General features: G+C 41.5%; 54 protein-coding genes, 1 pseudogene and 1 riboswitch. Of the genes and pseudogenes, 34 read left to right on the top strand and 21 right to left on the bottom strand.

Translation table 11 applies throughout. From position 1 onward, the window contains the following. Both Q0017_RS04785 and phoB read right to left on the bottom strand, forming a co-directional pair. Positions 1–245: phosphate regulon sensor protein PhoR (locus Q0017_RS04785; RefSeq protein ID WP_298143432.1), on the bottom strand; the 245-nt coding region annotated here is incomplete at its 3' end. A 2-nt stretch (positions 246–247) separates the two neighbouring features. Next, the gene (phoB, locus tag Q0017_RS04780; protein ID WP_298143429.1) at positions 248–958 is read right to left on the bottom strand and encodes a phosphate regulon transcriptional regulator PhoB; all 711 of its coding nucleotides are present in this window, start codon (positions 956–958) and stop codon (positions 248–250) included. A gap of 503 nt (positions 959–1,461) precedes the next feature. Between phoB and Q0017_RS04775 the strand changes: the two genes are divergently transcribed. Then, a complete protein-coding gene (locus Q0017_RS04775; RefSeq protein ID WP_298143426.1) occupies positions 1,462–2,298 on the top strand; it encodes an SDR family oxidoreductase in 837 nt (278 codons plus the stop codon). 12 nt (positions 2,299–2,310) lie between these two features. On the opposite strand, the gene Q0017_RS04770 is transcribed toward Q0017_RS04775, so the two are convergent. From Q0017_RS04770 to Q0017_RS04750, 5 genes are all read right to left on the bottom strand, one after another. Next, positions 2,311–3,678 (bottom strand): MATE family efflux transporter, encoded by a 1,368-nt coding sequence (locus Q0017_RS04770; RefSeq protein ID WP_298143424.1) that lies wholly within the window; start codon positions 3,676–3,678, stop codon positions 2,311–2,313. Between the two features lie 70 nt (positions 3,679–3,748). After that, the gene (locus Q0017_RS04765) at positions 3,749–4,903 is read right to left on the bottom strand and encodes a methionine aminotransferase (RefSeq protein WP_298143422.1); all 1,155 of its coding nucleotides are present in this window, start codon (positions 4,901–4,903) and stop codon (positions 3,749–3,751) included. Between the two features lie 65 nt (positions 4,904–4,968). Continuing rightward, positions 4,969–6,273 (bottom strand): DUF445 domain-containing protein, encoded by a 1,305-nt coding sequence (locus Q0017_RS04760; RefSeq protein ID WP_298143419.1) that lies wholly within the window; start codon positions 6,271–6,273, stop codon positions 4,969–4,971. A 14-nt stretch (positions 6,274–6,287) separates the two neighbouring features. Beyond that, positions 6,288–6,833 (bottom strand): hypothetical protein, encoded by a 546-nt coding sequence (locus Q0017_RS04755; RefSeq protein ID WP_298143416.1) that lies wholly within the window; start codon positions 6,831–6,833, stop codon positions 6,288–6,290. A 40-nt stretch (positions 6,834–6,873) separates the two neighbouring features. Continuing rightward, positions 6,874–7,413, bottom strand: coding sequence for a DUF924 family protein (locus Q0017_RS04750; protein ID WP_298143413.1), 540 nt, complete (start codon positions 7,411–7,413; stop codon positions 6,874–6,876). 211 nt (positions 7,414–7,624) lie between these two features. Here Q0017_RS04750 and gshA point away from each other — a divergent pair, with 211 nt between their 5' ends. Beyond that, complete coding sequence (gshA, locus tag Q0017_RS04745) at positions 7,625–9,202, top strand: glutamate--cysteine ligase (RefSeq protein ID WP_298143410.1); 1,578 nt, start codon at positions 7,625–7,627, stop codon at positions 9,200–9,202. Between the two features lie 12 nt (positions 9,203–9,214). Continuing rightward, on the top strand, positions 9,215–9,709 hold the full coding sequence (locus Q0017_RS04740; RefSeq protein ID WP_298143407.1) for a disulfide bond formation protein B: 495 nt from the start codon (positions 9,215–9,217) through the stop codon (positions 9,707–9,709). 105 nt (positions 9,710–9,814) lie between these two features. Here the strand turns inward: Q0017_RS04740 and Q0017_RS04735 are convergent. Then, positions 9,815–11,065: pseudogene (locus Q0017_RS04735) on the bottom strand (hypothetical protein); the annotation flags it as partial. A gap of 463 nt (positions 11,066–11,528) precedes the next feature. Between Q0017_RS04735 and parE the strand changes: the two are divergent. Further along, positions 11,529–13,409 carry a DNA topoisomerase IV subunit B gene (gene parE / locus Q0017_RS04730; protein WP_298143404.1) on the top strand — a complete coding sequence of 627 codons (1,881 nt, stop codon included), beginning with the start codon at positions 11,529–11,531 and terminating at the stop codon, positions 13,407–13,409. Between the two features lie 211 nt (positions 13,410–13,620). On the opposite strand, the gene Q0017_RS04725 is transcribed toward parE, so the two are convergent. Both Q0017_RS04725 and alc read right to left on the bottom strand, forming a co-directional pair. Continuing rightward, positions 13,621–14,115 carry an ureidoglycolate lyase gene (locus Q0017_RS04725; RefSeq protein WP_298143402.1) on the bottom strand — a complete coding sequence of 165 codons (495 nt, stop codon included), beginning with the start codon at positions 14,113–14,115 and terminating at the stop codon, positions 13,621–13,623. 55 nt (positions 14,116–14,170) lie between these two features. After that, complete coding sequence (alc, locus tag Q0017_RS04720) at positions 14,171–15,172, bottom strand: allantoicase (protein ID WP_298143399.1); 1,002 nt, start codon at positions 15,170–15,172, stop codon at positions 14,171–14,173. 183 nt (positions 15,173–15,355) lie between these two features. Here alc and hpxO point away from each other — a divergent pair, with 183 nt between their 5' ends. Then, positions 15,356–16,513 carry an FAD-dependent urate hydroxylase HpxO gene (hpxO, locus tag Q0017_RS04715; protein ID WP_298143396.1) on the top strand — a complete coding sequence of 386 codons (1,158 nt, stop codon included), beginning with the start codon at positions 15,356–15,358 and terminating at the stop codon, positions 16,511–16,513. Between the two features lie 138 nt (positions 16,514–16,651). Continuing rightward, entirely contained in the window at positions 16,652–17,134 is a 483-nt protein-coding gene (locus tag Q0017_RS04710; protein WP_298143393.1) for a DUF1877 family protein, read from the top strand. Here the strand turns inward: Q0017_RS04710 and Q0017_RS04705 are convergent. The 5 genes from Q0017_RS04705 to puuE all read right to left on the bottom strand — a co-directional run bounded on the left by Q0017_RS04705 (position 17,114) and on the right by puuE (position 20,443). Continuing rightward, a complete protein-coding gene (locus Q0017_RS04705) occupies positions 17,114–17,629 on the bottom strand; it encodes a GNAT family N-acetyltransferase (protein WP_298143390.1) in 516 nt (171 codons plus the stop codon). The two genes, Q0017_RS04710 and Q0017_RS04705, sit on opposite strands and share 21 nt — an antisense overlap. Before the next feature lie 95 nt (positions 17,630–17,724). After that, positions 17,725–18,465, bottom strand: coding sequence for an outer membrane protein OmpK (locus Q0017_RS04700; protein ID WP_298143388.1), 741 nt, complete (start codon positions 18,463–18,465; stop codon positions 17,725–17,727). A 100-nt stretch (positions 18,466–18,565) separates the two neighbouring features. Next, a complete protein-coding gene (uraH, locus tag Q0017_RS04695) occupies positions 18,566–18,892 on the bottom strand; it encodes a hydroxyisourate hydrolase (RefSeq protein ID WP_298143385.1) in 327 nt (108 codons plus the stop codon). Continuing rightward, positions 18,885–19,382: a 2-oxo-4-hydroxy-4-carboxy-5-ureidoimidazoline decarboxylase gene (gene uraD / locus Q0017_RS04690; RefSeq protein WP_298143381.1), complete on the bottom strand. Its 498-nt coding sequence runs from the start codon at positions 19,380–19,382 to the stop codon at positions 18,885–18,887. The genes uraH and uraD overlap by 8 nt, the downstream gene beginning before the upstream one ends. Before the next feature lie 95 nt (positions 19,383–19,477). Beyond that, the gene (puuE, locus tag Q0017_RS04685; protein ID WP_298143378.1) at positions 19,478–20,443 is read right to left on the bottom strand and encodes an allantoinase PuuE; all 966 of its coding nucleotides are present in this window, start codon (positions 20,441–20,443) and stop codon (positions 19,478–19,480) included. A 240-nt stretch (positions 20,444–20,683) separates the two neighbouring features. Between puuE and Q0017_RS04680 the strand changes: the two genes are divergently transcribed. The 5 genes from Q0017_RS04680 (at position 20,684) to Q0017_RS04660 (ending at position 24,944) form a co-directional block, all read left to right on the top strand. Beyond that, complete coding sequence (locus Q0017_RS04680) at positions 20,684–21,070, top strand: HPF/RaiA family ribosome-associated protein (protein WP_298143375.1); 387 nt, start codon at positions 20,684–20,686, stop codon at positions 21,068–21,070. Positions 21,071–21,185: 115 nt separating this feature from the next. Further along, positions 21,186–21,731 carry an ankyrin repeat domain-containing protein gene (locus Q0017_RS04675; RefSeq protein WP_298143372.1) on the top strand — a complete coding sequence of 182 codons (546 nt, stop codon included), beginning with the start codon at positions 21,186–21,188 and terminating at the stop codon, positions 21,729–21,731. A gap of 13 nt (positions 21,732–21,744) precedes the next feature. Next, complete coding sequence (locus Q0017_RS04670) at positions 21,745–22,509, top strand: transporter (RefSeq protein WP_298143369.1); 765 nt, start codon at positions 21,745–21,747, stop codon at positions 22,507–22,509. A gap of 28 nt (positions 22,510–22,537) precedes the next feature. Further along, positions 22,538–24,274: a protein-disulfide reductase DsbD gene (gene dsbD, locus Q0017_RS04665; RefSeq protein WP_298143366.1), complete on the top strand. Its 1,737-nt coding sequence runs from the start codon at positions 22,538–22,540 to the stop codon at positions 24,272–24,274. A gap of 103 nt (positions 24,275–24,377) precedes the next feature. After that, positions 24,378–24,944: an FMN-dependent NADH-azoreductase gene (locus Q0017_RS04660; protein ID WP_298143363.1), complete on the top strand. Its 567-nt coding sequence runs from the start codon at positions 24,378–24,380 to the stop codon at positions 24,942–24,944. Positions 24,945–24,976: 32 nt separating this feature from the next. Here Q0017_RS04660 and Q0017_RS04655 read toward each other — a convergent pair whose 3' ends face one another. Then, positions 24,977–25,885: an alpha/beta hydrolase gene (locus tag Q0017_RS04655; RefSeq protein ID WP_298143360.1), complete on the bottom strand. Its 909-nt coding sequence runs from the start codon at positions 25,883–25,885 to the stop codon at positions 24,977–24,979. Between the two features lie 152 nt (positions 25,886–26,037). Between Q0017_RS04655 and Q0017_RS04650 the strand changes: the two genes are divergently transcribed. Then, positions 26,038–26,466, top strand: a complete 429-nt coding sequence (locus tag Q0017_RS04650; protein WP_298143356.1) for a DUF2147 domain-containing protein — start codon at positions 26,038–26,040, stop codon at positions 26,464–26,466. Positions 26,467–26,505: 39 nt separating this feature from the next. Here the strand turns inward: Q0017_RS04650 and Q0017_RS04645 are convergent, their stop codons facing one another. Then, positions 26,506–26,853 (bottom strand): Spx/MgsR family RNA polymerase-binding regulatory protein, encoded by a 348-nt coding sequence (locus tag Q0017_RS04645; protein ID WP_298143353.1) that lies wholly within the window; start codon positions 26,851–26,853, stop codon positions 26,506–26,508. 381 nt (positions 26,854–27,234) lie between these two features. Next, positions 27,235–28,053, bottom strand: coding sequence for an exodeoxyribonuclease III (locus tag Q0017_RS04640; protein WP_298143350.1), 819 nt, complete (start codon positions 28,051–28,053; stop codon positions 27,235–27,237). Between the two features lie 39 nt (positions 28,054–28,092). Here Q0017_RS04640 and pyrE point away from each other — a divergent pair, with 39 nt between their 5' ends. Further along, a complete protein-coding gene (gene pyrE / locus Q0017_RS04635) occupies positions 28,093–28,743 on the top strand; it encodes an orotate phosphoribosyltransferase (RefSeq protein ID WP_298143347.1) in 651 nt (216 codons plus the stop codon). Positions 28,744–28,800: 57 nt separating this feature from the next. Here pyrE and Q0017_RS04630 read toward each other — a convergent pair whose 3' ends face one another. Beyond that, positions 28,801–29,499, bottom strand: a complete 699-nt coding sequence (locus tag Q0017_RS04630; protein WP_298143344.1) for a VanW family protein — start codon at positions 29,497–29,499, stop codon at positions 28,801–28,803. Between the two features lie 168 nt (positions 29,500–29,667). Here Q0017_RS04630 and gshB point away from each other — a divergent pair, with 168 nt between their 5' ends. From gshB to lpxC, 8 genes are all read left to right on the top strand, one after another. Further along, positions 29,668–30,612, top strand: coding sequence for a glutathione synthase (gshB, locus tag Q0017_RS04625; RefSeq protein ID WP_298143341.1), 945 nt, complete (start codon positions 29,668–29,670; stop codon positions 30,610–30,612). 316 nt (positions 30,613–30,928) lie between these two features. After that, the gene (gene murG / locus Q0017_RS04620) at positions 30,929–32,035 is read left to right on the top strand and encodes an undecaprenyldiphospho-muramoylpentapeptide beta-N-acetylglucosaminyltransferase (RefSeq protein WP_298143339.1); all 1,107 of its coding nucleotides are present in this window, start codon (positions 30,929–30,931) and stop codon (positions 32,033–32,035) included. Positions 32,036–32,038: 3 nt separating this feature from the next. Next, complete coding sequence (murC, locus tag Q0017_RS04615; RefSeq protein WP_298143338.1) at positions 32,039–33,487, top strand: UDP-N-acetylmuramate--L-alanine ligase; 1,449 nt, start codon at positions 32,039–32,041, stop codon at positions 33,485–33,487. A 56-nt stretch (positions 33,488–33,543) separates the two neighbouring features. Continuing rightward, complete coding sequence (locus Q0017_RS04610; protein WP_298143335.1) at positions 33,544–34,473, top strand: D-alanine--D-alanine ligase; 930 nt, start codon at positions 33,544–33,546, stop codon at positions 34,471–34,473. 3 nt (positions 34,474–34,476) lie between these two features. Then, positions 34,477–35,334 carry a cell division protein FtsQ/DivIB gene (locus tag Q0017_RS04605; RefSeq protein ID WP_298143332.1) on the top strand — a complete coding sequence of 286 codons (858 nt, stop codon included), beginning with the start codon at positions 34,477–34,479 and terminating at the stop codon, positions 35,332–35,334. A gap of 63 nt (positions 35,335–35,397) precedes the next feature. Continuing rightward, a complete protein-coding gene (gene ftsA, locus Q0017_RS04600; protein WP_298143329.1) occupies positions 35,398–36,660 on the top strand; it encodes a cell division protein FtsA in 1,263 nt (420 codons plus the stop codon). A gap of 165 nt (positions 36,661–36,825) precedes the next feature. Next, positions 36,826–38,016 carry a cell division protein FtsZ gene (gene ftsZ / locus Q0017_RS04595; RefSeq protein ID WP_297425414.1) on the top strand — a complete coding sequence of 397 codons (1,191 nt, stop codon included), beginning with the start codon at positions 36,826–36,828 and terminating at the stop codon, positions 38,014–38,016. Positions 38,017–38,139: 123 nt separating this feature from the next. After that, positions 38,140–39,042, top strand: coding sequence for a UDP-3-O-acyl-N-acetylglucosamine deacetylase (gene lpxC, locus Q0017_RS04590; protein WP_298143326.1), 903 nt, complete (start codon positions 38,140–38,142; stop codon positions 39,040–39,042). Positions 39,043–39,139: 97 nt separating this feature from the next. On the opposite strand, the gene Q0017_RS04585 is transcribed toward lpxC, so the two are convergent. Continuing rightward, positions 39,140–39,580, bottom strand: a complete 441-nt coding sequence (locus tag Q0017_RS04585) for a DciA family protein (protein WP_298143323.1) — start codon at positions 39,578–39,580, stop codon at positions 39,140–39,142. Between the two features lie 110 nt (positions 39,581–39,690). Between Q0017_RS04585 and Q0017_RS04580 the strand changes: the two genes are divergently transcribed. The 10 genes from Q0017_RS04580 (at position 39,691) to recJ (ending at position 53,217) form a co-directional block, all read left to right on the top strand. After that, positions 39,691–40,440: a M23 family metallopeptidase gene (locus tag Q0017_RS04580; RefSeq protein ID WP_298143320.1), complete on the top strand. Its 750-nt coding sequence runs from the start codon at positions 39,691–39,693 to the stop codon at positions 40,438–40,440. Positions 40,441–40,733: 293 nt separating this feature from the next. Further along, entirely contained in the window at positions 40,734–43,436 is a 2,703-nt protein-coding gene (gene aceE, locus Q0017_RS04575) for a pyruvate dehydrogenase (acetyl-transferring), homodimeric type (RefSeq protein WP_298143317.1), read from the top strand. A 2-nt stretch (positions 43,437–43,438) separates the two neighbouring features. Beyond that, positions 43,439–45,397, top strand: a complete 1,959-nt coding sequence (locus tag Q0017_RS04570) for a 2-oxo acid dehydrogenase subunit E2 (protein ID WP_298143314.1) — start codon at positions 43,439–43,441, stop codon at positions 45,395–45,397. Between the two features lie 108 nt (positions 45,398–45,505). Continuing rightward, a riboswitch (yybP-ykoY riboswitch) is annotated at positions 45,506–45,649 on the top strand. A 72-nt stretch (positions 45,650–45,721) separates the two neighbouring features. Continuing rightward, entirely contained in the window at positions 45,722–46,297 is a 576-nt protein-coding gene (locus tag Q0017_RS04565; protein WP_298143311.1) for a TMEM165/GDT1 family protein, read from the top strand. A 162-nt stretch (positions 46,298–46,459) separates the two neighbouring features. Then, on the top strand, positions 46,460–47,257 hold the full coding sequence (locus Q0017_RS04560; protein WP_298143308.1) for an MBL fold metallo-hydrolase: 798 nt from the start codon (positions 46,460–46,462) through the stop codon (positions 47,255–47,257). A 91-nt stretch (positions 47,258–47,348) separates the two neighbouring features. Next, positions 47,349–47,714 carry a YkgJ family cysteine cluster protein gene (locus Q0017_RS04555; RefSeq protein WP_298143305.1) on the top strand — a complete coding sequence of 122 codons (366 nt, stop codon included), beginning with the start codon at positions 47,349–47,351 and terminating at the stop codon, positions 47,712–47,714. Positions 47,715–47,915: 201 nt separating this feature from the next. After that, entirely contained in the window at positions 47,916–49,382 is a 1,467-nt protein-coding gene (gene guaB, locus Q0017_RS04550) for an IMP dehydrogenase (protein WP_298143302.1), read from the top strand. A gap of 133 nt (positions 49,383–49,515) precedes the next feature. Then, entirely contained in the window at positions 49,516–50,847 is a 1,332-nt protein-coding gene (glmM, locus tag Q0017_RS04545) for a phosphoglucosamine mutase (RefSeq protein ID WP_298143299.1), read from the top strand. A 9-nt stretch (positions 50,848–50,856) separates the two neighbouring features. Then, on the top strand, positions 50,857–51,513 hold the full coding sequence (gene pdxH, locus Q0017_RS04540; RefSeq protein ID WP_298143297.1) for a pyridoxamine 5'-phosphate oxidase: 657 nt from the start codon (positions 50,857–50,859) through the stop codon (positions 51,511–51,513). Further along, positions 51,514–53,217: a single-stranded-DNA-specific exonuclease RecJ gene (gene recJ, locus Q0017_RS04535; RefSeq protein WP_298143294.1), complete on the top strand. Its 1,704-nt coding sequence runs from the start codon at positions 51,514–51,516 to the stop codon at positions 53,215–53,217. 50 nt (positions 53,218–53,267) lie between these two features. Here the strand turns inward: recJ and Q0017_RS04530 are convergent, their stop codons facing one another. After that, the gene (locus Q0017_RS04530; protein WP_298143291.1) at positions 53,268–54,047 is read right to left on the bottom strand and encodes a putative porin; all 780 of its coding nucleotides are present in this window, start codon (positions 54,045–54,047) and stop codon (positions 53,268–53,270) included. Positions 54,048–54,437: 390 nt separating this feature from the next. On the opposite strand from Q0017_RS04530, the gene prfB reads away from it, so the two are divergent. The 3 genes from prfB (at position 54,438) to Q0017_RS04515 (ending at position 57,041) form a co-directional block, all read left to right on the top strand. Next, a protein-coding gene (gene prfB, locus Q0017_RS04525; protein WP_298143288.1) for a peptide chain release factor 2 occupies positions 54,438–55,533 on the top strand; the annotation gives its coding sequence in 2 pieces (ribosomal slippage) (positions 54,438–54,509 and positions 54,511–55,533; 1,095 coding nt in all). A 130-nt stretch (positions 55,534–55,663) separates the two neighbouring features. Next, positions 55,664–55,963, top strand: a complete 300-nt coding sequence (locus tag Q0017_RS04520; protein WP_298143438.1) for a helix-turn-helix domain-containing protein — start codon at positions 55,664–55,666, stop codon at positions 55,961–55,963. Between the two features lie 19 nt (positions 55,964–55,982). Then, positions 55,983–57,041, top strand: coding sequence for an alkene reductase (locus tag Q0017_RS04515; RefSeq protein ID WP_298143285.1), 1,059 nt, complete (start codon positions 55,983–55,985; stop codon positions 57,039–57,041). Positions 57,042–57,246 lie beyond the last annotated feature (205 nt).

Here is a 57,246-nt window from a genome sequence, read left to right as displayed (position 1 = left end):
TCGTAAGGACGATTAGAAATCCAATCATTAACCAAATATAAAGAACGCATTTGCAAAGCAAAAAACAGTGCACATGCAAACAAAATGCATGGGCCTAAATACCCTGTACCAAAACCAATCAGTGTTGCGATGAGTAGAAAAAATGCCAATAAACGCAAGTCTTGTTTGGCAAATGCCCATAGACTGCTGTAGCGAAACTGTTGATGTTCGCGAGCAATCTCAGGCACGGGGTAGGGTTCATACATAGCTAACCTAAAGCAACATCCGCGCGAGTTGAGAAGCGATAACCTGTGCCACGTACGGTTTGTACATAACGGTCAGCGCCAAACGGTTCTAAAATTTTACGTAAGCGACGAATATGCACATCAATGGTGCGGTCTTCAATGTAGACATTACCACCCCAAACTTGATCAAGCAATTGGGCACGGGTATAGGCACGCTCAGGATGAGTCATAAAGAACGCCAATAAACGGTATTCGGTTGGACCCATTTCTAAAATGCTTTGTCCAAAGCTGACACGTTGACTGACCGGATCTAAGATTAAACCATTAGCATCAATTGGCTTTTCACCGCTTAAGGCATTGGCACGGCGTAATACAGCTTTAATACGTGACACCAATTCACGGGTAGAAAATGGTTTGGTCATGTAGTCATCTGCACCGGCATCTAAGCCTTGTACTTTGTGATCTTCTTCACCGCGAGCTGTGAGCATGATGACTGGAATTTCAGCCAAGTTTTCGTCGCGTTTTAAACGACGGCACAAATCTACACCGCTAACACCACCGGGCATCATCCAATCCAATAGGATTAAAGATGGGCGTTGATCGACAATCATTTGATGCGCCTGTTTTGCATCTTCCGCTTGTAAGCATTGGAAGCCTGCCATATCTAAAGCAGTATGCAGCATTTCGCGAATCGGCAATTCATCGTCGACAATTAAAATGTAGTCATCTTTCACAACGCAATATCCTATGTTTTGATCACGGTTTATGACAGGCTTATTACAAAGACTAATTATGACAGTATCATTGCAAAAGCATAACCGTGGGGATTTTTAGTAAAAAAATGTGACTGTTTTTAGAGTGATTTTTGATGCTTAATGTATGAATATGAGAGCTTTAACAGGGTTAAATTTGTTGGTGCTAAGTTTTAAAAAATGAATATCTCACTATGAAGATTGACTTAAATCTATTGTAAATCAGTATTTAAGCTAATTATTGGGTAAGCTCAAACAATAGAGCTTATACAAATTATGTAGGCTAAAAATACCTTTAAATTAAATGATCAATAAATAAAAAGGCGATTGCAAGTAATTATTAAAATCATTGCAAGATGTTGCTATACCAAGGTGAAAGCATAATTTAATCATTAATGGGCTTTAACTTGGATATGAATAGCCAACAACGCAGTGACAAATATAATATTTCTTATAAGATGTGATTTTTTTATTGGACACAAGCCATGCGCTATTTTGAAAATAAAGTTGCGGCCATTACTGGTGCCGGTTCAGGTATTGGTCAACAGTTGGCAATTTTACTGGCCAAACAGGGCTGTCATTTAGCGCTAAGCGATATTAATTTCCAAGGTTTGCAAGCCACGCGTGACTTGATTAAAGACAAGGTGATCATCAGTTTAACTGTGGTGGATGTAGCACAAAAACACCAAGTAGAAGCATGGGCAGAACGGGTGATGCAAAGCCATCCGAAGGTGAATTTTATTTTTAATAATGCTGGTGTGGCATTGGGTTCCACGGTAGAGGGTGCAAGCTATGAAGAACTTGAATGGATTATGGACATTAATTTTTGGGGTGTAGTGTATGGCACCAAAATTTTCTTGCCTTTAATTAAGCAAAGTGGTGCAGGGCATATTATTAATATTTCAAGTGTTTTTGGTTTAACAGCGCAGCCAACGCAGTCGGCTTATAATGCAAGTAAGTTTGCAGTCCGAGGTTTTACCGAAGCGCTACGTCAAGAATTGGATCGCCAAGCATGTGGTGTGAGTGCGCTATGTGTGCATCCGGGTGGGATTAAAACCAATATTGCCAATGCTGCGCGTATGAACCAAAGTTTGGCGACTTTAGGCATGAATGTGGATGATTCAAAGCGTAGTTTTAATGATTTTTTGCGTTATCCCGCTGAAAAAACCGCAGAGCAAATTTTGCAGGCTGTAATTAAAAATAAGCGCCGTGTATTAATTGGTAACGACGCCAAATTTTTAGATCTATTACAACGTCTATTGCCAAGTGGCTATCAAGTGGTTTTGCAAGGTTTAAGTCAATTACGCGATAAATTTAAGTAAGCCCGCGATATATTAAACCAACGCAGTAATGGTTTTTTTCTTCCAGACAAATTGATAATACAGACCTTGCATGAGGCATAAGCTAAAAAATGCCAATGCATAGGCATACCAAATGCCTTGTAAGCCCCACCAATGGCTAAACAAATAAGCACAAGGTACTTCAATCAAAATAATGGCTACAATGTTAATGATCATGGGTACAGTGACCGTGCCACTGGCGCGCATAATTGAGGCAAAAATGGCACTAGCCCCAAAAAATACAATTGACCACAACACAATAAATAACAGTTGTTGTCCTAGCTCAACCACTTTGGGGTCGGTAATAAACAACGCCATCAAATATTTAGACCCTAAATAACCTAAAATTACCAAGCCACCGGTAAACACAATATTCATGCCTAAAGCAGTACGTGTGACTTTATTGAGTAAATCTGATTTACCTGCACCAATAGCTTGTGCGGCAAAAATAGAGGCAGCAATTGCAATAGACAGCGCTGGAAATTGAATATAGTTGAGTACTTGATTAACCGCACCATAAGCGGCTGTGGCTTCAGAACCATAACGATTGACCAAGCCCACAATCACTAAACCTGCCACAGACGTAGTCACCATTTGAATACCGGTAGGAATCCCTAAACGCAAAATAATTTTGCTGAGTTTAGGTTGATGGCGAATTTGGCGTAACAAAGCTCGGTCAGGTTTTAACGGATGATTACGCTTGTTGAGATACAGCGCTAAAAATAAGAGCACTGCCATATAACCCACAATTGTTGCCACAGCAGGAGCAACAATGCCTAATTTTGGAAAACCAAAGTAACCAGCAATTAACACAGGGGTAATCACTAAACCTATTGCACTGGTCAGGCTCAAGGCAATAAGCGGGGTGATACTATCGCCCACACCACGTAAGATAGAGGTATAAATAATATAGACAAACAACAACGGGCTACCGGCCAACATCCATTGAACATACGGCAATGACAAATGCATCACGTTTGGGTCTGTACCCAATAATAATAAAATTTGCTTGGCAAAAATCACCCCAAAAGCGGCCACAATCGTGCCGCCAATCAGTGTCATAAATAAAGTAGAACCCACCACACAACGGACTTTTTCTACATTTTGCGCACCCCATGCTTGACCCACAAGCACAGTTGAACCTGCCGATAGCCCAATCACAAATGCCATTAAACAAAACAAAATTGGGAAAAATACCGCCACTGCAGCAATGGCATCCACGCCCATCATTTGTCCAACAAAAATGGTATTAATGGTGCCAGATAGGTTTTGTAAAATATTGGTGGCAATTAAGGGCAATAGAAAAATTAAAAAGGTTTTCCATAGCTTACGCTCGCCCATTAAAGTTGGCTGTTGTGGCATAGGTGATCCTGTTGTTGTTATGCCTTCAGCTTAAACAAAGCTTAACCACGTTGTCTGTAGAAGTTTTGCATTAACAATTGGTTAAAATTTTCGCAGCTTGCGCTAAGGTTTGATCTTGTTTGGCAAAACAAAAACGGATTAAACGTAAATCTTGTGGGGGATGTTGATAAAACACTGAAATTGGAATTGCGACAATGCCATGTTGATGGGCAAGCCATTGGCACATTGCAACATCGTCTAAATCAGGACGGATGGCGGAATAATCTAAATTTTGGAAATAAGTACCTTGTGATGGCGTGAAGATAAAACGTGAATCTTGTAGTCCGCTATTAAACAGATCACGCTTGTGTTGATAAAAAGCGCTTAAGCCTTGAATATGTTCAGGATGCTGTTGCATAAACTCTGCTAAAGCAGCTTGTATTGGGGTCACACCACAAAAATTGGCAAACTGATACACCTGACGGAACAGATGCATAAGATGTGGCGCTGCAATACAGTAACCCGTTTTCCAACCCGTCACATGAAAAGTTTTACCAAAGGAGCCGACCACCACACTACGCTGCCTTAATTCAGGAAAAGACAGTGCAGAAAAATGGGTGTTGCCATCATAAACCAAGTGTTCATACACCTCATCACAGAGCACGACAATATTGCTGTCTTGAATCAGTTCAATCAGATTCAGCCAATCTTGTTTTGACCACATACTGCCGCTTGGATTATGTGGTGTATTGACAATAATCATGCGGGTTTTGACGTTGATGGCATCTTTAACCTGTTGCCAAGGGACTGAAAAATCAGGTTGTTGTAAAGCAATATGAACTGCTTTAGCACCAACCAGTTCGATGCTTGGAGCATAGCTGTCATAGCTTGGGTCAAATACAATGACTTCGTCACCTGCATTTACTAAAGCTTGAATGGTACTAAAAATCCCAATGGTCGCTCCGGGAGTAATGCTAATTTCAGTGATCGGGTCAAGTTGAATATGGTCGCGGCTTAAAAAAAACTTGGCGACTTGTTGGCGTAAGCTCACTAAGCCATCGCCCGGGGCGTATTGATTACTACCGTGTAAAGTGGCATGGCTTAGACTTTCTAATAAGGCTTGTGGTGGTGCAAAATCAGGGAAACCTTGCGATAAATTGAGCGCCCCCAATTGCTGTGCCAATTGGCTCATAATGCTAAAAATAGTCACCCCTTGGTTGGGCAATTTAGAGTGAAGTTCTAGCATAGCAGGCTCTTATTAGAATGAAATGATGCTTAAAAATAGCATACATATCGCGCATGTTTTAAGGCTTAAATAGCATATTCTACAATCGCGCGGATGATACCTAATGCCAAACCAATGAACGCACCCACCACCACGCCATTGACCCGAATCATATGTAAGTCACCACCGACCTCATTTTCAATTTTGTCGATCATCTCTTGTGAATCCCACTCATGAATACGTTCACTAATAAAACGAATCACTTTTTCACTGTATTGATCGGACAAGGTCACTGCCATGGTGGCAATGCGCGCATTGAGTAAGTCGCGTACTTGTGAGTTTTCGGCAATGTTTTGTCCTACTTGCATAATCGCAAGGCGTAGGTTTTCAGCAATGCCTGAATTTTCCTGTTGTAAATCATGTTTAACCGCATCAAATAAAATCACTACTGCACCGCTGATAAAATTTAACACCTGCGGGCTATCGAGCAGCGCATCTTTAGCACGATTTAAACTTAAACTTGCTTGAGATTGAGGATCACTTAAATCCTGCATATAACGACGTGCACTGTCTTCAATGTTTAAACGCCATGGATGATCGGGGTCAGCAAGCATGGCTTCTAAACGCTCGACCATGGAATCAATACTGCGCTGTTTAACATCAATCCCAATCAAACTTGCCCCTTTGGCAAATTTAGACACCCCGAGTTCTTTAAACAGTTTACGCATCATCTCACGGGTATCTTCTGGATGATTAAGCATCCATACATGCACCACATCTAAACCCCGTTGTAATACATCCTGATGGAAATCATTGTCCAAGACGGCATGAAGCATTTCACTGGCCAAAGCATTGACCTTGGTGTTTTTAACCCATTGCACACTGTTACTTTGGATAAAACGACCAATTTGCTCTTGCCCTACAAAATCAAATACTTTAGGTAGGGTTTGTTGCAAAACTTGCGTGACTTGGCGGCTATTTTCAGGCTTTGCCAACCATTGTCCTGCAAATAAACTTAAATCACTATTGGCTAAACTTTTTTCCACCACCTGTGGCGATAAAAAGTTTTCTTGCACAAAACGCCCCATAGATTGTGCAATACGGGTTTTGTTGCGCGGAATAATGGCAGTGTGATCACGTAAAAATTTTGGAATTGGTAAACGCCCAAAAGGATTGCGAAACAACACCGTAATCGCATACCAATCGGCCAAGCCGCCCACCACACCTGCTTCGGCTGAGAGCATTAAAATATGAATCAGCCACACATAATCGGGCAATAATTTTGCAGCAATCATGAGTGCCAACCAAATCAGCACAGCAATAACTAAAGCAATCGTGGCAAAGCGTTTGCTGCGTGCTAAGTTGGGCGAAGCGTTGCGTGGTGTGGTCATAGGGCATCCAAAGTTTAAGGTGAAGGCGCAGTCAAAACTTGTCCTGTAGGACTTAAGCCATATTTTTGTCCAAGGGATTGTAAAATCAAGCGCGCATCAAAAGCATCATGAGGTGTATTTTGATCTTTATAACATTCAATGCTATAGGACACTTGAATCGGATCAAGATTGACGATGCGTGGTTGGTCAAAAAATGGGTCATGCCCATAATAAGGACGGCGCGAATAAAATCCATATGGATAATAATGTGGGCTTGAATATACCACCGCTTGACGAGGGGCTTGTTGTGCACGGTTACTTGGATCATTCAGCACTTTAAAATGGCTAAAACCTTGATTTAACGTGGTTTGAGCAGCTTTAACTAAGGTAATTTCTTCGGCAGTGGCATAGTTTAAATTTGGGCGTGCTTGAAAACTAACTCGATAGCTTTGTTTATTCAGCGGATAAGCAGAAAATTGCCCCAGTTGATCAAAAGTCAGCGGTTGTTTAGGTGTGCTGGCACAGCCTGCAAAAGTCAAACTTGCTGCCAATACGCAGCTTAAACCAAATAAACGTGACATGCGCTAAGCTCCTGTGTTGAATCTGACAACCGCTTAAAAGTTAAAAGCTGCTGTTTGGTTGTTTTAAAAAGTCTAATTCTTCTTGGCTAGATGGACGTCCTAAAATTTCATTACGATGCGGATAGCGCCCAAAACGATCAATAATGTTTTTATGCTGGATTTCATAATCTAGGTTATGAGGATTAGCCAAAGCCTCAAACAATTTAAGTGCCTCAACGTGAATCAAAGATGATTCACTGTGCATAAATGGCAGATATAAAAAGCTACGTTGTTCTGCGGTTAATGCTTGGTCTAAACCTTGAGCTATCGCTTCTTGAGCAAGGCTCAGTGCTTGAGCATCTTGGGCAAAGGCAGCGGGGGTGTTGCGGTAGATATTACGTGAAAATTGATCTAAAACAATAATCTCAGCCAAGCGTCCTTCAGCACTGCTGCGCCATTGCCATAACTCAGCTTGCTGGGCTTGTTGTAGTATTTTACCAAAGCGTGTACGTAAGTGTTGGTCAAAGTCATCGCTTTTGGCAAACCAAAATGGGCGAGTGTCGTCATTAAACCAAAAATCTAAAACCTGTTGATATGGCATGCGCTAAACCTCTCGTTGTGAGCTGTAAATTTATATTAATCACAAAATTGCCATGTCTTGTAGGGTAACTTTGTGATAAAAAATTGCCAAAAATACAACAACTGTTTGCTTTTGCAGGATACACCCCCTAAGGTTGACAGCTAAATTCAGGTTATAATGTTTAAACTGAAAAATTTATTTTGGTAATTTCTTTCTAATAGGCGAGATAAGAATGAGTCAACCCGAATCGACCTCTCAAGCTACACTTCCGACTTGGGTAGAGCCGTCTTTATTTAAAGGCATGCTACGTGGCATCGAACGTGAATGCTTACGTATGCAAGCCGATGGTCTGATTGCACAGACAGATCATCCTCAAGCGCTTGGTTCGGCATTAACTCATCCGCATATTACCACTGACTATTCAGAAGCTTTGCTAGAGTTTATTACCCCACCACAAACCAGTATTCAAAAAGCATTAAATTACTTAATGGATATTCATACTGTGGTGCATCGTCATTTGCCTGAAAATGAGCATTTATGGCCGATGTCGATGCCATGTATGCTCGATGAAGACGAAGAAAACATTCGTTTGGCTGAATATGGCTCATCTAATATTGGGCGTTTTAAGACTTTGTATCGCCGTGGTTTAGGCGTGCGTTATGGCCGTCGTATGCAGACTATTGCCGGCGTACATTACAACTTATCTTTCCCTGACAGCGTATTTAGCGCTTTACAACAACAAGAAAGCGATGACCTATTCAAAAATATGTCGTTGCAAGATTATCGCAGCCATCGTTATTTGGGTTTAATTCGTAATTTTATTCGTTTAACACCATTGGTAATGTTTTTACTAGGCGCAAGTCCAACAGTGCAGCCGTGCTTTATGCATGGGCGTGAACATCATATGTTGCCACTGACCCGTGGTACTTTATATGTGCCTTATTCAACTGCATTGCGTATGGGTAATTTTGGTTATCAAAATTCAGCGCAAAAACAATTGGGTATTCATTACAATAATTTGCAAGATTATCTGAGTGGTTTACAACAAGCGGTCAAAACACCGTATTTGGCCTTTAGCCGTTTAGGTTTAGATGATGCCCAAGGTGAGCCATTACAAATTAATGATCACGTATTACAAATTGAAAATGAATACTATAGCTTGGTACGTCCAAAGCAAGTGCCGCAAAGTGGTGAAACACCATCACAAGCTTTAGCCAATCGCGGTATTGGTTATATTGAGTTACGTGCAGTTGACATCAACCCGTATAGCCCGATTGGGATTGACGAAAATACAGCAGGTTTCTTAGAAACCTTAGCCACGTATTGTTTATTACAAGACAGTCCAGCCTTGTTAGAGCCAGAAATGGCAGAGATTGAAAAAAATCAAGCCGAAGTTGTTAATCGTGGACGCGCTGAAAATGCTGTAATTTTGGTAGATGGGCAACGCATTCCAATTGAAACATGGGCACAAGGCTATTTAGATGCTATGCAGCCGATGAGTCAATTACTGAATAAAACTTATAATAACTCGATTTATAGCAATGCTATGCGTGTTATGCAGCAGCGTATTCATGAAGTAAATGACAGTTTATCTGCCATGGTGGTGGGTGATACTCGTGATGCTGGTGGTATGTGGCAATTGGGCTATTCTTTATTGCAAGATCACGAAGAATTATTTGGCCAATATCCATTAACTGAAGAAACTGAACGCTATTTTGATGAATTAGCACAAAGTTCGTTACAACAACAACAAGCGCTTGAGCAAGAGCAAACCATGAGCTTTAGTGACTACTTAGCCGCTTACCGATAAGAGGATAGATTCATGCGCTACAGTTATCGCATGTTGAGTGGAATTTTATTTCTAGCCAGTGTTATAGGCATGGCATTTGCGCTTTACCTTGAGCATGTGCAAGGCTTAAATCCATGTCCATTATGCGTCTTTCAACGTGTTGGTTTAATGGTCTTAGGTCTGTTTTCATTAGCAGGAATGTTGCATAACCCAAAGGGACAGTGGCTCAAACGTGGCTATGCTGCCTTGGGAACACTCGGTATTTTATGGTCGGCAGGTGTTGCAGCACGGCATGTTTGGCTGCAAACATTACCGCCTGATCAAGTACCGAGTTGTGGGCCGGGTTTAGATTATTTGGTTGATGCACTACCGCTTAAAAGTGTGCTCCAACAAGTGCTCTCAGGCTCAGGTGAATGTGCGGTGATTGATTGGACGTTCTTAGGTCAATCTTTGCCTGTCTGGTCATTGGTATTTTTTGCAGCTTTAAGTGTGCTGAGTGTGTGGCAGTTGTTGCGACGCTATGCATAAAAAAAATCCCGCCAATAAAGCGGGATTTTTTTATTAAGCGATATGTGACTTTGCAACATCGGTAAAATATTCATGTCGTTGCGTGTCTTTTGGGGCTTGCGAGGGTGGATACAGCCATGAGGCCACTTGTTCGGCCACACTTGGATGATATTGAATTTCAAAATGATTTAAGCCATAAAAGACCGCTTTATTGGCTTGCGGTACATTTAAAGCTAAACGCGGATTTGGATGCTCACCCAAAGCACTTTCTACACTCACCAAATAATCGCCCAAAATTTTTAAAGCAAACTGCTGTCTGTTTTCATGCTCTAAAGTACCTGCCACCAAAAAAGTATTGATATGTGACGGCAAAGGCGCTGGTTTACGACTGTCATTGATTGAACCAAGCCTTGCATCGTGATATTCCCAATCATCATCACGCACACTACCATGACGTAAATCTAAAATGCCATTGCTGCGAATATTGACCAAATGAGCAAATAATTTCACAATCGGCAAACTGCCAATTTTTTGTTGCATGGTAAAGCTAAACCGCTCTAAACCTGCACCATGATGCGGTGAGCCTAAACACACCAAATTTTCTGTTCTATACAGCCAATTTTGTAAATCTTGTTTGGCATAAAATAATGCGCTACGCGCCACCAATCCGCCCATGCTATGCCCAATAAAATCAATACTGCTGATTTTGGGATAACGCGCCACTAAATCCGCCAACAGATTGGATAAGCTACGACCATTGGCAGAAATGCGTCGTCCAGAGTTGTAATTTAAATACAGTAAGGTTTTGTGACCGCGTTGCATCATAATTTTATCGGCAATGCCACTGTGGCGCGTGTTGCCCCAATCAAGATGGCTCATACACACGCCATGAATAAAAATCACGATTTTTCCGGCTAAATCGCCTTGATGTAGTTCACCATAATGATCGTAAAGCGCCATGGGCACCGCAAGCGGATTATGATGTTGTAATAAATGATGCCCCAACACACCATTTAAAATACCCACTAAAAAATGCAAAGCAGGCGTGAGCTTTTTTTGCCTTAAATTGGGAAATTTATTGACTAGATGTCGTAAACCCGGCGCCAATAAAAATTTGCCATAATGTTCAGAGGTTTGAGATGCAAACTGATAAGCTTTTTTGATATAGGGCAGTTGCATGATTTTTTGACTTTGTAAGTCATTAATACCCAAAACTTTAAATAAAATTTCACGTTGAATAGCAAACACCAAATGATGCACACCGCCACCTAAGCGCGAGTTTAACAGTTGTGCCACACCCTCCAAAACATCGGCTTGGCTTAAAGGTCGATCATCAAGACGACAATAGGTTTCATGCAATGGGGTTAAACTTGGCATAACAGCGCATACTCACGATCAAATAGATGCACAGGCAGCATGACCAACTGAAAAAAATCAGATGCAATTAACATAGCGTGCTTTGTTGATTATGGGTGTGTTTTTTGTCCAACAATAGCCCCATCTTTATGTATAAAAATTTGTATGTGTTGCGACAATTTTTGTCGTGCAACTGTGGTATCAGACTAGGTCTGTTGGCGCAGTTATGTAACTATACATTTGGCTCATTGCTGAAATAGACTGTTAGTCGCACTTTGCCAACTGTAGGCAAAGTGGGCTTTTGTTGATACATATCTACCGACAGATGTATGTTTTAGATTATGATCTTGCTCAGATGATCAGCAGCAAGCGTATACAGTCGGTGGTGATAGATGCTTGTGTTCGATTATGCAGCGATTGCCAATAGCCATCGCCAAGTTGCTACAATTTTTTATCTGATGCGATAGATTAAGGAAAACTCACTTTGTCTCAATATACGGCTCAATCACTTGAAGTTTTATCTGGTTTAGATCCGGTACGTCGCCGTCCGGGCATGTACACTGACACTTCACGTCCTAACCATTTAGCGCAAGAAGTTATTGATAATGCTGTAGATGAAGCATTAGCAGGGCATGCCAATAAAATTACCGTTAAAGTATATAAAGATGGTTCTTTGTCGGTTGAAGACAACGGACGTGGTATGCCGGTCGATATTCATCCTGAATATGGTCAAAGCGGTATTGAGATTATTTTAACCAAGCTGCATGCAGGCGGTAAATTTAGCACCGACAACTATCAATTCTCAGGTGGTTTGCATGGGGTCGGGATTTCCGTGGTCAACGCTTTGTCTACCCGCGTTGAAGTGAGTGTGCAACGCCAAGGCAATCTGTATCAAATGTTGTTTGAGCACGGTGAAGCAGTTGCACCTTTAGCTGTGTTAGAAGGTAAAGCCCCAAAACGCGCTTCAGGAACGACGGTACATTTTTGGCCGGAAGCTAAATATTTTGATTCACCTAAATTTGCTCTAAAAGCCTTAAAACATAATTTAAAAGCCAAAGCCGTATTGGCCGCGGGTTTGCAAATCAACTATGTAGATGAAATCAATAACGAAAAAATCACATGGCAATTTGAAAATGGTTTAGTCGACTATTTAATGGATGAATTGCAAGATCGTGAGATTTTGCCGCATCCTGCCTTTGTTTCAAGTGGTGAAGCAGAACGCTCCAGTGCCGAATTTGCCATTTGTTGGAATGTTGAAGGTGGTGAGCAGGTTCAAGAAAGCTATGTCAACCTAATTCCAACCGCACAAGGCGGCACGCACGTCAATGGTTTACGTGCCGGTGTGACTGAGGCTTTGCGTGAGTTTTGTGAGTTACGTAACTTGCTTACCCGTAACTTAAAACTTTCAGCCGAAGATGTATGGGACGGGGTCAACTATATTTTGTCGCTTAAATTACAAGAGCCACAATTTTCAGGACAAACCAAAGAGCGTTTATCGAGCCGAGAAGCGGTAAGTATTGTGCAAAATATTGCCAAAGATGCTTTTACCTTATGGCTTAATCAAAACTCTGAGATAGCATTACAATTGGCCGAAATGGCGCTTGCCAAAGCCGGACGTCGTTTAAAAGCTGCTAAAAAAGTCGAGCGTAAACGTATTGTGTCAGGGCCTGCATTACCGGGTAAGCTTGCCGATTGCGTAGGGCATAGCTTAGATGAATCTGAGTTGTTTATTGTTGAGGGTGACTCAGCCGGCGGTTCTGCCAAACAAGCACGCGATAAAAACTTTCAAGCCATCATGCCAATTCGCGGTAAAATTTTAAATACTTGGGAAGTATCTTCAGACGAAGTTCTAGCTTCACAAGAGGTGCATGATATTGCCATTGCCATTGGGGTGGATCCCGGCAGTGATGATTTGTCTGAACTGCGTTACGGTAAAATTTGTATTTTAGCCGATGCCGACTCAGATGGTTTACACATTGCTACCTTGCTGTGTGCGCTGTTTGTTCGACATTTTAGACCTTTAGTTGAAGCTGGACATTTATATGTGGCCATGCCACCGTTGTTCCGTATTGATGATGGCAAAGATGTCTATTACGCGCTTGATGATGCAGAACTTGAAGCAGTATTAAAAAAAGCCAAAACCAAAGCACCACAAATTATGCGCTTTAAAGGTTTAGGTGAAATGAATGCCAGTCAATTGCGTGAAACCACCATGGACCCAAACACTCGTCGTTTGGTGCAACTCGATTTAGACGATATTCACTTAACCGCCAGTTTGTTAGATAAATTATTAGCTAAAAAACGCTCAGGCGACCGTAAGCAATGGTTAGAGCAAAAAGGTAATCTTGCTGATATTGCTGTGTAATATTAAAAGCCCCAAATAATGGGGCTTTTTTAATATGAAGCAACTTAGTCCTATGCTCATAAAAAATAACCCTTACTCTGTACTAGACTTACATTTTTTACCAATAGTAGGACTAGATTTTGTTAAGTCATAATAAGTGTTGATACATGGTTTTTAGCAGATTTTCCCCCTCAATTTTGCCGCAAAAAAAGGCAGCTTGTTTAGGTGAGTTTTATTCAATTTGATAAGATTCTAAAAAGCTGTATACATCACAATTGTTGCCTGTACCTATACGGTCAACTACCGCAAAATCACTGGGTGCTTCTAAGGTTAATAAAGGATGATGCCATGTACCGGCATGATAATTGACCCCTTGTGCACCATCTGTGATAAAGGCATAGATTTCATCTAAATTTGGTTCATGTTCATTTTTAGATTTTGCCACTACCACCAAAAAGCGTTGCCCATGCATGGCAATAAAAGCCTGCGAACCATAAGGATGACGCTCCAACATTGAAATAGACACGGGTAAGCTACTTGCTTTCATATTACGAAAAATACTAATACTGGCTTTACCATCTCCTAAAATTTGTGTGTCTGCAAGTGCATGATAACGCTGGGTTCGCTCATCATTAATATAAAAAAATGGTTGCCCTTGACATGAAATCACCTCGCCAAAAGCTGCAAAGTTTGCATGTGTTAAGTTCTGAATGTGGATTTTTTGCATTGTATTTTATAGACAAGGCACTTAAATATTTAAAGTTAAGCGCCAAGCTCCTTGCTTAAACTTTACCAAAGAAACGAATACGGCTAATACCACCATCAGGAATCATATTCACGCGTACATGGCTAATTTTTTCATGTACTAAAACTTCATTAATATAGTCATGAACATGATCCATTTGCATTACTTGCGCATCGAGCAAAAATGGCCAAAACATACTTTGTGGGATTAATTGTGCGTCGGTAGCATCTTCAATATAAATGGCCTGCACAGACACTTGAGCTGGGTAGTTGCCTTTGAAATGTGCGGTATCAATTTCAATTTTTTCAATATGCGCTGCATGACCAAGTGCCAAAATACACCAATCAAATCCCGGGGCACGGCGACGTTTGGTTTCCCAGCCATCTCCCATGTTTATGCCACGATTGGGTTTAATTAAATTGCGTGGATGTCCAAAGTGCGCATCGCTATAGGCCACAACCCGACCACCATTTTGCAGGGCAACCAAATCAATGACTTGATTATGATTGGCAATTTGAAGCTTTACATCACCATAGACTCTAAAGCGCGCCACACCACCATCTGGGAAAATATTTAAGCGCACATGGCTATAAGTAGCATCATCTTGGATATGAAAAATATGATGTTGTCCCGGACCTAGGCCGGTGTTGCTTAAAATGCTGCACCAAGTTGCATCTTGTAAGTTTCCATGTGGTGCATAACAGGCTTCTACCATTGCCGATGCCGGATAGTTACCGCTAAAGAAGGTGGTATCAATATCCAAAGCTTTAATTTGACCTGCCACGCCCAATTCAATTATTGCCCAATCATAGCCGGCATGGCGTTTACGACGTGTTTCCCACCCGTCCATCCATTTACCATGATCGTCAAATTTATCTTCAACAAAAATTGGCGCTTCGCTTTGTAACATGCGTTTGGCTTCAGCAAAAAATTCATCTGAACATTCAATCACCTTAGCGCCAATCGCGGCATCGGCCAAGTTAGTCAGTGGTTGCAAAGCATGGGGTAATTCAAAAACAGGAGCGTGTAGGGTGGCCATATTTTTATCCTATAGGCTGTTGACGTGTGGCAAGCATGGGCAGCACAGCCCAAAACAATGCTTCTTTAGGCTTTAAAAAGCACAGCGTGTGCCAAGTTGGTCAGTTTTTATAAGCAGCGCGCGAGAGATGGCATAGTTTTCGCTTTAAAGCACAACAATAAACACTATAAATAGGCGAGTGACATGGAAATTGTGATTATTGGTGCAGGTATGGGTGGACTCACTGCAGGAATCGCTTTAAAAAAATTTGGTCATCAGGTCCGTATTTATGAACAAACCGAAACAATACGCCCTGTAGGTGCTGCCATTTCATTATGGTCAAACGGGGTCAAGTGTTTAAATTACTTAGGTTTAACCGAAAAAGTTGCAGCCTTAGGTGGTCAAATGGACAACCTTGCCTATATTGATGGGTTAAATGGCGATGTCATGACCCAATTTAGCCTGCAACCTTTAATTCAAGAAGTCGGTCAACGCCCTTATCCTGTATCACGCGCCGATTTACAAAACATGCTGATGCAAGAGTTTGGCCACGAAAACCTGTATCTAGCTAAAAAAATGACTAACCTTTGCCAACAACAGAAACGTGTAAAGGTGGAATTTGCCGATGGTTCAAGTACCGAAGCTGATGTGGTGATTGGTGCAGATGGTACGCATTCGCTCACCCGTCGTTATGTATTAGGTGAAAGCGTAGCGCGGCGTTATGCAGGTTATGTCAATTGGAATGGTTTGATAGAGATTACACCAGACTTAGCACCTGCAGATCAATGGACAACCTTTGTGGGGCAAGGTAAACGCGCCTCACTCATGCCTGTGGCCAATCAGCGTTTTTATTTCTTCTTTGATGTGCCACTGCCAGCAGGTTTAAATCAACAGCGTTGTGATTATAAAAACTTACTCAAAGAATATTTTAAAGATTGGTGTGAGCCTGTACACAACTTAATTGATGTAATTGATGAAAACAGCACCAATCGTGTTGAAATCCATGACATTGAACCGTTTAGCCAATTTTATAAAGGTCGTGTGGTGATTTTAGGTGATGCTGCACATAGCACCACACCTGATATTGGACAAGGCGGTTGCCAAGCGATGGAAGATGCTATTTATTTAGCTCGCGCTTTACAAATCAATACTTTAGGTGTTGAGGATGCGCTGTATCGTTATCAAGAAAAACGTCAAAGCCGTGCTAATGAGCTGTTATTACGTGCGCGCAAACGCTGTGATGTGACGCATATGAAAGACCAAACTGTCACAGAAGATTGGTATGCAGATTTACGCCGTGAGCAAGGTCCACACATTATGCAAGGCATTATGAGCAATATTGTAGGTAACCCATTAGATTAAAAAATAATAACGAGCGAAAACAATAAAAACATATTACAGCCAAAGGGCATAACGCCCTTTTTTTTTACACATTCACAGCCGAAGCCCACACCAAAACGCGCTAAGCTAGAGCATAAGCATCCACAAGAAGGAACAAAAATGATGCAAAAACTTCTGCTCGCTTTTACTGCCAATACGCTTGAGCAGCTGATCTTAAATCACCAAAGTGTAAGTGATATCGTTGAATCTGATCAGATTCAATATCGTCTACAGCTGGATGATGCTTGGCCGGCTTTAAATGCTCACCTACAAAATAATATGCTGTTAAAAGAGGTGTTACAGCCCATTCATCCACTTGAGATGCAGCCAAGTCAAGATGTAACTGTAAGTTATAACACTGCGGTTCGCGTAGCGCAGGTGTATGAAGCCTTGAATGAACTAGAGCTAAATGACTTTATTAAAGAAAAGCATGTCCATGCGCTACACAAAAAAAATATTGCAGTTGATCAATCTGTAGATGAGGTATTGGCAAGCCTACGTATGACCTTAAATCAACTACAAACTTTTTATTATCAAGCTGCCGAACATAATTTGGTGGTGGTTGCGGTACAAGGTGAGAATTTAGTCGGTAGTTACTTCTAAACGAAGTTGCATATAGACCAAATCGCGCCATGTCCCAAATTTAAAGCCCATCTGAGGCAAGTACCCCGTTTGTATAAAGCCTAACTTTTGATGCAGCAAAATCGAAGCCGTATTTTCTGCATCAATAGCAGCCACCATCATGTGTAATTTTTGTTGTTGTGCATGCTCAATCAAAGCCAACATTAAGCGCTTGCCTAGTCCTTGCCCTTGGTATTCAGGTTTTACAAAAACTGAGTGTTCTACGGTATAAATATAACCGCTATTTTTGCTAAAAAACGAGTAATCGGCATAAGCTGCAATCTGTTGGCTGCTATCTTCAACAGCCACTAAAAGCGGAAAATTATGACGTTTTAACTCAGCAAAGAAATCTTGCATATAATTGAGTTCAAAAGGTTGGGTGTTCCAATTGGCGGTATTGGTGGCAATTTCAGCATTATAAATTGCTAAGATCTCAGCAAGATCTTGTTGGGTAGCAGCACGTAAACTAAAAGCCATAATAGGAGAGCTTAAAAAAGGCGTAGCAGTTACTCTAAAACAGCGCATAAAAAAAGCAAGACCGAAGTCTTGCTTTTTCTACATCATATACTGGCTTAGAAGTGGTATTTGACTAAAGCACTGACGTCATTTTGGTCAACATCTTTAATGCCATATTTATTTTTCCACACCGAGTGTTCAACACCCACATAAAGCTTAGTCTGTGGTGAAATGTGTTTACCCACATTCCATTTATACTGACTGGTCCAATTTAGCTCGCTTGCATGGGTATCTTCAGCAGTTGACCAATCCAAGAAGGCATCGACAAGAAAATCTTCATTGCCTAATTTAAATGGTACAGCATAAGTGATGGTCATTTGGTAATCATCATCTTTACCTGACTTGCTGTCATTATCTGCTTTATATAAGTTGATGTTGGCATATTGGGTATATGGCACATCTAAAGCAAAACCAACACCATATAGGAAGTTGTTAAAGCCACGGTTGTTGTCATAATCTGCATTGTGTTCCCAAGTCGTTGCAATCAGCACGTCTTTTACAGGACCAAAGCTTAAATCTTGACCTGATACTTCACCTAAGCTTAAGCGCGGTGCAAGTTCAAAATAAGTGCTTGAGTCATCGTTGTCATCCCATTGTTGGTCAACAAAGAAAAACACATCAGAATATTTATATTTAGCGCCGTATTCAGCGGTTAAAGTGGTACGTTGATCTGTACCAACTTCATAATTTTCGCCGTAAAGCGCAGTGAGGCTAAAGTCTTGCCATACTGGCTTAGCTTGAGCAAACACAGCAGCGGAAGAGAGTGCACAAAGTGCAGCAAGTTGTGTAAGTTTCATCAAAATAATCTCAGGCCTATAAAAAAGCGTATCTAGAATACAGGCAATTAATTAAAAATAAAGCTAAAAAAGACAAACGGATAAGTTAACCGTTAGTTTTTTAACTGCCTCGATAAGTAGAGTATGCAAATGGGCTAATCAAAAGTGGAATATGGTAGTGTTCATTTGCATGATCCAAACAAAAATGAATGACCACCTTTGGAAAAAAACTATTTAAATTAAGTGATTTAAAATAATCCAAAGTGAAAAACTCTAAGCTGTAATGTCCAAGCGCTAAATTATTTAAACTTAAAGCTTCACTCGTAATACGACCATCTTGATTGGTGGTTGCGGTGGCCAAAATAGTGTTTTTGTCATCACGTAAATGTACCAAAACATTCGCGGCAGGTTTGCCCAAATGAGTGTCTAAAATATGGCTGCTAATCATGGTGTAGTTCCTGTTCTAAGCGCAGTAAGGCAATTGCAGCGAGTTGTTGTTTTACAATGTGTTGTTCGGTTTTATCGTCATGTTGTAAGCGTGTATTTAAAGCTTTAAGAATCTGTTGGCTGCTTAAGCCTGCGGCTTTAATTAAAAATATATAACCAAAGCGTTGTTGATAGCTAAGATTAGCTGCCAAAATTTTAGCTAAAGTGTCGGGGTCAGTGTGTGCAGCGGCTTGCTCACGTTCAGAAAAAATCTTTTCTTGTGCGGTTAAGGCATGTTGAGCTTTTTTTTCACCAATTTTAGGATGTGTCTTTAGTGCGTTTAACACTTCTTGCCATGTCCAGGTTTGGGCTTGTTGTTGTGCAAACGCAAGTATTGCCTGTTTTGAGCTAAACGGGCGTGCCGCTGCAAGCGCCTCAGCCCAACGAGGAATGTTGACGCAATGCGCTAAAAATTCTGCAACCGGTTGTTGATTAAATTGTTCTAAGTGCATAAGGGTAAAATTATTTTAATATATTGGCTAACTTAGCAATAACAATGCCAACACTGTGCAGCCAAAATCCTAAAAATTTGAGCAAACTTAACTCATTACACTGCTGGATGATTGAGTTGCCAATGCCGTGCAATATCACCACGACGACAAATCCATACTTGTTCATGACTTTGAATATAATCTAAGAAGCGTTGTAGTGCTTTAAAGCGCCCTGGACGCCCCAAAAGTCTGCAATGCATACCAATCGAGAGCATTTTTGGTGCGCTGTCTCCTTCACGATACAACACGTCAAAGGCATCTTTTAAATACTGGTAAAAATCATCGGCCTTATTAAAACCAGCAGCCGAACTAAACTTCATATCATTGGTGTCTAAGCTATAAGGAATAACCAAATGTGGACGATGAATACCTTGAGCATTGCTAAGCATTGTCCAAAAAGGGAGGTCATCGCCGTAATAATCGCAGTCATATTCAATTTGTGGAAATTCAGCAAGTAATTGGCGTGTGTTGGGGCTATCTCGTCCGGTATACCAACCTATAGGCGCTTGTCCAAATAAGGCCTCAAGTACACTTATGGCTTGGTGCATATGTTGGCGCTCGGTCGCAAGGTCAATATTTTGATAATGCAACCAACGCTGCCCATGCGACACTACATCGTAACCGCCAGCTTTAATCGCCTCTACCACATAAGGGTTACGTGCTAAGGCCATACCTACCCCAAAAATGGTTATTGGTAATTTACGTTGTTGAAATTCTTGGTGAATACGCCAAAATCCTGCGCGTGAGCCATATTCATACATCGAGTCCATTGACATATGTTTGGCGTTAAAACTCATGGCACCAACAAGCTCAGATAAAAACTGCTCAGAGCCTTGATCGCCGTGTTCAACGTGATTTTCGCCACCTTCTTCATAATTTAAAACAAACTGTACGGCAATTTTGGCTTGATTGGGCCATGTCACCTGAGGTGGTGTACCTTTGTATCCAATTAAATCACGTGAATATGCAGAATTTTGAATAGAATCAATGAGCTTTTGTCCTATCAAGTAAGAAGTTGTCACGTTTGGTATCCTTTTAATAATTTTTTTCAAATACCTCTTGCATATTTTAAACAGAAGCCCGATATTCAAAGCATAGAAGGAAGCTTCTTAAGACTCAAAATAGTGCATCAATAAATGGAGGTTGTCTTCCAAAACAATACAGATGTAGTGCTTTAGCAACAGCTAAGCGACAAGCGTGCCAAGATAGAAAAGTTTTGCACAATAAAGATTCATATAAAGATACGAAAAGAGGATGAGATTATGAACATTGAAATCCGTACAGATAAAAACATTCAAAATAGTGACCGTTTAATTGGTTATGTACGTGCAGAACTGAACGAAGAATTCCAACGCCATAGCGAGCGTATTACCCACTTTTCGGTGCATTTAAGTGATGAAAATGGTGCAAAAGGTGGCGATGATGATATTAAATGTATGATCGAAGCACGTCCTGCGGGGCTCAAACCTGTGGTCGTTAATCACCGTGGACACAATGTAGATACTGCCATTGCCGGTGCCATTGATCGCTTAAAACGTAGTTTAGAACATGTGATTGAGAAAACAGAAAAACCACGTGCGCAACAACCACAATTGGCTGATAACGACAAAGACAGCGATGATTTAGATCTGATTGATGACGACGAATAATCTGCTCGATTAATTAAGCCCCTTTTTAGGGGCTTTTTTATGCATGCTTAAATTTGTCATCGCAAAGAGCAGCATATTGGGCATAATAGAGCTTAGATTAAACAGAGAATTACTTATGTTAAGCACACAACAAAACGCTTTAGTTGCAGCTGTTTCTACTTTAGATGTTCAACAGGTTGAACAACTGTTGCAACAAGGTATAGATCCAAATTTTATTATTGACGCTGAAACAGGACCGTTGATTTCATTGTGGTCAGATACTGTATTTGCATGGTGGGAGCAAGTGTGTGAAGCATACGAGTCAGGTCAGCCTTTGTCACAAGATGCAAAAGCACAATTGCTCAAACCTTATATGCAAATTTTAGAAGCATTGATTCAAGCCAAAGTAAATCTACATCTTTGGGATGCAGAAGAAATTTACGGTCCACTTTGGGATGTGGCAAGCGCAGCCTGTGTACCTGCAGTTGAGCGTTTATTGGCTGAAAAAGTTGACCCAAATACCAAGGATGAAGATGACCTAACCGTTTTATCATCGATCAGCCAATTGCTGTTTGAATGTGAATTTGATGAAATTGATTGGTCGCAAGCACTTGAAGAAGAAAAACAAGTACTCGAATTATTACGTGCCCATGGCGCAAAAATGTCTAAAGAACTGAACTAACTTTGGAAAATGTATGACCCAACAAAAAACGCTCATTGCGCTTGCGCTGCTTGGTTGTAGCTGTGCAAGTTTTGCTGTTGAATTTGACCGTCCGGGCAGCGGTTTTAGCACCTCTACTGTTGCTGTAGGACAGGTGGCTTGGGAGCAAAGTCTTGCCAATGCACATTATGTTGAAGATAAAGATGCAGCAGGGCAAACAGTCAAACATACCTTAGTCTACGCTGATATGCTGCTGCGCACAGGTTTAAGTGATGACTTAGAATTACAGTTTGGTTGGCAAGGTCCTGCATGGTCAAAAACCAAAACAGCCGGGCAGTCGCTTGAACAAGATGGTTTAGGTGATGTCAGTATTGCACTAAAAAAAGCCATTGATTTAGGTGATGAAAAATTATCTATGGCCGTTTTAGCACAAGCGGTGATTGCCACAGGCAACGAGGCATTTAGCCTGCAAGATGACGTGTATAGCTTGGCTTCAACTGTCAATTATCAATATACAGATGAATTAACTACAGGCATTAGTATGTTTTATGCAGTACAAGATGGAAAGTGGCGTGCGACAGCCGTACCTACCTTGAACTATGCATTTAATGAGCGTTGGGGTGGTTACTCTGAATTGGTTTACTCAAAGGCTGAAAGTCAGGACTATGAGTATGCTTTGGGGTCAGGGGTCATGTATAAAGTCAACTCACGCTTGCAGCTAGATGCTGGTGTAGGTGTGGGTTTAAATGGTCGTACAGATCGTTACCAAGCAGGTTTAGGCTTTGCTTACGCTTTTTAAAATGTGCTAAAACCATAGGAAAACGCAGTTGAAAATTCAGTCTTGGCTTAGCCTGTTTATTTTAAGTCTAATGGCCTTGTTGAGTAGCCTTACTCAGGCGCAAAATGAGCTGTTATCTGCTGATGCTGCGTTTCCTATTCAAGTGCAGTCACTTGCTCCTGATCGGCTCAGTATTTCTTGGGAAATTCCTGAAAATTACTATTTATATCAACATAAAGTTGAGGTGCAGCAACAGCATCAACCTCTACAACTTGAGTTGCCACCTAGTCAAGCTGTGTATGATGAAAACTATGGTCATACCCAAGTTTACTATCAAAATTTAACTTTTCAGATTGCAAGTCAGCCCTTAAAAAATTATCAAGTGTCATGGCAAGGCTGTGCCAAAGATCGTATTTGTTACCCGCCACAACAGATCAATTTCAAAACCGATGTGAATGGTTTAGTCCAATTTGAAGCTGCCAAGCCCAAGGTTGATCTATTACAGCTGAATCAGCAAAGTCAGGTCGTACAGCCAGCCAATTTAGAGCATGCACAAGATCAACAATGGTTAGATCGCTTAAACGCACATCCGTTTATGTATAGTGTTTTGCTATTTTTTGGCTTAGGCATGTTGTTGGCATTTACGCCATGTTCTTTGCCAATGTTGCCGATTTTAACCTCTTTAATTGTACGTGATCGGCGTGGTTTACAGGCCGGTTGGATTGCCTTGGTCTTTGTTTTGGCTATGGCAAGTGTTTATGCACTTTTGGGTTTATTGGCATCAGCTGCCGGTTTGAATTTCCAACGTTGGTTACAACAACCGATGACCTTAATGCTATTTGCAGGCTTATTTATTGTTTTTGCTTTAAACCTATTTGGTTTGTTTGAGCTTAAATTACCCTCGGCATGGGTCAATCGCCTTGATCGTTTACAAGCCATGCAGCGCGGTGGTACTTTGCTTGGCGCTGCACTCATGGGTGCGATTTCAGCTTTACTGGTTGGGCCATGTATGACTGCACCTCTAGCAGGTGCTTTATTGTTTATTAGTCAAAATCAAAACCAACTACAAGGTTCAATGCTGCTATTTAGCTTAGGTTTAGGCATGGGCACGCCTTTACTATTGGCCAGTATTTTAGGCGCGCATGTCTTGCCACAAGCAGGGCAATGGATGCAGCACGTACGTTATTTGTTTGCTTTTTTAATGCTGGGCCTAGCGCTGTACTTTGTGCGTCCTTTACTTAATGAAGCCGTGGTATTGCTATTGGGCTGCACACTCAGCTTAAGTTTCTTTGGCTATATTGGCTATCAAATTTACCAAAGCCAAGCGCGTGCAAGGATTTTTTATATTGCATTGTTACTTTTAGTGGCACCAATAAGCATGTATGTGCAAGTACAACCATTATTGCAACAACAGCAGACCAGCCATCAACAAAATAATTGGCATGTCGCGAAAACCGCAGCTGAGTTTAAAGCACTATTGACGCAAGCACCGCAGCAAAATATTGTGATTGATGTGTACGCCGACTGGTGTGTAGCTTGTCAGCCTATTGAAAAACGCGTGTTGCAAGAAGCCAAAGTACAGCAAGCTTTATCTGATGCTTATTTGATTAAACTAGATTTAAGTGATTACGATGCAAGTCATGCTATTTTGTTAAAAGAGTGGCAAATTTTGGGTCCACCGACTTTTTTGTTTTTAAATCCTCATCAACAAGAACAGCGCCATTTACGCCTAACTGGAAGTTTTAGCAGTGAAGATCTGCTCAGTAAGTTAAACGCCCTAGAGTAAATATTGTTCTATATATAAGACGTAGTGTGCCAAGCATAGATATTCAATTGTGTTTGTAGGACGTTATAATCGTTATATCGCAAACAATAAGATTGGAATCAGCATGAAAGTTTTACACATTGATTCAAGCATCCTAGGTGCAGCATCTGTTTCACGTCAACTTAGCTATGCTTTGGTTGAGCAGTTAAAAGTTAAACATGCTGCAATTGAAGTTGAATATTTAGATTTAAATGAAACCAATATTCCGCATTTAACCGGCGCGATTTTAATGGGTCAAGATGCCGAGCAAAGTGCTTTAGGCGAGCAATTGATTAGCCAATATTTAGCGGCTGACATTGTGGTGATTGGTGCGTCAATGTATAACTTCGGCTTATCTTCAAATTTAAAAGCATGGATTGACCGCATTAGCGTGGCAGGTCGTACCTTTAAGTACACTGAAAATGGTCCAGTCGGTTTAGCAGACAATAAAACTGCTTATATCTTAAGTAGCCGTGGTGGTGTCTATGGCGACAATAGCCCAATGGATTTTCAAGAGGGTTTACTCAAAGCAGTATTTAACTTTACTGGTGTTACCGATGTTGAAGTCATTCGTGCTGAAGGCGTGAGTATGGGTGATGATGTTAAAACCCAAGCGATTAATGTCGCATTGGCTAAAATTGCACAAATTTAAAGCAAAAAGGTCAGTCAATACTGACCTTTTTTTTAATCTAGATCTACAGCATGTGCAAATTCAGATAAATCAGCCAAAGCTTGTTTGGCTTCATCAAACCATCCAAACAGTTGGAAGTTATGCCACATGCCAGTATAAATTTTAAGCTGACTTTTTACTCCTGCTGCCTCAGCACGTTGGTGCAAGCGCTTAGCATCATCAAGCAATAAAGCCTTTGAGCCGACTTGAATAAACAAGGGCGGTAAATTATCAAGTTTGGCAAACAGTGGTGATATTTTGGCGTCGCCTCTTTCATAGCCACGCGGTACGTAGTATTCAATCCCAGTATGTAGGGCTTTAGGGCTAAGCATGGCATCGAGTTTAGCGTTATAACGAATGGATTCACTGGTTAAAGTTAAATCTAAAAATGGTGAATTTAAAATTAAACCACTCACTTGTGGTAATTTTTCATCACGAATCCGCAATGCCAAAGCCAAGGCTAAATTCGCCCCCGAACAGTCACCGGCTAAAATAATATCTTTGGCCTGAATACCTTGTGCCAATAAATCCTTATACACGCGTAACAATGCTTCAATCGCATCTGGAAATTGATACTCAGGTGCCAAGGGATATTGCACATGCAAAATCTGCATTTGGCTACGTGCTGCCACTTGGGTTAAATAAGCACGATGTGTATTAAGTGAACCAACAAAAAATGCCCCACCATGAAGATACAAAATCAGTTGTGTGGCTTCATCTTGGCTTTTGATTTCTTCAACTTTTAAACCACTAATATTTAAGCTGCGTATATGGGTTTGTTTGTGCTGTGGCAACACGCGACTCATTTGTTCAAGAGCAAAACGTAAGCTATTGGGCGGTAGGTTGAGCTGACTTGGCGCGCGAATGGTAGTTTTTAGAAACTTTTCGGTGGCAAGTTGTGTAATCAAAGGATCTATTTTCATTGCTATCCTATTTCTTGTTGGTATGGCTTGTGTTGGGTTATTTCACAATGCTTTTGTTCAGGTTACACTAAATATTTACATTCAAAAATTGCAAATTTGTTGCCGATTTTTAATACTAGAACAGTCGATTCGACCTTAGGGTAGTCATAACAATGAAAAAATTATGGGTTGCAGGTTTATTGGGTTTAGCGAGTATGGCCAATGCAGCAGATCCGCTTAATGGCACAGTATGGAAAACTATGGATGAAAAAACCAATAAAGCCAAGGCGTTGGTAAAATTTACAGAACAAAAAAATGGCACGCTTTCAGCAAGTATTCAGCAAGTACTGACTCCGGGGGAGGAAAATGCGTGTAGTAAATGCGAAGGTCAGTATAAAAATAAATCCTTAAAAGGTTTGACCATTGTGCATGGGCTAAAAACTATAGGTGCAAATAATTACGAGGGCGGCTCTATTGTCGATCCTAATTCAGGCAAAACCTATAAGCTTAAAGCACAGCTTAATGGCAATAATTTACAGATGCGTGGTTTTATTGGTATGTCAGTATTGGGGCGTACTCAAACGTGGCAACGCGTCAATTGAATAACATAAAAAAGAGCCTGTATTTACAGGCTCTTTTTTTTATGCAAGCGTACGATAAGCAGCTTCGTCAAACCCGACAATATAACCTTGCTCGCTATGTAAGACAGGACGTTTAATTAAGCTGGTATGTGTAGCAAGAGTATTAATTAAATTGTCTTGTGAACTTAAAGCATGCTGTTGTTCTGGCTCAGAAAGTTTACGCCATGTGGTGCCTTTTTTATTTAAAATTAAGCTCTCACCTTGAGCCTCAAGCCATGCTTTTAAGGTTTCTGGGTCAATGCCATGTTTTTTATAATCATGAAATTCATAAGCCAAACCTAGTTCATTGAGTAGATCAAAGGCTTTTTTCATAGAACTACAATTTTTAATGCCATAAATTTTTAACATAATTACTGCTCAGGTGTCATTTGTCACTAGCTTATACGATTTAAGCTAAAAATTTAATGACTGTCATCACGATGTCATAGCGGCTGTTTAAAGTAGTAATTAGAAGATAAAAAATGAGTGTTTTAAAATATAGAAAACCCGCATTTAATCATCCTGATCATGCGGGTCTCATTGCAACGTCCGTTGTCTTCTTCCTTAAAACAAGCTTTGGGTAAAAGCTGGTTTTTCATCCTACAGCATCCAATCCATGTGTGGTCATCCTGACCGATTCCCTTTGCTGTGGCGACATAATGCCCTGAATCTGTTTAACAAAAAAGCAATAAAGTCGACAGAGCTTGTAGGATATAAACGCCTTTTGAGTAAACAACTGTTTACTTAAACTTAAAGCTTATAGTCAATAATCACAGGTGCATGGTCACTGTACCATTGTTCTTTATACACCCACGCATTAACAGTACGCTCTTTCCAATCTGGTGAACAGGCTTGATAGTCAATGCGCCAACCGACGTTTTTAGCACGTGCTTGCCCACGATTAGACCACCATGAATAAACTTCAGCGTCTTTCACTACTTCACGGAAAGTATCTACATAACCTAAATCATCATAGATATGATCAAGCCATGCGCGTTCATGCGGTAGGCAGCCTGAGGCTTTTTGGTTACCTGACCAATTTTTAATATCTATGCGTTTGTGTACGATGTTGTAATCTCCACATACAATCACGGATTTATCTTCATCGCGCCATTGTTTTAAAATCGCTTTATATTCATTTAAAAATAGGTCTTTACGTGCTTGTGCTTCTTCGCCTGAAGAACCTGAAGGTAAATACAAGGAGCAAATATGCACAGTTTTTTCTAAACCTAAATCAAATTCGGCTGAGATAAAACGACCTTGCGAGTCTGCCAATTCAAAGCCTAAACCATCGTTAACGGAAACAAAGGGTAAACGGCTGTAGATCGCTGTGCCGGCATAACCTGGTTTTTGGGCTGGAAATAAATGTGTATGCCAACCTTCAGGTTTAAACTTGTCGGTCCATTGTTCATGGTTAATGCGCGATTCTTGCATGCAGATCACATCGGCATCTGAAGTGGCCATCCATTCAAAAAGCCCTTTTTTTTCGGCAGAACGTAGTCCATTTACGTTAATTGAAACAACGCGCAGAATTTTTTGATCACTAGGATAGCTACTCTTTGGTATCATGTTTAGGTTTAACCTCAAACTTAAAAAATGGAGCACCTCATGACAACGCAAGCGGCATTTAACCCACAAGCTTTTATCGAACTCGCATTATCACGTGGTGTGCTTAAATTTGGTGAGTTTACTTTAAAATCAGGTCGTGTGAGCCCTTATTTTTTTAATGCCGGTTTACTCAACGACGGCGAAGCATTAACAGGACTTGCAGCAGGTTATGCAGCCAAATTAACCGAATGCGATAATGTAGAAGTAGTTTTTGGTCCAGCCTACAAAGGCATTCCTTTTGTTGCAGCAACAGCTGTGGCATTGTCACAAAATCATGGTGTGAGCGTACCTTGGGGCTTTAACCGTAAAGAAGCCAAAGATCACGGCGAAGGCGGTGTATTGGTGGGTGCTGCTGTAGAAGGCAAAAAAGTATGGATCATTGATGACGTGATCACTGCAGGTACTGCAATTCGTGAAGTTGTGACGATTCTAAAAAATGCCGGTGCGCAAATTGCAGGTGTTTTAGTGGCATTAGACCGCCAAGAAAAAGGTCAAGGTGAACTCTCTGCCATTCAAGAAGTGCAAAAAGAATTAGAAATTCCAGTACATGCTTTAATTACTATGAAAGATTTAATGGATTACCTAGATGCCAAAGGTGATCAAGAGGCATTGGCTAAAATGGAAGCCTACCGCGTTAAGTATGGGATCTAATCATTAAGATTAAATCTTGTGCTTAAATAAAGCCCTATTTTTATAGGGCTTTATTGATTATAGGGTTTTATAGTGATTGGTCGCCACTTCAACTTCATTCACATAAGTTGTGACACATTTTAGTTGTTCTGTTAAATCAACTTTAAAGCTCAATTCAAAATCTGGCAAATGCTCGGGACTATAAAAGTTACAAATTAATTGCTGCTCTAAACGCTTCAGCATAATTTGAATAGGGAAGTGATAGATATTTTGAAACTGTAAATCTTTATAGCCATATACCACAGTGGCATCGCTACCTAAAGGGGTAAAGCGCTCATGTTCTTGATAAATATCAATTGAATGTGAATGACGCTCAACAATCTTTAAACCCGCTTTGAGCGCATTGATATATAAAATTCCAGATACCTGACAAATGCCCCCACCTACATCTTCACGAAGCTGACCATTCACTAAGTTACGTCCAGTTTTAAAACCATTCTTTAATACAGGTTTGGGCACTAGCTGCCAAAATGAAAATACTTGATGTGGTTCAATCACAATGTGATTGATATGTTCTAAACATAAATCAATATTATGTACTTTATTAGCAAAACTATGACTCATTTTAATTTCTTGATAATGAGATAGTTTTTGATTAAATGTTAATGAATTTGCGCTATGTTGTGCAAATTGCTGAGGCTTTAAAATATGTTCACGCAAGTAGCGCTTTACGAGTTGGTACTGTAAACGGGTTTTTGCAGGAATTAATTTTTTCATAATGATATCTGATCGCATGCAAAAATTTAGGCAAGTCATCAAGTTGTATAAAATGCATATTTTATTAGACTTTTATGTGCAAATGTTGCTCATCAGAGAACTTTTTTTTAAAAGAAGCCTTATCTAAACTCAGCTATACTGCAAATATTGTAAAAATTGAGAAAATTTATGCGTGTACTTGTGGTGATGGATCCCATCGAAAACGTCAACCTCAAAAAAGATTCAACCATGGCCATGCTGTGGGCTGCATCGCGTCGTGGACATGAGCTAGGCTACGCTTTGCAAGAAGATTTATATATTGATCAGGGTAAGGCATGTGGCTTAATTTCACCTTTACAGGTGTTTGAAAATACCGAGCAATATTACCAATTAGGACAAAAACAAAAAGAATCCATCGCAGCTTATGATGTGGTTTTAATGCGTAAAGACCCGCCGTTTGACATGAACTTTGTGTATACCACTTATATTTTAGAGCAAGCACAACGAGAAGGCGCGTGGATTATCAACAACCCACAAAGCCTACGCGACTGTAACGAAAAACTCTTTGCTACGCAGTTTCCTGAACTTCAAGTGCCCACTTTAGTGACTTCACAGGACTCTTTGATTCGTGAATTTATTCAACAACATCAAGATGTGATTGTAAAACCACTTGATGGTATGGGCGGTATGGGGATCTTCCGTTTAACGGCTGATGGTGCCAATATCGGTTCAACTTTAGAGATGCTGACCCAAATGGGGAAACAGCCAATTATGGCGCAGCGTTATATCCCTGAAATTGTAGATGGTGATAAACGTATTTTAATGGTCAATGGCGAGCCAATTCCGTATTGCTTAGCGCGTATTCCACAAAATGGCGAAACGCGCGGTAATTTAGCTGCAGGTGGTCGTGGTGAAGCGCGTCCCTTAACTGAAAATGATAAAGCCATTGCAGCTAAGGTGGGTCCATTGTTGCGTGAAAAAGGCCTCATCTTTGTTGGCTTAGATGTGATTGGTCAATATGTGACAGAAATTAATGTCACTAGTCCAACCTGTATTCGTGAAATTGATGCGCAATTTGGAACATCTATTGCTGATACTTTATTTGATGTTTTAGAAAACGGTTTAAGCACTTAATTTCCAAGCATAATGAAAAAGAGCCAAATTATGGCTCTTTTTTTGTCAATCTATATTGGTTTGCTGCTTTAAAATACCAAAAATGATGGATTTACAGGCAACTTTAACCTATCAATATTTGCATAAAATTACAATAATTTATAAGCTGCACAGCTGTTGATAACAAAACTAGTTTAAAGTCACAAATCTAAGGAAAAAACCAATAAATTGCCTACTGAAAAAAACTAAATTGACTTTCATGGCTGCATATTTGTGATTACAATTGTTCGCTTATAAAGAATTTTCATTAGCCCTCTTTGAATTGAAGAAATAGACCGTGAGCCAAGCGCAGAAACAACAACCTAAACACGTCATGATGATGGCTGCAGGCACAGGTGGGCATGTATTCCCCGCGTTAGCTGTGGCTAAACAATTACAACAACAAGGGGTGATGGTCTCTTGGCTTGCGACGCCAACAGGTATGGAAAACCGTCTGTTAAAAGATCAAAATATTAATATTTATCAAATTGATATTCAAGGTGTGCGCGGTAATGGTGTAGTCCGTAAATTGATTGCGCCGTTTAAAATCTTAAAAGCTACATTAAGTGCTATGAAGTATATGAAGCAGCTTAATGTGGATGCTGTAGCAGGTTTTGGTGGCTATGTGGCAGGTCCAGGTGGTCTTGCAGCACGTGCTTTAGGGATTCCGGTTCTCATTCATGAGCAAAATGCAGTAGCAGGCTTTACCAATACCCAATTGTCACGCGTTGCTAAAACCGTATGTGAAGCGTTTCCAAATACTTTTGCAAATGCCAATAAGGTGGTTGCAACAGGTAATCCGGTACGTAAAGACATCACTGAAATTTTAAGCCCTGCTTGGCGTTATGAGCAGCGTGAAAAAGCCGGTTTACCTTTAAAAGTGCTGATTGTAGGCGGGTCATTGGGCGCACAAGCTTTAAATGAACGCGTACCTCAAGCATTAATGCAATTGGGATTGCCTTTAGAGGTGTATCATCAGTGTGGGCAAAATCATCAGGCGGCAACAAGCGAGCGTTATGCAGGTGCCGCTGCGGATTTAAAAGTACAAGTACAACCCTTTATTCAAGATATGGCGCAAGCTTATAGCGACGCCGATTTAATTATTTGTCGTGCAGGCGCACTGACTGTAACAGAAATTGCCACAGCTGGTGTAGCTGCGATTTTTGTGCCGCTACCAAGCGCCGTTGATGACCATCAAACAGCCAATGCTAAATTTTTAGCCAATGCAGGTGCTGCCAAAATTTGTCCGCAAGGCACGCTAACCTCGGCAAGTTTAGCTGAAACTTTAGCACCGTTGATGAATCGTAGAACATTGTCACACATGGCAGTCAAAGCCCGTCAACATGCTCAACCAGATGCAACCCAACACGTGGTTCGTTTAATTCAAGAATTTTTACCCGAGTAATTTATGTCACCCTCTATTCCTGCTAATCAAGCAAAAAAATTAATTAAAGTTCCAGAAATGCGCCGTATTAAACACATTCATTTTGTGGGAATTGGTGGTGCAGGTATGTGTGGTATTGCCGAAGTTTTGAAAAACCAAGGCTATAAAGTTTCAGGTTCTGACATTAAAGCCTCAAAAACCACCGCACAGCTTGAAGAAAACGGCATTAAAGTCTATATCGGGCATGCAGCAGACAATATCCAAGATGCTGATGTGATTGTAGTGTCTACAGCGATTGATCAAGAAAATCCTGAAATTAAGGCAGCAATTGAACATCGTATCCCTGTGGTGCGCCGTGCAGAAATGCTAGGTGAACTCATGCGTTACCGTCATGGTATTGCTGTGGCAGGTACACATGGTAAAACCACAACCACAAGTTTAGTGACTTGTATGTTGGCTGAAGAAAACCTTGATCCAACCTATGTGATTGGTGGTTTGCTGAATCGTACAGGCGTGAATGCTGCGTTGGGTGCAAGCCGTTATATCGTGGCAGAAGCAGACGAATCAGATGCCACTTTCTTACATTTACAGCCAATGGCTGCCATTGTTACCAATATTGATGCCGACCACATGGACACCTATGGTGGTAGCTTTGACGTGCTCAAAGACACGTTTGTGACCTTCTTACAAAAGCTGCCTTTTTATGGTTTAGCCGTAGTGTGTGGCGATGATGCGAACGTACGTGAAATCATGCCGCGTATTGGTCGTCCAGTTTTAACCTATGGTTTTAACGAAGACAATGACATTCGTGCGGTTGATGTTGAGCAAGATGGCATGCAGTCACACTTTACCGTATTGCGTAAAGATCGTGAGCCACTTCGCGTGACCATTAACATGCCGGGCGCGCACAATATTCTCAATGCTTTAGCTGCGATTGGTATTGCCACCGACGAAGGTGTATCCGATGGTGCAATTTGCCGTGCTTTAGAGAGCTTTAGCGGTGTCGGTCGTCGTTTTCAAGTGCAAGGTCAGTTTGAAGTGACCAATGGTGATGTAAAATTGGTCGACGATTATGGTCATCATCCAAAAGAAGTTGAGGCGACGATTAAAGCTGCGCGCCAAAGCCATCCGGATCGTCGTTTAGTGATGATGTTCCAACCGCATCGTTATAGCCGTACGCGTGATTGCTTCGATGATTTTGTCGACGTTTTGTCGCAAGTTGACCAATTATTGCTCCTTGAAGTCTATAGTGCAGGTGAAAAGCCGATTGTGGGCGCAGACAGTCGTGCCTTGGCTCGCAGCATTCGTTTGCGTGGTGATGTAGAGCCAATTTTGATTGATCCTGTAGAGGGAAATTTGCAAAATGCACTGCAAAAAGTGTTACAAGCAAATGACTTGTTATTAACCCAAGGCGCAGGTAATGTGGGTGGGATTTCAGTCGAATTGGCGCAAAACCATCTGTATTTAAAATAATTCGCTTGCGATTGGATTTGATTAAAAGCTGTACTAAAGATTTTAAGGATATTAGCGTGTTAGATGTTGCAAAATTCGGCAAAGTAGCCGTGTTATTTGGTGGTAACTCAGCAGAGCGTCAAGTGTCGCTCGATAGTGGTCATGCTGTGCTTGAATCATTATTGCGCTCAGGTGTAGCGGCAGAAGCTTTTGATCCACAACAACGTAGCGTGACTGAATTAGTTAGCTATGACCGTGCTTTTATTGTGTTACATGGACGTGGCGGTGAGGATGGTCAAATCCAAGGTGCATTGGAGTGGTTGAATATTCCGTATACCGGTACAGGTGTGCAAGGTTCAGCCATTGGTATGGACAAGGTAAAAACCAAGCAAATTTGGCAGGGCTCTGAGTTGCCAACGGCGCCTTATCGCATTGTCAGCAAAGATTCCAATTTGGATGAAGTTGTGGCCTCTATTGGTTTGCCATTTATTATCAAACCAGTACATGAAGGTTCAAGTATTGGTATGAGCAAAGTTGAGAAAATCGAAGACTTTGCAGCTGCTCTTGCCAAAGCCACTGAACACGATGCGATTGTAATGGCAGAAAAATGGATTACTGGGCGTGAATTTACCATTGTTATGCTTAATGGTCAGGCCTTACCTGTGATTCGTTTGCAACCACCAGCAGACGTTGCATTTTACGATTATGAAGCGAAATATCAGCGCAATGATGTAGAATATGGTATTCCGTGCGGCTTAAGCCCAGAAGAAGAACAACGCTTGCAAGCATTAAGCTTACGTGCTTTTCAAGCTGTTGGCGCGAGTGGTTGGGGACGTATTGATGCTATGCAGGACGAACAAGGTAATTTTTGGTTACTTGAAGTCAATACCGTGCCGGGCATGACCAGTCATTCTTTGGTGCCTAAAGCTGCACAAGCAGTTGGTTATAATTTTGATGAATTGTGTGTTGCGATTTTAGAGCAAACTTTAACGGATGCGGCTCACTAAATCATGGTCCAACTTCCTGCTTCAATGCGGCGTAAACGCAACAAAGCGATTACCTCTATTCACGACAAACCACCGACCAAGCAAGAAAAACTTGCGCATTGGGGTGGTTGGTTATTATTGGTCATTGCATGCGCTGTATTGGCAGTAGGCATCTACGCATTATATAACTTAATGACCAATGCACAGGTTGCTAAATTAGATGTCGTAGGTACACGTTCAAACGCTGAAAGTAGTAAAGTGGTGCAACATGTTGCACCTGTAATCACTCAAAACTATTTTACCTCTGATTTAGAGGTGGTGCGTGATCGTACTTTAGAGCTGTCTTGGGTTGAACGGGTCGTGGTGTCACGTGCATGGCCAAACGCCATTCGTGTGCGCGTGATGCCACGCCATCCAATTGCACGTTGGGGCACAGGACGGCTGCTCAGTGATAGTGGTGTGGTGTTTAGTGAAGTAAGTGCAAAAAACTATCAACATCTGCCTTTATTACATGGTCCGGTGCGTCAGTCTGAGATGATGATGCGTCGTTATAATGAAATTAATCAATTATTCCTGCCAGTGAATTTGCGTCTCAAAGAATTATATTTAACAGACCGCATGACCTGGTTTATGCAGTTTGATTCAGGTCTACGCGTCATTGTCGATCAAGATCAAACTATGAGTAAATTGCAACGTTTGAGTCATTTGGCACAAACTGATTTTAAGCCGGTGTGGAAAAAAATATCGTCCATCGATTTACGCTACCGCAATGGCTTAGCGATTCAATGGCAACATTCTTCGGCACCGCGTATTGTAAACGGTCATTTTGTTGTAACTACAGATGACAAAAGCATTGCAACAGGAACCAAGGCAAAGCCATAATTTGGCTTTATAAATAGAGGCTTAAGGCCAGAAATTAAACCAACATAATGGTAGTAGTGAATAATGAGTGAAGCTGTTCCCTCGGTTGTTGCGATTGACATTGGGACGCACAAAGTTTCGGTTTTGATTGGTAAGGTACACGCGCCGGATAAAATCCAAGTGATTGGTATGGCAACAGCTCGTAACCGAGGCATGAATAAAGGGAAAATTGTTAGTCTCGATAAAGTTATCACTGCAATTAAAAATGCTGTGCAAGAAGCCGAAGATATGGCTGAATGCCGTGTGCATTCTGCTTGGGTGTCTATTCCAAGTACAGAGTTAAAAAGTTGCTATGCCTTTGGCACGACTACCATTACCAATGCCGATCACACCATTACCACTAGCGAGGTGGTGCGTGCGCTTGAGCTTGCTAAAGCCAGTCAGGTCAGTTCAGATCACTATTTAGTCAGTGCTGTGCCTTTAGGTTTTGATTTAGATGAATCGGGTGAATGGGTACAAAACCCAATTCGCATGTCGGCCAATAGTATGACTGGTCATTATCAGTTGATGCAATTGCCGATTAGCACGATGCAAAACCTAGACCGTGCTATGAAGGGCGCTAATATTGGCGTCGAAAAAATGGTGATCTCAACCCTTGCCACATCAGAAGCTTGCCTGTTAAAAGATGAAAAAGAATATGGTGTGTGTTTAATTGATATTGGTGCAGGTACCACCAATGTGGCAATGTATATTGAGGGTCGTTTGGCACTGACGCATACCTTGCAACGTGGTGGTGAACATGTCACACGCGATATTGCAGCGGTGTTGCAAACTACGACCGAAGAAGCAGAGCGTATTAAATTACAGTATGGTTGTGTGGATCAAAAAGTCGTGAAACCTGACCATATGATTCAGATTCAAGGGATTGATGGTCCACAAACCATTAGTCGAATTGAGCTGACTGATATTATTATTGCGCGTTACGAAGAAATTTTTGGGCAAATCCGTCAAGAGTTAGAAAAAACGGGTGCTTTACAAGGGCTTTATCATGGCGTGGTCCTTGCAGGTGATGCATGTCAAATTGAAGGCATGGTGAATTTTGTGCGTCGTATGCTAGGGGTGTCTGCACATCTAGCCAATCCGCCAACTGCGGTGTATAGCGAAGATACGCAGCAAGCGGCGTTACATCGTTCACAATATGCAACAGCAGCAGGAGTGTTGATGTTTAGCCAAAGTGAATTGCCCGAAGCGATTTCTGAGGACGAAGAAACTGATGAAGTTTCATTTTGGAAGCGTGCTGGCCGCGCTTGGTCTGGTTTAAACGATAAGTTGAAATCATTCTTTTAGGTGGATATGCGGTAAAAGCATTCACAATTGCGGCTACAAATTAAGCTTAGACTTGACAAGCCGTCACTTGAACAGCATGCTTTAAAGCAATTTTTATTTATTAAATATAAGGCAGTGTACGGGCTTTAAGTGGCTGCCAATTATGAATTAGGAACTCTCAAGGTCATGGCCTCATTTGAATTTTTTGAAGATGATCAAACAGATAGCAACGGTCAAGCCCGTTTTACTGTGTTTGGTGTAGGTGGTGCTGGTGGTAACGCTGTGCAACACATGTTGGAATCTGACATCCAAGGCGTAAAATTTGTTTGTGCCAATACCGACTGTCAGGCGCTTGATCGCATGAATGCGCAATTTAAAATTCAGTTGGGCGAGCAAAGCACACGTGGTTTAGGCGCAGGCGCAAACCCGCAAGTGGGTCAAGCTGCGGCTGAAGAAAGTCGTGAGATCATTCGCCAGCACCTAGAAGGTACTGACATGGTATTTGTTACCGCAGGTATGGGCGGTGGTACAGGTACGGGTGCTGCGCCTGTTGTGGCTGAAATTGCTAAAGAGATGGGCATTTTGACTGTGGGTGTAGTCACCACGCCATTTAATTTTGAAGGCAAACGTCGTTTACTTTCAGCAGAAAAAGGCATTGAAGCACTAGAGCAACATGTTGATTCTTTGATTATTATTCCAAACCAACGTCTGCTTAAAGTGTTCCGTGACATCTCAATGAAAGATGCCTACAAAAAAGCCGACGATGTTTTGCTTAATGCGGTACGTAGTATCTTTGATCTTGTAGTGCGTCCAGGTCATATTAACCTTGACTTTGCCGATTTAAAAACTGCGATGAGCACACGTGGTTATGCCATGATGGGTGCAGGTTTAGGTCGTGGCGAAAACCGTGCCCGTCAAGCTGCTGAACAAGCGATTCGTAGCCCATTGTTAGATAACGTCACGATTATGAATGCCAAAGGCATCTTAATTAACGTGACCGGTGGCGATGACGTTACTTTTGGTGAAATTGAAGAGATCACCGATGTGGTTAATCAAATCGTCGATCTTGATGAAGGTCAAGTGTTCTACGGTACGGTATTTGACCCAGATGCGCGTGATGAAATCAGCGTAACTGTGATTGCCACAGGTTTAACCCGTAATTCAGCCGATGCTGCCGATGTGGTGAAACGTCCAGCGGCTAATCCAACAGTACCGAATGCTTCAGCAGCACAGCAAACAGCAGTGGATGATGATGATGTACCTGCCATTCAGCGTCAAACCACAGAAGCGCCAAGTACACCAGTTGCTCCAACAGGTAATGGTCGTCCAACACCAATGAGCATTCAAGATTATCTTAAAAATCAACAGCGTAAGTAATATGTAACAAGATATGTTTACACTGTTACAACGTAAAAGGTAGCTTTCGGGCTACCTTTTTGTTTTTGCATCAGGTTTAAGTATGCTAACGTATAGCGGTTTAAGCGAATAGATTGGACGGATATGTTGAAGCAAAGAACCCTAAAACGTGTCGTGAAAGCGAGCGGTATTGGTTTGCACAGTGGTCAAAAAGTCTTTATTAACTTTGTGCCTCACCATGCGGACGGGGGGATTGTGTTTCGTCGTATTGATTTAGATCCAGTGGTGGATATTCCTGCCGATGCCATGCTGATTCAAGAAGCATTTATGTGTTCTAACTTGGTACAAGACAATGCCAAAGTGGGCACGATTGAGCATGTCATGAGTGCCATTGCCGGTTTAGGCATTGATAATTTAATTGTTGAAGTTTCTGCTTCAGAATTACCGATTATGGATGGCAGCGCTGGTCCATTTATTTACTTACTGATGCAAGGTGGTTTGCAAGAACAAGATGCAGCCAAGAAATTCATTAAAATCTTAAAGCCTGTTGAAGCCTTAATTCAGGATAAAAAAGCCATTTTTACCCCACACCAAGGTTTTCAGCTGAATTTCACCATTGATTTTGACCATCCTGCGTTTGAAAAAGAATATCAATCTGCCACGATTGATTTTTCAACCGAAACCTTTGTCTATGAAGTCAGTGAAGCGCGTACCTTTGGTTTTATGAAAGACCTTGATTACTTAAAAGCCAACAATTTGGCTTTAGGCGCTAGTCTTGAAAATGCGATTGGCGTAGATGACACCGGTGTAGTCAATGAAGAAGGTTTACGTTTTTCTGATGAATTTGTCAGACATAAAATCTTAGATGCAGTAGGTGATTTATACCTTATGGGGCATCAAATCATTGCAAAATTTGATGGCTATAAATCAGGTCATGCCCTGAATAATCAGTTACTACGCAATGTGAAAAATGATCCAAGTAGCTATGAAATTGTAACATTTGATGACGTTGAAAAATGTCCCATCAGTTATGTAACAATTGCATAAGCTCTTGTCTTTTCATGTAAATGTAATAATGTAACAGATACACTTGTGATTTAAGTCACGAATTTTATTCATCATTTGGTCTAAGCATAAATGAGAATTACTTTTTTTTGCTTGCCAAACGTAGCATAGCTTGGCTAAGCTTAGGGTCGCTCACAAAGCAAGCAGCATCGCGGAGCATGTCTTGTGTTTCTGCTTGTAACTGTCTAGAACAATTCGGATTTTTTATAGGTGCTTGGGTTTTAGACCGCAAACGTACCTGAATCTTGTGTAAATGCTCTAGACCAGAAATTTGTGACAATTGTTGTACGTATTGCTTTTGTAGATAACCAAGCTGACTAATCATGGCTTGATTTTCACCGGTAATCGTCAAAGTACCATTTTCATAACACACAACTTGCCATTGCTCCGGTTGGGGCAGGATGGGTTGGATGAGTTTACTCAGTTTCTGCCAAGCAGCAACTTGGCTTGAAAGAAACGTTAAGTTTCCTGTTTTTAAATGTTGACTTGTTTGCCCAAAGACGTTGACAGGTTCAGACATACATCATTCCTTCATATTTATGTCTTAATCTTATGCGCTTCTTTTGTTGGATATCAAGGAAGAAATTCAGACAAGGGAACTTTGATAAAGACAGTTTAAAGAGGTTTTTTATGCATTTGCGACGTATTTTTGTAGCGTGTACTTTAGCAGCTTCAGCGTCAACCGTAGCTTTAGCTGAATTGGTTGATCTGAATACGCAACCTAAAATTCAAGTATTGGATTTAAAAGTTGAGTCAAATGAGGATGCACTTGAGCAACTCACCAAAACATTGGCTCAAGGTTCATATTCAGACTTTAAACCAGCAGCTAAAATTGCTGAACTTAAGCCAACTGAACTGAATGTAACTATTCGTGGTGCAGAAAAAACTACTGTACTCAATAACGAGATGCTTGAGAAAAAATATCCAAGCACAAGTACTGATTATTCAGCTTCTTTACAAAATATTTCCGCAAGTGCTAGCCCATATTCTTGGTTGCTTAACCACCCATTGCCAAATGGTCGTGTAAGTTCAAACTATGGCGGTCGTACTATGAATGGTCGCGCCGAAAAACACTCAGGTTTGGATTTAGCAGCACCGACAGGTACACCAATTTATGCTACAGGTCCGGGTGTAGTGACTAAATCAGGTTGGGGTACAGGCTATGGTCAGTACGTGGAAGTTAACCATGGTAATGGCTATGTAACCCGTTATGCACATGCTTCACGTTTAATTGCAAAAGTTGGTCAGCGTGTAAAAGCAGGTCAGCATATTGCTAACGTGGGTTGTACCGGTCGCTGTACTGGCCCTCACTTACATTATGAAGTGGTCAAGAACGGTCAGCGTAAAAATCCATCACCTTATTTAGCGATGTTACGTTAATTGGGTGGCTTTAAGCGCCTACATGGATAAATTGTCAACACTTAAAACATTCAGTTGCTTGCCTAAGCTGTATTAAAAAGCCTCTTTAAACATTAGGCTATCACTGAAAAAGAATAGTTGTTGTATAAAGAACCGCCTGAATTGGCGGTTTTTTGTTAATTTGTTTAAGTATTAAACAGCAACTATTTAGTTATGAAATACACCTCGGATTTGCTATTCAGCTACAACGATAACTTACTACGCCTAAAGTATGATACATATACATCCTAAACTAGGTATATGGGATAGTAATTATGGCGTTTTATGGCGATACCGACGCGCAAGAAACCCAAGAATGGCAAGAAGCGTTTGACTCTGTGTTAGAACACATGGGTACAGAACGTGCTGCCTTTTTATTAGAAAAATTGTATCAGCGCGCGATTGCAAAGCATGTTCCCATTCAGCGCTTAAATACACCTTACTTAAATACAATTTCTGTAGAAGAACAGCCCGCTATGCCGGGTGATGCCGACATGGAACGCCGTATCCGTGCCCTCATTCGTTGGAATGCGTTGGCCATGGTATTACGTGCTAACAAAACTGGCGACGACCTTGGTGGTCACTTAGCAAGTTTTGCATCATCAGCGACGTTGTATGATGTTGGTTTTAACCATTTCTTCCGTGCCAATAGTGATCACTTTGGCGGTGACATGATTTATTACCAAGGTCACTGTGCACCGGGTATCTACGCACGTTCATTCTTAGAAGGTCGTTTAACTGAAGATCATTTAAACAACTTCCGCCGTGAAGTAGACGGTGTTGGCTTACCATCGTACCCACACCCATACTTAATGCCGGATTATTGGCAGTTCCCAACCGTTTCAATGGGTTTGGGTCCAATTATGTCGATCTATCAAGCGCACATTCAAAAATATTTGATGAATCGTAGCTTGATCAAAGAAGAAAATCGTAAGGTATGGGCTTACCTTGGCGATGGCGAAATGGATGAGCCAGAAAGTACAGGTGCAATTGCCTTAGCCGGTCGTGAAAAGTTAGACAACTTAATTTGGGTAGTCAACTGTAACTTACAACGTCTAGATGGTCCGGTACGTGGTAACGGCAAAATCATTCAAGAACTTGAATCATTATTCCGTGGTGCCGGCTGGCGTGTGATTAAAGTCGTTTGGGGTCGTCATTGGGATCCACTCCTTGCTAAAGACGAATCAGGTGCTTTAAAAGCAGTGATGGAAGAAACCGTTGATGGTGAATTCCAACGTTTACAAGTAAAAGGTGGTGCTTATGCACGTGCTAAATTCTTTGGTAAATACCCAGAAGCTGAAGAACTTGTTAAAGGTTTAAGCGATGAAGACATCGATAACTTAAACCGTGGTGGTCACGACCCGTACAAGGTTTATGCAGCTTATGCAGAAGCGATGAAATCAACTGGTCAACCAACAGTGATTTTAGCCAAAACTGTAAAAGGTTATGGTTTATCTGATGAGATTGAAGCGGTTAACAAAACCCATCAAATCAAAAAAATGCAGCTTGAATCGCTTAAATATGTACGTAACCGTTTTAACTTGCCATTTACCGATGAGCAATTAGAAGAAGTTCCATTCTATCGTCCAAGCGAAAACTCACCTGAATTGAAATACATGAAGGCGCGTCGTGAAGCATTAGGTGGTTACTTACCTGCACGTCGTAAAGAAAGTGAACAGCTTGCAATTCCTGAATTGTCTGTATTTGATGCAGTACTTGCAGGTTCAAATGGTAAGCAGCAATCGACTACCATGGTCATGGTGCGTTTAATTTCTTCATTATTGAAAGAAAAAGCCATTAAAGACCGTGTTGTGCCAATTGTTCCAGATGAAGCACGTACATTTGGTTTAGAAGGTATGTTCCGTCAATTGGGTATTTATGCCGCTCACGGTCAAAAATACACACCAGAAGACCAAGAACAATTGATGCATTACCGTGAAGCAAAAGACGGTCACATGCTACAAGAAGGGATTAACGAAGCAGGTGCGATGAGCGCATGGGCTGCGTTGGCAACCAGTTATTCAACCAACAACTTGCCAATGATTCCAATGTACATGTACTACTCTATGTTTGGTTTCCAACGTATTGGTGACATTGCATGGGCAGCAGGCGACGCACAAGCACAAGGCTTCTTGTTAGGTGCAACTGCAGGTCGTACAACACTTAACGGTGAAGGTTTACAGCACCAAGATGGTCACTCACACATCTTAGCAAACACGATTCCAAACTGTATCTCTTATGATCCATGTTTCGGTTATGAACTTGCTGTGATTGTACATGACGGTTTACAACGCATGTATGTGAACCAAGAGCGTGTGTTCTACTACTTAACGGTAATGAACGAAAACTACGAGCATCCTACAATGCCACAAGGTGCTGAGGAAGGCATTAAACGTGGTATGTACTTACTGCAAGAAGATGAAAAAGCAACTGTTCAGCTGATGGGTTCAGGTGTCATTTTGCGTGAAGTGATTAAAGCGGCGCAAATTTTACGTGACGAATACCAAATTCATTCAAATGTATTTAGCGTAACCAGCTTTAACGAGCTTGCGCGTGATGGTATGGCGTGTGAAGAATACAACCGTCTACATCCAATGGCTGAAGAAACACAAGAAGCTTGGGTGGCGAAACAACTTCGTGGCACCAAAGGTATCGTTGTTTCGGCAACAGACCATATGCGTGCATACAGCGAACAAATTCGTGCGTATCTTCCAGACAACCGCCCATTCGTAGCGTTGGGTACTGATGGTTACGGTCGTTCAGATACACGTACCAAACTTCGTAGCTACTTTGGTGTAGATGCGGCACACATCGTTGTAGCAACGTTGAAAAAATTGGCTGACGAAGGCGAAGTCGATGCACGTTTAGTCAAAGACGCGATCTCTAGCTTTGAATTAGATACAGATCGTCCAGTGGCTTGGGCGCCTCAAGCGACTCCATCAGTACACGCTGTTGCTGACTACAAAGAGGAGAACTAAGCATGCAAATTACGACTCCTGATATTGGTGTAGATAAAGCGACAGTCGCTGAAATCTTGGTAAAAGTGGGCGATACCATTGCTGTTGATGACAGCATTGTATTGCTTGAATCTGACAAAGCATCTGTTGAAGTGCCTAGCACTTCGGCAGGTGTGGTGAAAAGCATTTTAGTCAGCCTTGGTGACGACGTTGCTGAAGGTGCGGTTTTGGTAGAACTTGAAGCACAAGGTCAGGCAGTACCAAAACCTGCTGCTGAAGCAGCAAAAGCTGAAGCACCTAAAGCAGAAGTTCAAGCGGCAGCACCTGTTGCAGCACAAGCTGCGCCTGTAGCGGCAGCAGCATCACAAGTGATTGATGTGCAAGTACCTGACATTGGTGTTGAAAAAGCGCTTGTGGCTGAAATCTTGGTTGCTGTAGGCGATGAAATTGATGTAGATCAAAGCATCGTCGTGGTGGAATCAGATAAAGCGACTGTAGAAGTGCCAAGCACGATTTCAGGTACTGTCACTGCCATTGAAATTTCAGTCGGTGACAATGTCAAAGAAGGCGTTGTGATCCTAAAAGTGAAAACTGCAGGTTCTGCGACGGCTCCAACTGCTGCGCCAGTACCAGCTGAAGTTGCACAAGCGGCTCCTGAAGCGGCAACAGCAGAAGTGGCAGCGCCTGTTGCTATAGCAGCAGGTAAAGTTGACATTGCTGTGCCTGATTTAGGTGTGGACAAAGCAGCTGTGGCTGAGATTTTAGTTGCAGTGGGTGATAAGGTTGAAAAAGACCAAAGCATCATTGTGGTTGAATCTGACAAAGCAACGGTTGAAGTACCAAGCACAGCAACAGGCGTAATCACTGCGATTCATGTAACTTTAGGTCAAAACGTATCTGAAGGCATTGCTTTAGTCACGATTGAAGCGATGGGTCAAGCGGCACCAGTTGCTGCTGCACCTGCGCCTGTACAAGCGCCAGCAAAAGCTGAAGCACCGAAAGCAGCTACTGCACCTGCACAAGCGCCAGCACCTTCGGCAGATAAACTGACCAAAGAACAAAATGCAGCCAATTCAAAAGTCTATGCAGGTCCTGCGGTACGTAAGCTTGCACGTGAATTAGGCGTAATTTTGGCAGAAGTGAAAGCATCTGGCCCACATGCACGTTTAATGAAAGAAGACTTATTTGCTTATGTTAAAACGCGTCTGACTGCACCAGCACCTGCTGCTGCTCCAGTGGCGGCTGCGGTTGCTGCTGGCTTACCAAAACTACCAAGTTTTGATGCCTTTGGTGGTGTGGAAGAAAAAGCGTTGACGCGTTTACAACAAGTGTCAATTCCGCAGTTGTCTTTAAACAACTACATTCCACAAGTGACCCAGTTTGATTTAGCAGACATCACTGAGCTTGAAGCATGGCGTAATGATCTTAAAGGCAACTTTAAGAAACAAGGCGTGAGCCTGACCATTATGGCGTTCATCATTAAAGCAGTTGCACACTTGCTTAAAGAAGAGCGTGAGTTTGCAGGTCACTTAGCTGATGATGGTAAATCTGTATTGTTACGTAACGAAATTCATATGGGTATTGCAGTAGCAACTCCAGATGGTTTGACCGTACCTGTACTGCGTAACCCAGACCAAAAATCAATTAAGCAAATTGCGGTTGAATTGGGTGAGCTAGGTCAAAAAGCACGTGATAAGAAATTATCGCCAAAAGACCTACAAGGTGCAAACTTCACCATTTCAAGCCTTGGTGCAATTGGTGGTACAGCATTTACCCCACTTGTAAACTGGCCTCAAGTTGCAATCTTAGGTATTTCACCTGCAACAATGCAACCGGTTTGGAATGGGCAAGGTTTTGATCCGAAGCTTATGCTTCCGCTTTCATTGTCATACGATCACCGTGTGATTAATGGTGCGGATGCGGCACGCTTTACCAATAAGTTAACTAAACTTCTTAAAGACATTCGTACTTTGTTGATCTAAGCCCTCTTTGTATTTCTCCCAGAGGGAGAAAGAAAAAAGAGACAAACCCTGCTACGGCAGGGTTTTTTTATTGTCATTTGTAAATCCAGTTTAAGTTGACTATAATCAAAGCACTTCATTGGGGAGTAGCCGCCTTTTGCGCAAAGCAAAAGGGTGATGGTCAACATATTTGCTCTAAACCGAGCATGGTCATCATAGCAAAGAACCAAATGGGCTTTAATTAAGCTTTCTTTTGTTGGCAAGACCTTTGATTTATCACTCTGCAGATTTTGGCTAGCAGGAGGGATAGGTCATTGGTATGTATGCTAGCCAGAGAAAAACATCATGTATGAGTTCTTACTCTCAACTGCCATTGTCGCGCTTGCTGAAATGGGTGATAAAACCCAACTCTTAGCGCTGTTACTTGCTGCACGTTATCAAAAACCTATTCCTATTTTAATTGCCATTTTACTTGCGACCATTATTAATCATGGTTTGTCGGCGGCTTTAGGGCAATGGGTCACGACTGTCATTAGCCCTGAAATTTTACTGTGGATTATTTCACTTGGCTTTATTGCTATGGCACTGTGGATGCTTGTGCCAGATGAGCTAGACGATGAAACTGAAAGCATTAATAAATGGCAGCGTTATGGCGTATTTGGTGCAACCTTTATTTTATTTTTCTTAGCCGAAATTGGTGATAAAACCCAAATTGCCACCGTGGCCTTGGCTGCGCGTTTTGATAGTTTGGTTTGGGTTATGCTCGGTACTACTTTAGGTATGATGTTGGCCAATGCCCCTGCGGTATTTATTGGCAATAAACTTGCCGACAAGCTGCCAATTTCCTTAATTCATAAAGTCAGTGCTGTGATCTTTTTAAGCATTGGTGTTTGGACCTTGTTGCAGTACTACTTTTTTTAAATAAAAGCGCATAACCGATGCAAAAATCTGTGTCAGGTTATGCATATCTATTGTAGTTACTGCCGAATTACACCTTTGTCGTGATTGTAACTTGCAAGAAAAGCATATATTTTGTGTGGAATTAATATAAACAATGCAAAACATCCTGCAAAGGGGATTTACATGGCACTTGAACGTACCACTTCACAAGTCTTATTTGATAATGGCACCCATAAATGTATTAGCTTTACAAGCCTTGTGCAGGGTGAGGGTATTCAAGCTAATCAATTTTTGATTATTGACCATGGACGTGCTGCCGTGCTTGATCCGGGCGGTGATTTAACCTATGTGCCACTGACTATGGAACTCAGCCGCTATACCAAGCTGAAGAACCTAGATTACGTCATGGCATCGCATCAAGACCCCGATATTATTACCTCTATGCCGCGTTGGTTGGTGTATACCGATGCCAAGATTGTTGCTTCTAAACTGTGGGCGCGCTTTTTACCGCATTTAAACTCAGCTTTTATGACCGACCGTATGAAAGGTAATTGGCTGGATCGTTTGATTGAACTGCCTGATCCAGGCCAAGTGATTCCTTTGGGTGAATCTTCAATTGTGGCTGTGCCGGCGCATTTTCTACATTCAGTGGGTAATTTTCAGTTTTATGATCCACTGGCAAAAATCTTATTTTCAGGCGATATGGGCGCATCGATTGTCGAAGATGGTAAAGCCATTGTAGAAGACTTTGATATGCACATTGCCAAGATGAAAGGTTTTCATCAGCGTTATATGTGCTGCAATAAGGTGATTCGCTTATGGGTGAATATGGTACGTACTATGGATGTAGACATGATTGTGCCACAGCATGGTTTACCTTTTGTGGGCAAAGCCAAAGTCAATCAATTTTTAGATTGGGTCGAAACACTTGAATGTGGTACCGATTTAATGGATGAAAGCGTTTTTAGCTATCCGTACTAAGACCAATAGATCATAAAAAAATATTGATTGAGAAAAACAGTTTTTTTAAACTTTTCCGTCCAAGAAGTTGCAGACGAAAAGAGCTAAAAAAATGTTATCGCAATCGGTAAGCGAAGATTCATGTTTGAGTTGTGGTGCGTGTTGTGCGCACTTTCGTGTTTCTTTTTATTGGGCAGAGGGTTTAAATCTGCCTGAGCATTACACAGAACCGGTAACTCCTGTATATAGCTGTATGGTAGGCACCAATCAGGCCAAGCCGCGCTGTATTGCATTACAAGGTGACATTGGCGTAGCGGTAAGTTGTGGCGTATACAGTGTTCGTAGCTCAAGCTGCCAAGAAGTACAAGCAGGCGATGCACAGTGTAATAAAGCCCGTGCGGTGCACAACATGATCCCATTGATCAATATTGATACACGCCCTGCCACCAACGATGAAGATTTCGATCAAGTATGTTAAATTTAAGGGCAAAGCTTGCTTTGCCCTTGGCTAAATTGAAAAAAGAATGAAAAAGACCATCAGAAATAAGGGTTTGTTTTAACTAAACTTATAAACTATTCAGCAAGATAGAATTATTTTTCGACTCTTTATGTAAATTTAAATGAATAAAAGCCAAAATTTTGTTTATAATAGCGCACGGAAATTACCAGTGAGACTGTTATGTTGACCATCGTTCAAGACGCGTTAACCTTCGATGATGTCCTATTACTCCCTGCCTACTCTACTGTCCTCCCAAAAGATGTCTCGCTAAAGACACGTTTAACTCGCGGCATTGAATTAAATATCCCACTTGTTTCAGCAGCGATGGATACTGTGACTGAATCTCGTATGGCGATTGCAATGGCGCAAAACGGCGGTATCGGTATTTTGCACAAAAACATGGATATTGCTGCACAAGCTGCAGAAGTACGCCGTGTGAAAAAATTTGAAGCGGGTATGGTCAAAGACCCGATTACTGTAACGCCTGAAACAACTGTTCGTGAGTTAATGGCCTTAACTCAAGCCAACAATATCAGCGGTGTACCTGTTGTTAAAGATGGTAAAGTTGTTGGGATCGTAACAGGTCGTGATACACGTTTTGAAACCAATTTAGAACAACCTGTAAGCAACATCATGACCGGTCAAGACCGTCTTGTGACTGTGCGTGAAGGCGAATCTAAAGAAAACATCCAAGCTCTATTACAACAACATCGCATTGAAAAAGTGATTGTGGTGGGCGCCAACAACGAGCTTAAAGGTTTAATTACAGTGACGGATTTCCGCAAAGCGGAATTGTATCCAAACAGCTGTAAAGATGACTTAGGTCGTTTACGTGTGGGTGCGGCTGTAGGTACAGGCGTAGAAACACCAAGCCGTGTTGAAGCATTGGTTGAAGCAGGTGTGGATGCAATTGTAGTAGATACAGCACATGGTCACTCAGCAGGTGTAATTGAGCGTGTACGTTGGGTTAAAGCCAACTATCCACAAGTTCAAGTGATTGGCGGTAACATTGCAACAGGTGATGCAGCGCTTGCTTTACTTGATGCGGGTGCTGATGCTGTTAAAGTGGGTATCGGTCCTGGTTCAATTTGTACCACGCGTATTGTTGCTGGTATTGGTATGCCACAAATTTCAGCAATTGATGCTGTGGCAAATGCACTTAAAGAACAAATTCCATTGATCGCAGATGGTGGTATTCGCTTCTCTGGCGATATGGCCAAAGCCATTGGCGCAGGTGCAAGCACCATCATGGTTGGTTCATTGATGGCGGGTACTGAAGAAGCACCGGGCGAAGTTGAATTCTTCCAAGGTCGTTACTACAAAGCATACCGTGGTATGGGTTCATTAGGTGCGATGGCAGGTTCTACAGGTTCTGCTGACCGTTACTTCCAAGATGCCAAAGCAGGCGCTGAAAAGTTAGTGCCTGAAGGTATTGAAGGTCGTGTACCGTACAAAGGCCCAATGGGCAATATCGTACATCAAATGATGGGTGGGTTACGTTCATCTATGGGCTATACCGGTTCTGCAACGATTAACGATCTTCGTCAAAATGCGAAATTCGTGAAAATCACCGCAGCAGGTATGTCTGAATCACATGTACATGATGTAACGATTACCAAAGAAGCACCAAATTATCGCGTAGGTTAATGTGTTAACTTAACCTAGAGATTGAAAAAGCCGTCATAAAATGACGGCTTTTTTACATTTTGGTGATAAAGTATTTGCCATTAAAAACCAAGTGCTGCCCAATATGCAGCAATAAAAATATAGCGAGCAGAATATGAGTTATTTTGGAACAGATGGTATTCGTGGTAAGTTTGGTGTTTTACCCATTACCCCTGAATTTGCTTTAAAATTAGGTTTTGCCGCGGGTAAAGTATTAAAACGTAACAGTAAAAAGAAAAAACCTATTGTGGTGATGGGTAAAGACACCCGCTTATCAGGTTATATTTTAGAAGCTGCTCTACAAGCAGGTCTAAATGCCGCTGGGGTCTATGTACATTTGTTGGGTCCGTTACCTACCCCTGCGATTGCCCATTTAACCCGTGCTTTACATGCAAGTTTAGGTATTGTGATTTCAGCATCGCATAACCCGTATTTTGATAATGGCATTAAGTTCTTCTCAGCTGAAGGCAAAAAACTACCTGATAGCTTACAAGAAGAAATTAATCAAGAACTTGAAAAAGACTTGATCATTGAAGATACCGCCAACTTAGGTAAAAGCGTACGCGTTAAAGATGCCAACGGTCGTTACATTGAATTTTGTAAGTCAACTTTCCCGTACCATTTAGATTTGCATGATCTTAAAATCGTGGTGGATTGTGCCAATGGCTCAGCCTACAGCGTAGGTCCTGCTGTGTTCCGTGAGCTAGGCGCTAAAGTCATTGCCATCTTTAATGAGCCTGACGGTTTAAACATTAATGAAAACTGTGGTTCAACCCATCCTGAAAACCTAAAAGCTGCTGTGCTTGAACATCAAGCCGACTTAGGTATTGCCTTTGATGGTGATGCAGATCGTGTGATTATGATTGACCAAAACGGTCAAGAAATCACAGGTGACCATATTTTGTATATTTTAGCCACTAAAGCGACGCAAAAACCTGCGGGTATTGTGGGCACTCTCATGAGCAATATGGCTTTAGAATTGGCTTTAGAGCAAGAAAATGTGCCATTTATACGTGCTAAAGTCGGTGACCGTTATGTATTACAAGGCTTAGAGCAACATGCTTGGGTAACTGGTGGTGAGCCATCAGGTCATATCCTCACTTTAGATAAGAGCACCACAGGCGATGCGATTATTGCAGCATTGCAAGTATTAACTGTAATGATCGAGCGTCAGCAAAGTTTAGCTGAATTGGTCGCTGACTTTAAACTATTGCCAAATGTATTGGTCAATGTGCGTTTAGATGCCATGTTTGACCCTTACAACGTGCCGGCTTTGGTGACTGAATTTAACCAAGCTGAACAACAGCTTAAAGGTCGTGGTCGTTTGTTAATTCGTAAATCAGGTACAGAACCTGTGATTCGCGTGATGGTTGAAGGTGATGACTTAGCCGAAGTCACCGCTTTAGCTAATCATTTAGCGGACGCTGTACGTAGCAACGCTGCTTAAGGAAATCTCATGACTGATGTAATTAAAGATTTAAGTGAACTGCGTTTAAGCTATCAAAAAGGTGAGTTGCATGAAGGTCAAGTTCACACTGACCCACATCAACAGTTTTTACAGTGGTTTAACCAAGCCTTATCGGCACAATTACATGAACCATATGCTATGTCGATTGCAACAGCTGATGTTCGTGGTCGTCCACATGTACGTACTGTATTGTTACGTGGGGCAACGGATCTAGGTTATGACTTTTATACCAATTATGATAGTCAAAAAGGCTTAGATTTAGCTGCCAATCCTTATGCAGAGATTTTATTTTACTGGCCTGAACTTGAACGTCAGGTGCGTATCTCAGGCGGTGTAGAGAAAATTTCTGAGCAAGAATCAACAGATTACTATCATAAGCGCCCGCGCGAAAGCCAAATTGCAGCGCATATTAGTACCCCGCAAAGTGGTGTAATTGCCAGTCGTGAAGAGCTGCAAGATCGCTTCCAAACTTTGCAAGAGCAAGTGGCAAGCCAAGCTCAATTGCCAAAACCTGAATTTTGGGGTGGCTATCGTTTAGTGCCTGAGCACTATGAGTTTTGGCAAGGCCGACCAAATCGCTTACATGATCGGGTAATTTATGAAAGAATTGAAGGCAACTGGAAGCTACAACGTCTGATGCCTTAAATGACCAAGATCCTTGTTCAACAACGCCCATTTCTAACACGCCCTGAAAATTTTCAGGGCGTGTCGCCTTTGGTGGCTAAAATCTTAGCGCGCCGTGGGGTGCAGTCCACTCAAGAGTTAGAACTTAAACTTAAACATTTACTTGCACCCACCATGTTAGGTTTAGCAGAAGCGATTGCTTTAATGGATCAAGCCATTGATCAACAGCAAAAAATTGTGATTGTGGGTGATTATGATGCCGATGGCGCAACCAGTACTACATTGATGCTGCTTGCTTTACGCCAAATGGGTGCTGATGTTGAATATTTAGTACCAGATCGTTTTAAGTATGGTTATGGCTTAACACCTGCCATTGCCGATTTAGCCTTTGCAAAATTTACGCCTGATCTATTAATTACTGTCGATAACGGTATTTCAAGCCATGAAGGTGTGCAACAAGCGCAAGATCATGGCATGCAAGTGATTATCACCGATCATCACCTGACCACTAAACCGACCCCGCAAGCTGAAGCTGTAGTGAATCCCAATCAATTAGGTTGTACTTTTCCGAGTAAAGCCTTAGCCGGGGTGGGGGTAGCTTTTTATGTGTTGGCAAATTTATCCAGTCAACGTAAACAACAAGGCAAAAGCCATGTGGCGATGGTGCAGTATTTAGATTTGGTGGCTTTAGGCACATATGCAGATGTGGCAAGTTTAGATTATAACAACCGTATTTTAATTGATGCCGGTTTACAGCGTATTCGTCAGCAGCAATGTCGCCCGGGTATTTTGGCATTACTTGATTTAGCTAAACGTGATGCCGCGCATCTGTCAGCATCTGATTTAGGCTTTGTGATTGGTCCAAGAATTAATGCTGCTGGACGCATGGAAACCATGGATATCGGCATTGAGTGTTTGTTGGCGCCAAGTTTAGAACAAGCCTATCCATTAGCTGAGCAACTGACCCAATTAAACCTAGAACGACGTCAAGTAGAAGGCAAAATCAAACAAGATGCAATGACCGCCCTTGAGCAAATTGAGCTTGATCAAGCGCATTTACCACATGCTTTAGTGTTGTTTGAACCACACTGGCATCAAGGCGTAATTGGCATTGTAGCAGGGCGTTTAAAAGAGCAGTTTCATCGCCCAAGTATTGTTTTTGCCTGTGATGAAGATGGGGTGCATATTAAAGGTTCAGCACGTTCTATTGACGGCATTCATATTCGTGATGCGATTGAACTGCTTGCAGAGCAAAATCCACACTTAGTTACGCATTTTGGTGGACATGCAGCGGCAGCAGGATTGACCATTAAAAAGCAACATTTTGCTGAGTTTAAGACACGTTTTGAAGCTTTAATTGCCACTTATGAAGCAGAATTGTTTCAAGCAGTATTATGGACCGATGGTGAATTGAGCACGCAAGAGCTCACTTTAAATACAGTTGATTTACTAAAAAATTTAAGTCCTTGGGGACAAAAATTCCCAAGTCCTGTGTTTGAGGGGACTTTTAAAATTGTGGATTTTCGTTGGTTAAAAGAAGTGCATTTAAAGCTACGTTTAGCTGTAGAACATGGACAGGTGCTCGAAGCGATTGCATTTAATGCAGCAAGCAAATATGAATTTGATCCTATGCAAGATCAGGTACATTTAGTTTATGAACTTGATCGGAATGAATTTAATGGGCAGGTGAGTTTACAGCTTAAAGTTATTCACTTAAGCCAATAAAAAAACCGCGCCATGGCGCGGTTTTTTTGAATTTAATGTGGAGTCAATGCTTAGAAACGATATTTCGCAGCCAGACCAAACTTGTTGTAGTCAACTGTATTGACTTCACCAAAACCTACACGACCTTCAACACTTAATTGAGGATTAAAGAACTTACGGGCTTTAATGCCAAGTTCGCTGCTTTCTTGTAGGTCATTATCAGTATAATCAGCACCAACACTAAAGGTTTTGTCGATGTAGTAATCACCGGCAATACGGTATTCATCTAGATCACCAAATGCAGCACCGGCTTCTAAATTAATATCTTTACCATTGCTTAATGTAGTTACATATTTAGCACGTAATGTTGGATCTGTACCATCTGTAAAGTCATTGTCATAGCCTTTAAGACCTGCAGCAACTAACAAACCTGGAGCAAAGAAATAACCGACTTCAGCACCAAAGGTTGTGGTATCTACATCTGCATAACCACGCTCTTCTACGTCTGTACGACCAAGATTAGCACTTAAATAAAAATCAGAATTTGGTACAAAGTATTCACCTGCAACACCGTATTTGGTTTCTTCTGCAGCGCCTACATCATCAAATTGAACATGCGCACTCACGTTGCTTGCACGATCTAGATAAGCAGCTTCAGCCAGTGGAGCATCGCGTGTTTGAACAGGGTTAAAGTAGTAAGTACCATTTAAACCATAAGATTCGCCTGAACTACCGCGATCTGGGTCAACATAACCTAAAGAGCCGCCAACTTCAGCTTGGTAAGCATGTGTTGCTGTGCCTGTGAATGCAATAGCGGAAAGAAGTGCAGATGCAATTGCTAATTTTTTCATGGATGTCCACCCCTCTGAAACTGATTAAAATAATAAATTTCTTGTTACAAGTTTTAGTCTAGAGCATATTCAAATATCGTCAATCTCTGCAAAGTTACCGTTTTGTGAACTTGGTAATGTTATGTAAATTAATTTTTATTAGGCTTTGATTTTTATTGATTTATTTTTTGACTGGCTTTTATTTAAAGATGTATTTTTTATTTGAAATTGTAAGAATTCACGTAAATTATGCGCATTTGTATCTAATTAAGAATAAATTATGAAGACAACAACAGTTAAAATTACGGCTAAATTAGCAAATGTTGCATCTGCCGCCTATTTAAAAATCTAAAAGGTGGCTGTGCTATAATCTTTGGCTATTTAACGCTTACATTTGTTTGAGAGACGAACGTGGAAATTAATCCTTATCTAGTACAGCTAAAAGACTTAAACGACCGTGGTCAAACACTACGGGGGTATCTTTGACTACGATCTAAAGAAAGAGCGTTTAGAAGAGGTTCTACGCGAGTTAGAAGATCCTGCGATTTGGAATGATCAAAGTCGTGCTCAAGCCATGGCCAAAGAAAAAGGCGAGCTTGAAAACGTACTCAATGTGCTGGATGGTTTAACCAACCAACTTGAAGATGCACAAGCCATGCTTGATTTGGCGGTTGAAGCAGATGAAGAAGAAATGTTGGCTGACGTACAAGCAGAGCTCAGCGCTGCTGAAGAAGAGTTGGCTAAACTTGAATTCCGTCGTATGTTTAGTAACCCGATGGATCCAAACCCATGTTATGTGGAAATTCAAGCCGGTTCTGGTGGTACAGAAGCACAAGATTGGGCATCTATGCTGCTACGTATGTATTTACGTTGGATCGAGCGTCATGGCTTTAAAGCTGAAGTGATGGAAGAATCTGATGGTGATGTGGCTGGTCTTAAGTCAGCGACTATTCGTGTAGAAGGCGAGTATGCATACGGTTGGTTACGTACCGAATCTGGTGTACATCGTCTAGTGCGTAAATCACCATTTGACTCAGGTAACCGTCGTCATACTTCATTCTCTGCGGTGTTTGTGTCGCCTGAAGTGGATGACAATATTGAAATTGATATTAATCCGGCCGACGTACGTACCGATACTTATCGTGCCTCAGGGGCAGGTGGTCAGCATATTAACAAAACTGACTCTGCGGTACGTTTAACGCATGCACCAACCGGTATTGTTGTGGCATGTCAGAACCAACGTTCACAGCACGCTAACCGTGACCATGCTTGGAAGCAATTACGTGCAAAATTGTACGAATTGGAAATGAAAAAACGTACCGATGCCGCTCAAGCCTTAGAAGATACCAAGTCTGATATTGGTTGGGGCAGCCAAATTCGTTCATACGTTTTAGATGACTCACGTATTAAAGACTTACGTACTGGTGTAGAAAACTCCAACACAGGTGCAGTTTTAGATGGTGACTTAGATAAGTTTATTGAAGCCAGCTTAAAACAAGGTCTATAAGTTTTTTCAAGGGTCTAATGCAGTGTTTTGATGGTTTATCGTAAAAAATAGATATTAATATCTAAAAAATACGATATATTAATACAACGCTGAATTAGGCCTTTGTGTAATGTGAAGAGGGTCTATGTCTATGGATGTTGATTTAATCTTTAAAGCCTTAGCGAATCCCACGCGACGGCAGATTTTAATGTGGCTTAAAGACCCAGCAGCATATTTACCGGCTGAAGAGTGTGGTCATTTTGAACGTGGTGTGTGTGCAGGGCAAATTGAGCGCCTTGGCAATGTATCCCAGTCGACCATGTCAAATCATTTGTCGGTATTACAGCAAGCAGGTTTAATCCAAGCACAAAAGCATGGGCAATGGTCGTATTTTTCTCGTAACGAAGCCTTAATTCAGCACTATATTAATCATTTACAACACTCACTTTAAATTGAGTGATGAGGTAATTATGGCTGAATTCAATGCTCCTTTAACGCTTGGCGATCTTAAATTAAAAAACCGTGTGGTCATGGCACCATTAACCCGTAGCCGTGCGACCAAAGACCGTGTACCAACAGCAATGATGGCGGAGTACTATGCTCAACGTGCCAGTGCCGGTTTAATTATTGCTGAAGCCACGGTAATTTCAGAACAAGCCAATGGTTACTTAAATACCCCTGGGCTATTTAACCAAGCTCAAGTTGAGGGTTGGAAATTATTGACCGATGCTGTACATGCTAAAGGCAGCTTAATTGTGTCACAGCTTTGGCATGTGGGGCGTGTATCACATCCAGATTTACTCAATGGCGAAATACCTGTGTCAGCCAGTCAGGTACAACAAGCCGGTTACGTGAGTTTACTGCGTCCAAAACGTGAATATGTTGCACCGCGTCCATTAGATGTATCTGAAATTCAGGCCATTGTTGCACAATACAAACAAGCTGCAATTTATGCCAAAGAAGCAGGCTTTGATGGTGTAGAGGTACATGCAGCCAATGGTTATTTATTAGATCAATTCTTACAAAGCACAACCAACTTACGTGATGACCAATATGGTGGTTCAGTTGAAAATCGTGCTCGCTTCTTACTGGAAGTGGTCGATGCTTTAATTGAAGTGTGGGGTGCAGGGCGTGTTGGTGTACATTTAGCTCCACGTGGTGATGAGCACGATATGGGCGATGCGGCTCCACGTGAAACCTTTGGTTATGTGATGGAGGAGTTAGGCAAGCGTAATATTGCTTTCTTCTTTACCCGTGAATACCTTGCCGAAGACAGTATTTCTGAGTATATGAAACAGCGCTCTAATGGGGTGCCATATATTGCCAATATGCGTTTAAGCCGTGCCGATGCGATTGAATTATTAGCTTCAGGCAAAGCCGATGCAGTGTCGTTTGGTAAAGCCTATATTGCCAATCCTGATTTATATGAGCGTTTATTATTAGATGCACCACTCAATGAATTAAAGCTTGAAAATATGATTGGGACTGATGTAGCAGAAGGCTATATCGACTATCCAAGCTTAAACTAAATTAAAATTATAAAATTAAAAGCGTCAAGATTTTACTTGGCGCTTTTTTGTTTTTATTCAGGTACTTAATTAATTTTTGTGAGCCCAATTTTGTTATATTAACACCTCAGCAAAGCGTCATTTAAGCTTACTTAACCCGAATCCTGTTTAAGCCAATGACTTTATAATTTGAATTTTTGGCTTATTCTGCTGAGTTAATTGGTAT

The organism is uncultured Acinetobacter sp. (genome assembly GCF_947624825.1).
In the GTDB taxonomy this organism is placed as follows: Bacteria; Pseudomonadota; Gammaproteobacteria; order Pseudomonadales; family Moraxellaceae; genus Acinetobacter.
This window is presented reverse-complemented; position numbering and strand designations above follow the sequence as displayed.

Bases quoted from the DNA above. Each gene is read 5' to 3' on its own strand.
- Q0017_RS04775 (WP_298143426.1), top strand. From the start codon at position 1,462: ATGCGCTATTTTGAAAATAAAGTTGCGGCCATTACTGGTGCCGGTTCA.
- Q0017_RS04770 (WP_298143424.1), bottom strand. From the start codon at position 3,678: ATGCCACAACAGCCAACTTTAATGGGCGAGCGTAAGCTATGGAAAACC.
- Q0017_RS04765 (WP_298143422.1), bottom strand. From the start codon at position 4,903: ATGCTAGAACTTCACTCTAAATTGCCCAACCAAGGGGTGACTATTTTT.
- Q0017_RS04760 (WP_298143419.1), bottom strand. From the start codon at position 6,273: ATGACCACACCACGCAACGCTTCGCCCAACTTAGCACGCAGCAAACGC.
- Q0017_RS04755 (WP_298143416.1), bottom strand. From the start codon at position 6,833: ATGTCACGTTTATTTGGTTTAAGCTGCGTATTGGCAGCAAGTTTGACT.
- Q0017_RS04750 (WP_298143413.1), bottom strand. From the start codon at position 7,413: ATGCCATATCAACAGGTTTTAGATTTTTGGTTTAATGACGACACTCGC.
- gshA (WP_298143410.1), top strand. From the start codon at position 7,625: ATGAGTCAACCCGAATCGACCTCTCAAGCTACACTTCCGACTTGGGTA.
- Q0017_RS04740 (WP_298143407.1), top strand. From the start codon at position 9,215: ATGCGCTACAGTTATCGCATGTTGAGTGGAATTTTATTTCTAGCCAGT.
- Q0017_RS04725 (WP_298143402.1), bottom strand. From the start codon at position 14,115: ATGCAAAAAATCCACATTCAGAACTTAACACATGCAAACTTTGCAGCT.
- alc (WP_298143399.1), bottom strand. From the start codon at position 15,172: ATGGCCACCCTACACGCTCCTGTTTTTGAATTACCCCATGCTTTGCAA.
- hpxO (WP_298143396.1), top strand. From the start codon at position 15,356: ATGGAAATTGTGATTATTGGTGCAGGTATGGGTGGACTCACTGCAGGA.
- Q0017_RS04710 (WP_298143393.1), top strand. From the start codon at position 16,652: ATGATGCAAAAACTTCTGCTCGCTTTTACTGCCAATACGCTTGAGCAG.
- Q0017_RS04705 (WP_298143390.1), bottom strand. From the start codon at position 17,629: ATGGCTTTTAGTTTACGTGCTGCTACCCAACAAGATCTTGCTGAGATC.
- Q0017_RS04700 (WP_298143388.1), bottom strand. From the start codon at position 18,465: ATGAAACTTACACAACTTGCTGCACTTTGTGCACTCTCTTCCGCTGCT.
- uraH (WP_298143385.1), bottom strand. From the start codon at position 18,892: ATGATTAGCAGCCATATTTTAGACACTCATTTGGGCAAACCTGCCGCG.
- uraD (WP_298143381.1), bottom strand. From the start codon at position 19,382: ATGCACTTAGAACAATTTAATCAACAACCGGTTGCAGAATTTTTAGCG.
- Q0017_RS04680 (WP_298143375.1), top strand. From the start codon at position 20,684: ATGAACATTGAAATCCGTACAGATAAAAACATTCAAAATAGTGACCGT.
- Q0017_RS04675 (WP_298143372.1), top strand. From the start codon at position 21,186: ATGTTAAGCACACAACAAAACGCTTTAGTTGCAGCTGTTTCTACTTTA.
- Q0017_RS04670 (WP_298143369.1), top strand. From the start codon at position 21,745: ATGACCCAACAAAAAACGCTCATTGCGCTTGCGCTGCTTGGTTGTAGC.
- Q0017_RS04660 (WP_298143363.1), top strand. From the start codon at position 24,378: ATGAAAGTTTTACACATTGATTCAAGCATCCTAGGTGCAGCATCTGTT.
- Q0017_RS04655 (WP_298143360.1), bottom strand. From the start codon at position 25,885: ATGAAAATAGATCCTTTGATTACACAACTTGCCACCGAAAAGTTTCTA.
- Q0017_RS04650 (WP_298143356.1), top strand. From the start codon at position 26,038: ATGAAAAAATTATGGGTTGCAGGTTTATTGGGTTTAGCGAGTATGGCC.
- Q0017_RS04645 (WP_298143353.1), bottom strand. From the start codon at position 26,853: ATGTTAAAAATTTATGGCATTAAAAATTGTAGTTCTATGAAAAAAGCC.
- Q0017_RS04640 (WP_298143350.1), bottom strand. From the start codon at position 28,053: ATGATACCAAAGAGTAGCTATCCTAGTGATCAAAAAATTCTGCGCGTT.
- pyrE (WP_298143347.1), top strand. From the start codon at position 28,093: ATGACAACGCAAGCGGCATTTAACCCACAAGCTTTTATCGAACTCGCA.
- Q0017_RS04630 (WP_298143344.1), bottom strand. From the start codon at position 29,499: ATGAAAAAATTAATTCCTGCAAAAACCCGTTTACAGTACCAACTCGTA.
- gshB (WP_298143341.1), top strand. From the start codon at position 29,668: ATGCGTGTACTTGTGGTGATGGATCCCATCGAAAACGTCAACCTCAAA.
- murC (WP_298143338.1), top strand. From the start codon at position 32,039: ATGTCACCCTCTATTCCTGCTAATCAAGCAAAAAAATTAATTAAAGTT.
- Q0017_RS04605 (WP_298143332.1), top strand. From the start codon at position 34,477: ATGGTCCAACTTCCTGCTTCAATGCGGCGTAAACGCAACAAAGCGATT.
- ftsA (WP_298143329.1), top strand. From the start codon at position 35,398: ATGAGTGAAGCTGTTCCCTCGGTTGTTGCGATTGACATTGGGACGCAC.
- ftsZ (WP_297425414.1), top strand. From the start codon at position 36,826: ATGGCCTCATTTGAATTTTTTGAAGATGATCAAACAGATAGCAACGGT.
- lpxC (WP_298143326.1), top strand. From the start codon at position 38,140: ATGTTGAAGCAAAGAACCCTAAAACGTGTCGTGAAAGCGAGCGGTATT.
- Q0017_RS04585 (WP_298143323.1), bottom strand. From the start codon at position 39,580: ATGTCTGAACCTGTCAACGTCTTTGGGCAAACAAGTCAACATTTAAAA.
- Q0017_RS04580 (WP_298143320.1), top strand. From the start codon at position 39,691: ATGCATTTGCGACGTATTTTTGTAGCGTGTACTTTAGCAGCTTCAGCG.
- aceE (WP_298143317.1), top strand. From the start codon at position 40,734: ATGGCGTTTTATGGCGATACCGACGCGCAAGAAACCCAAGAATGGCAA.
- Q0017_RS04570 (WP_298143314.1), top strand. From the start codon at position 43,439: ATGCAAATTACGACTCCTGATATTGGTGTAGATAAAGCGACAGTCGCT.
- Q0017_RS04565 (WP_298143311.1), top strand. From the start codon at position 45,722: ATGTATGAGTTCTTACTCTCAACTGCCATTGTCGCGCTTGCTGAAATG.
- Q0017_RS04560 (WP_298143308.1), top strand. From the start codon at position 46,460: ATGGCACTTGAACGTACCACTTCACAAGTCTTATTTGATAATGGCACC.
- Q0017_RS04555 (WP_298143305.1), top strand. From the start codon at position 47,349: ATGTTATCGCAATCGGTAAGCGAAGATTCATGTTTGAGTTGTGGTGCG.
- guaB (WP_298143302.1), top strand. From the start codon at position 47,916: ATGTTGACCATCGTTCAAGACGCGTTAACCTTCGATGATGTCCTATTA.
- glmM (WP_298143299.1), top strand. From the start codon at position 49,516: ATGAGTTATTTTGGAACAGATGGTATTCGTGGTAAGTTTGGTGTTTTA.
- pdxH (WP_298143297.1), top strand. From the start codon at position 50,857: ATGACTGATGTAATTAAAGATTTAAGTGAACTGCGTTTAAGCTATCAA.
- recJ (WP_298143294.1), top strand. From the start codon at position 51,514: ATGACCAAGATCCTTGTTCAACAACGCCCATTTCTAACACGCCCTGAA.
- Q0017_RS04530 (WP_298143291.1), bottom strand. From the start codon at position 54,047: ATGAAAAAATTAGCAATTGCATCTGCACTTCTTTCCGCTATTGCATTC.
- Q0017_RS04520 (WP_298143438.1), top strand. From the start codon at position 55,664: ATGGATGTTGATTTAATCTTTAAAGCCTTAGCGAATCCCACGCGACGG.
- Q0017_RS04515 (WP_298143285.1), top strand. From the start codon at position 55,983: ATGGCTGAATTCAATGCTCCTTTAACGCTTGGCGATCTTAAATTAAAA.